The following is a 56,662-nucleotide window of genomic DNA, read 5'->3' on the forward strand; positions in this document are numbered from 1 at the left end:
AAGGGCTCCCACTTCCTCGCCTTCCTCGGCCTGGCCGCCGCCCTGACCTGCTACAAGAAACTCGCGAAACTCGCCACGTGAGACAATCTCTTAACTTGGACACTCCCCTCCACAGTAGGAGGGGAACCCCAATGTCATTGGTGGGCCGAATCGAGGCGACGCCAACCAGCCTGTGGAACCGTGTCGTTGTCAGGTACCGGGCTGCGTGACCACCTCCGACGGTGGCCCAGAAGACTGGCTTGCTCCTCCTTGAGCCGGGTGAAGCTGGTTCGCACGTAGCGTGTGAGCTCCTCGCCAGGAAACGGTGTGACGGAGAGGTGCTGCGTGTAGTCGCCGTTCGCCCATTTGGCTGCAGTGATTTCATAGCCGGAGACGTGCGCACTCAGCTCAAGCAACACCGGCGGTACCTGCCGCTCAGCAAGGAGGTCCGCTTTGGTGACCACAATGTCACGCATGGCTTGGATGCTCGGCAGGAACACCGTACTCACCCACAGTCGCCACTCCGTCAACTCCTCACTTGTTGGAGGTTCCCCGCCGACAGCGAAGGGTGATCGGCCGTCAGGGCGGGTCGCAGCACGCTCCATGAAAGCGTTGAATATTTGCGTGCCGGTCTCCGTGAGAGCGAGCATGGGACCGTAGAACTCGCTGAGCTGACGGTTCACGCGTGAGAGTCGTTCTTGCCGCTGCGACAGTCGCAGGTTGTTGAGGTAGGTAGCGAGGTAGCCGACGAATGCCAAAGCGATGGTGACGACCGTTGCGCTCATGGGCGGGATGGTACGCGAGGGTACACACGCGCTTCGATGCGAGCCCTCGGCCGGACGGGCGTTGCAGTCCACGAGCGGAACCGCTGGCTCGTTCTGGTGCACTTGTGGCGCGGAGATGCGGTGGGCCATGTCGGATTCACGTCCGTGCACTGCCGTTCGATCCGATCGAGTCCCGGCTGCTGACGTCAGTGCGCTGCCGTCCGCCGCCATGCGTCAATGCCAGAAACGCCCCCTGCTGGCTGGGCGCCGCCGTAGTGTATGCGCCCATGACGGCGTTTGAGCAGTGGTCCCTGGTAGCCGCGTTCGGATCCTTGGCCGTGGGCGTTGTCGGCTTCGTCGCCCTGGCCTGGCAGCTCTTGATGCTGGCTCGCAGCACCAAGCAAGATCACGACAGGCGCCGCAAGCAGGCAACCATGGAGTTCCTCGCGGACAACATGAATCAGCGAAAGTCGCTGTTCGACGAGGGCATACCCCAGGAGCGAGATCACGCGGCCATCGAGGCGCTGATCAGCCGCTCGATGTCGGGCGACGAGCGAGCGACGAAGCTCATCACCTCCTACCTCACAACCTTCAACCTCCTTGGCGCCGGCACGCAGTCGGACGCTTTTGATCGACAACTGATCGACGACGCATGGGGTGGCTTAATCATCTCCGTCTGGAACAACTACAGGCCTTGGGCTGAGGCGCAACGGGAGGAACACAGTGAACCCCGCCTCTGGCGCAACCTGGAATGGCTGGCAGACCACATGACACCTCGTAGGCTCCTTCCTCCGGCGGAAGGAAGGAACAGCCTTCCCCCACGCGGCGACGCGGCCGCGTAGAAGAACTCTCTCGGGAGTGTCCAATAGACGGCGGAGACCTCGGACAGCCACCGGCCGATGTTCTTGCCCCGCAGCGTCAGCGACTTGTGCAGCAGCGTCGACGCGTGAACCGAGATCGGCTCGTCGGCCATCTGCCCGTAGCTGACCAGTTCCCGCCCGGTGCCAACAAATCCAGAAGGCTCTCCGCTCCCGCCGATCGGGTCGAAGGCGACGCTCACCGGGCGGCCGGCGGCTGCCCCGTGGACTTCCTGGGCCCAGCCCCGGTGCTCTGTCGACACGACCGGGACCTCCGGGAAGCGCTTGCGCAGTTCGGCGGCGCCTCGGGCGCTGCGGACGACGTTGATGAGGCCGAGGTCGTGGAGTTCGCACGTGCCGGTCACCAGTCGACCGACCGACGAGCCCGCGGCGGTCTGCAGCAGGATATCGTCGTATCCGATGGCCTGGTGCTCCTCCGCCTCTCGGCGCAGCATCACCGCGGTGAGCGGATTCACGAGCATCTGCGCGGCGACCTCGTCCGACAGCTCCTCCGGTACGGTGACGACCACGTCGGCGTTCGCCACGATCCACTGGGACCACGCGCCTGGCTGAGGGAAGACCGTTACACGTCCGCCGACCTCGACACCTGGAGCCACACGCGCATGTGGCCCTATTGCCTCCACCACGCCCGTGGCCTCGACACCGGCTGGAACCGGCTGTGCATCTTTCCCCGGGTGGGCCTCGACGGCCTGCAGATCACCGGGGTGCACCAGGAATGCCGTTGGTACGGATGAGGACCTGACCACTCTTCGGTGCTGCCGGCTCCGGCTCCTCGATGACAGTCAGGACGTCGGCGGGCAGACCCCCACGGGCGTAGACGACACGACGGTTCATGGTTCTCCTCCTTCCCGTGCGACGGGTACGCGCAGAGCTCGGCCAGGGCGTCAGCCGACGTCCTGCAGCAGCAAGTGCTTCGCACTGAGTGCTCCGTCCAACTGCATCAGTCGCCCGCCCTCACGCAGGCCGCCCAGGTCCAGGGTGGCGAATCCGAATTCGCCCAGCAATCCGGCCACGGTTGCCTTCGCATCGGTGTCGTCACCCGCGTAGAAGGCCACTTGCCGGCCTTCGGCATGCCGGGGGTCCGCAGCGATGAACGGGGCGAACAGGGTGTTGAGAGCCTTCGCGACCCAAGCGCCGCCTGCGCTCACGCTTCCGTACACCAACGGCCCCACCGAGGGCGTCAACACCAAGACCAAACAAATCGCGCGCGAGATGCACGGCCGAGCAGGCTTCACCCTGCTCCGGCACCGCATCCTCCTCGGATAACAGCACGCTCCGTCACCACCGAATACGGGACAGAGCCAACGATTTAACGGTCCCCGAACTCGGGATGGCCGGCCGGGCAGCTCTCGGAGTTCCATGTCTGGAGCTCCTGAATCGACCGGCACCTCACCGGTACGTCCCTGCTGGTGTCTGTACCTGCCGAAACTGACGGCATGACGGTGCCGCCGATGCACACAGGGCCCGGCGGCACCTTGGGTTCGGGTCAGTTCAGGTGTTCCAGACCTGGAACTCCGAGATCTGTCCCGCCGGCCAACCGGTGTTCGCCGTGATGTTCACCCGGAAGTACCGCTGGGTGCTCGCGGGAAAAGTGATGGTGACCGTGTTGCTGGTGGCGGGGTCGAAGGTGTAGGTGGCCGACGCCTTGACGGTGGAGAAGGCGGTGCCGTCGGTGCTGCCCACCAGGGACAGCGTCTGGTCGCGGGCGCCCCAGCCGGCGGGCAGCTGGAGGACCACGCGGGACGCGCTCTGCTGGGATCCGAGGTCCACCTGCACCCACTGCGGCAGGGCGTTGTTTGCGCTTTCCCAGTAGGTGGACTGGTTGCCGTCCGTCACGTTGGACGACGCGTACGTCTGGGTGTGGCTGGACTCGCTGGTGGCCTTGCCGGCCGCGAGATCGGTGCTGACGGTGCCGGAGCCGTTGCCGCTGGTGAACACCTCGAAGTCCGACAACTGGGCCGCGTTCCAACCGGTGTTCGCGGTGATGTTCGCCCGCACGTAGCGCGCCGCGGTGGCGTCGAAGGTGACGGTCACCGTGTTGGTGTTGGTGTTGGGATCGAAGGTGTATCCGGCCGATCCCACGATGGTCGAGAACGAGGAGCCGTCCGTGGAACCCAGCAGTGACAGGGTCTGCGTGCGGGCCCCCCACGCCGTCGACGGCGGCAGCTTGAGGACGACCTTGCCGATGCTGTAGCTCTGGCCGAGGTCGACCTGGGCCCACTGCGGGAACGAGCCGTTGCTGCTCTCCCAGTAGCTGGACGGGTCGGAGTCGGTGAGGTTCGAGGCGACGTACGGGCTGTTGCTCGAACTCGCCGACGCAGGCCGGCCGGCCGCCACGTTGGTGCTGCTGTCGATGCCGCTGCCGGAGAGGGCCACCGTGAGCGGGTTGTTGTTCGCGTTGCTGGACACGGTGAGGGTGCCGGTGCGGGATCCGGCGGCGGTGGGCTTGAAGGTGACGCTCACCGTGCAGGACGCACCGACGGCGATGGTGGAGCAGTTGTTGGTCTGGCTGAAGTCTCCCGTCGCCGCGACGCTGGATACGGTCGCCGTGGTGGTGCCGGTGTTGGTCACTGTCACCGTCTTCGCGGAGGCGGTGGAGCCGACGACCGTGTCGGAGAACGACAGGCTCGTCGGACTGGCGTTCAGCGCGGGTCCGGCGGCGGTGCCGGTGCCGGAGAGGCTGACGGTGTTGGTGGTGCCGCCCGCGTTGACGGTCAGCGTTCCGGTGCGGTTGCCGGTCGCCGTCGGTGTGAAGGTGACGCTGACGGCGCACGAGCCGTTCGCCGGAATGGAGCTGCCGCAGGTGTTGGTCTGGGTGAAGTCGCCGCTGGTGGAGATGGAGGAGACGGAGGGGGACGAACCGGTCGGGTTGGAGACCGTCACGGTCTGCGCCGCGCTGGTCGTACCGCCGGCCTGCGAGCCGAAGCTCAGCGCGCTCGGGGAGGCGGTGACCGTGCTGGCCGGATAGGGCGGGTAGACCGGGGTGGGCCATCCGCCGCAGTACGCGGTCCCGCCGATGCCCGAGTTGCCGCCGCCGTCGGTCACCGTGAAGTTGCCACCCTCGCAGCTGTAGACGGGTGCGGGCCCGTTGACGCCGGTCGCGGTGACGTTGGTGAAGCTCGCCGAGCCGCCGGTCTGCTCCTGAAGGGCGAAGGTGCCGGTCCCGGCGATGGTCACGTTGTTGAGGTGGACACCGCTGACGGTGCCCTCGACCCACTGGATCGCCTCATAGGGGCTCTGCTGGATCAGCGCGTTGGTCACGTTGACCGGGCCGTTGATGGCCCCCTGACTGCCGTCGAACCACAGAGAGCCGACCCCGAACTGCCAGTTGGGGTCGAGGCTCCCGTTGCGGATCAGCGTGTTGTCGGAGATGGTCGTGGTGCCGACCGGGGTGGAGCTGAAGCGCTGCCCGACGTGGATGCCGCCGCCCTGGGTGATGCCGGAGTCCTGCACCAGGTTGCCGCTCACGGTGTTGTCGTGCCCGCCGTAGATCGCGATGCCGTTGGCGAGCATCTGCAGCTGCACCGTGTTGTTGGAGATGGTGTCGTTGGCGTCGGCGCCGATGCCGGAGTCCGCCCAGGTCGCGATGCCGTCGTCGCCCGTGTTGCGGATGTCGCTGCCCGTGACCTTGGAGTTGGTCACGCCGCCGTGGAGGTTGATGCCGTCGGCGGTGGTGTCGCGGATCCGCATGCCGCTGAAGGTCAGGCCGTCCATCGGCCCGTCCATCCAGGCGCCGACCTTCTCGTGCTCGATCCACACGTCGGACACGGTGGAGTTGCTCATCGCGCCGCCGATGCCGTTCACCTGCGCGCCGTCGTTGCGGTCCTGGACGTCACCGGAGATCGCGAAGTTCTCCAGGTGCACGCCGGTGCTCGGCGACGGCGCGGAGTTGCCGTAGAAGCCCGGCGCCGACCCGGTGACCGTCGAGTACCACATGCCGGCGCCGGCGATCGTCACGTTGTTCACCGCGATGTGGCCCGGGATCTTGTACGTGCCGGGCGGCATCCACACGGTGCCACCAGCGCCCGCGGCGCTGATCGCCGAGTTGAAGGCGCTGGTCGAGTCGTTGACGCCGGTCGCGTCCGCGCCCTTGCTGGTCACCGACACCGAGCCGGCCGGCTGCGTCAGCGGGGCACCGACCTGCTCGAAGTCGGCGAAGTCGATGGTGTAGGACGACGCGGTGTCCTCGGGGTCCACCTGTAGCGTGAAGGTGGTGCCGGCCGGATAGGTCTGCGTGAAGAGGCGATGGGCCTCGTCAAAGAAGTGGTGCGGGTTGCTGCCCGGGCTGTTGGTGAAGGGGTAGCTGCCGTAGAACCAGCTGTATGCGTTGGTCAGGGTGAAGTTGCTCTGCTTGGCGCCGTTGATGTACAGGGACAGCGGCGCGTTGTAGACCGACCCGTTCGAGCTGTCCGGGATGCTGTACCGGAAGTTGATGGAGTTCGTGGCCACCGGGGTGGTGAAGGTGACGTACTTGCCCGCCGCCTGCAGCGTCACGGCCTTGCGGTAGGAGGCTTCGTCGGCCAGCTGGCCCTGGGTGTAGCTGGGACCGATGACGCTGCCGTTGGTGGCGGCGTTCTCCGCCTGGACCTCGACATAGGGCAGGGCGGCACCGCTGCCGCCGGTGGCGGCGGCCCATGCCGAGGGCGCCGCCAGGAGGACGCTCGTGGCGACCAGCAGTGCGCCGGTGCCGCCCAGGGCGACCACGCGTCTGAGTGTGCGTAGGGACTGGAACAAGGGTTGCTCCTTGGGGCCGAAGCCGTCGTGAGGCGTGCCGCCGTCGGGTGGGGTGCCCGAGGTCAGGTGCCCTTGGGCACGACGCAGCGCTTCGCCGGCCCTTCGTGGCCGGGCAAGGTGGAGCAGGTGCGAACAGGTGGAGAGGAAGGAGCCGAGCACAGACGGCGGCGCGTGCAGCACCGTATTGGCTCGGACAGATCCGAGCAATATTCCGATCAGAGTTTGTTACAAGCTTACTTTTTCTTGTAAGTTCTCGATCTCCGGGTCAGGCGCGTAGGCAAAGAGAGAAGGCATGCGGCCCTGGTTGGGGCGCATCTGCCCCTCGTCGAATCTCCCTGGGTGGAGCTTAGTTGCCGTGGCTGCCCCGACGTTCTTGCTGCAAAGACTGGCGAATTTTTACGCGGGGCCGCAAGTGGATTGCGGATCATGCCCTAGGCTTGAGCCATGACACGACGACTTGCCGAGGTGGCCAGGAAAGTCGGGGTCAGCGAGGCGACGGTCAGCCGGGTGCTCAACGGCAAGCCCGGTGTCTCCGAGCAGACCCGCGAGGCCGTGCTGACCGCCCTGGACGTGCTCGGGTACGAGCGCCCCACCCAGTTGCGGGGCGAGCGCTCGAGGCTGGTGGGGCTGGTCCTGCCGGAGCTGCAGAACCCCATCTTTCCCGCCTTCGCCGAGGTGGTCAGCAGTGCACTGGCGCAGCAGGGCTTCACCCCGGTGCTGTGCACGCAGACGGCGGGTGGTGTCTCCGAAGCCGACTATGTGGAGCTGCTGCTCCAGCAGCAGGTCTCGGGCGTGATCTTCTTCGGTGGCCTGTACGCCCAGGCCGAGTCCCCGCACGAGCACTACGAGCGGCTGTCCCGCCGCGGTCTGCCGACGGTGCTGATGAACGCCGCCATACCCGACCTGGACTTCCCGCAGGTCAGTTGCGACGACGCGGTCGCGGTGGAGCAGGGCGCCGGACACTTGCTGTCGCTGGGCCACCGGCGGATCGGCCTGGTGCTCGGACCGCCCGATCACATGCCGTCGCGGCGCAAGCTGGCGGCGGCTCGCACGGTACTGGAGAGTGCCGGACTGGAGCTCGAGGAGGCGGATGTCGTACACGCGTTGTTCTCCCTGGAGGGTGGGCAGGCCGCGGCCGCGCGCCTGCTGCAGCGCGGTGTCACCGGCATCATCTGCGCCTCGGACCCGCTGGCCCTGGGGGCGGTGCGCGCTGCCCGCAGGCGTCGGCTTGATGTCCCCCGGGACGTGTCGATCATCGGCTACGACGATTCCTCCTTCATGACCTGCACCGATCCGCCGCTGACCACCATCCGTCAGCCCATCGAGGCGATGGGCCGCGCCGCCGTGGAGCTGCTCGTGGGAGAGCTGGCCGGCGCCAAGGTCACCCACGACGAGCTGCTCTTCGAGCCGGAGCTTGTGGTGCGCGGATCCACCGGTCTGGCACGGAGAGAGCCCAGTAGCTGACGGAGCGCCAACTCGCAGCGCCGGCAAGGGCCGTACCCCCATGGGGTGCGGCCCTTGCGTTGTTCGTGGCTCGTCGCACCCCAGCTTCGCGTTGACTTCTTGCAAACTTAAGTCGAGATATTGCGGAGCTGGCGGGGCGGTGCTTAAGTGAGGCGCGCCACATCCCACGCACTCCGCCCATGAAGGGGTCTTCTACCCATGCGCAGATCTGCAGCGCTGCTGATCGCCGGCGCTCTCACCCTGACCGCTGCCGCCTGTTCCAGCTCCTCCAGCGGCGGTACCAAGTCGAGCAACGGCAAGGTCACCATCTCCATCGACTGCGCCCCGCCGACCAGCCGCCCGACGCAGCGCAAGCAGTGGGCCGACGACATCGCGGCCTTCGAGAAGCTGCACCCGAACGTCACGGTGAAGAGCATCGACACGTTCCCGTGCGAGACCCCTGAACTGTTCACAGCCGCACTCAAGGGTGGCACCGAGCCCAACGTCTTCTACACCTACTTCACGGACAAGCAGCAGGTCCTGGACGCCGGCCAGGCGGCCGACATCACGAAGTACGTCACCTCCGAGAACCTGCCGGTCAAGGACGACATCATGTCCTCGGTGTGGAACACCCAGAAGGCCGACGGGAAGATCTACGGCATTGCGCGCACCAACTACACCATGGGCCTGATCATCAACCGGAAGCTCTTCCAGAAGGCCGGGCTGAACCCTGACCAGCCCCCGCAGACCTGGGCCGAGGTCGAGGCCGACGCCAAGAAGATCGCCGCCCTGGGCAAGGGCATCGCGGGCTACGGCGACTACAGCGCGGGAAACAACGGCGGCTGGCACTTCACCGCCGAGATCTACGCCCAGGGCGGCCGGATGGTGAGCGACGACGGCACCAAAGCGGCCTTCAACAACCCCCAGGGCCTGGCCGTGCTGCAGAACCTGCACAAGCTCCGCTTCGACGACAACGTCATGGGCAGCACCCAGCTCTACAAGTGGGGCGACCTCCAGAAGCAGATGGCCGCGGGCAAGTTGGGGATGTACATCGCCGCCCCGGACGACATCACCTACATGGTGCAGAGCCTCGGCGCCCACTACGAGGACTTCGGTATGGGCCCGGTCCCCGGCCACAACGGACCCGGCACCGGAACCCTCACCGGCGGCGACGACTACATGTTCAACGTCAAGGACACCCCCGAGCAGATCAAGGCCGGGATCCAACTGCTCAGCTACCTCTGGCTGACGGAGGGCCAGGGCCAGCAGTACAACTACGCCCGCTCCAAGGCCTCCGGCCAGGCGGTCGGCCTGCCCGAGCCGCAGCTGTTCCAGGGCGCGACCGCTATCAAGGACGCCCAGCTCAAGGCCGCAAACGCCACCATGTCGGTGAAGGCCTTCGACCCCTTCGTCAAGGCCAACGTCCCCGGTGTCACCGAGCCCGCCAACGCCCAGGCCATCTACAAGATCCTGGACACCACGATGGCGTCCGCACTGACGAGCCGCAACGCCGACCTGAAGAAGCTGCTGGACACCGCTGAGCAGCAGGTCAACCAGGTCCTCGCCAACGCCCAGTAGCCGCAAGGGCCGCCAGGCCCCGGGACGAGCAGCCTCCCAAGGAGATCGACGATGGCGGTCGTGACCGCATCCTCCGGAACCGACTCGCCGCCCGCCAAGGCGGCCGGCCGGGCCGGGGCACTGCGCAGATCCGTACAGCGCAACCTCACCGCACACGGCTTCCTGATCGGCGCGGTGCTCTGCTTCGCCTGCTTCCAGTGGTATCCCATGGCCCGGGAAGTGATCATGAGCTTCCAGAAGGCGAAGGCGGGCAGGACCACCTGGATCGGCCTGCACAACCTCGACCAGATCGTGCACGATCCCAGCTTCTGGCCGGCCTGGCGGAACACCGCCGAGTTCACCGGCATGGCCCTGCTGTTCGGCTTCGCGCTGCCGTTCGTCACGGCCGTGGTGATGAACGAACTGCGGCACGCGCGGGGCTACCTGAGAATCCTGGTGTACCTGCCGGTGATGCTTCCGCCGGTGTCCTCACTGCTGCTGTTCAAGTACCTGTACAACCCCGAGTACGGGCCGATCAACCGGTCACTGCAACTGCTGCACCTGCCCACCTCCGGCTGGCTGCAGTCCCCGGACATGGCGATGCTCGCCGTCGTCATCGCCTCCACCTGGATGAACATGGGCAGCGCCACGCTGATCTACCTGGCGGCGCTGCAGAACATACCCGGTGAGCTCTACGAGGCCGCCGAACTGGACGGAGCCGGACTGCTGCGGCGCGTCTGGCACGTGACGATCCCGCAGACCCGGCTCGTTCTCTCTCTGATGCTGATGCTTCAGATCGTCGCCACCATGCAGGTCTTCGTCGAGCCCTTCATCCTCACCAACGGCGGCCAGGGGGTGGAGGGTTCGACCACCACCGTCGTCTACCTGATCTACCAGTACGCCTTCAACTTCTCCAACTACGGCGCCTCCTGCGCTCTCGGGCTGCTCCTGCTGCTGGTGCTCGCCGGATTCTCGGTGATCTACGTGCGACTCAACCGGAGGCTGGAGTCATGAGCGACACCCGCACCCTGGTCAATCCGGCCCAGCTGAACCGCACGCTCTACCGCGCGACGCTGATCCTGGTCGTCGCCGCCTTCACGCTGGCCTTCCTCGGCCCCCTCTACCTGCTGGTGACGGGCGGGCTCAAGGGCACCACCGAGTCCATCCAGACCCCGCCCACCTTCTACCCGCACCACATCGAGGCCTCCAATTACAGCGACGCGTGGACTCGCCTCAACATCGCCCACCTGCTGCTCAACACGCTCTGGTACGCCTTCGGGGCACTCGCCTTCCAGCTCGTCCTGGACGTCGCCGCGGCCTACTCGCTGTCCAAACTACGGCCGGCGCTGGGCAACGCGATCCTCGGCCTGATGCTGGCCACCCTCATGATCCCAGCCATGGTGCTGGTCGTCCCGCAGTACCTGACCGTGCTGGACCTGCCGATGATCCACCAGAACCTGCTCAACTCCCCTTGGGCGATCTGGCTCCCGTCGGTGGCCAACGCCTTCAACATCTACCTGCTGAAGCGCTTCTTCGACTCCGTGGCGCAGGAACTGCTCGATTCCGCCGCCATCGACGGCGCCGGACCGCTGCGCACCCTGCTCTCCATCGTGCTGCCCATGTCCCGGCCGATCATCGGCGTGGTGTCCATCTTTGCCCTGGTCAACGTGTGGAAGGACTTCCTCTGGCCGCTGCTGGCCGAGCCCGACCCGACCCGGCAGACGCTCAACGCCGGCATCTACTCGCTCTCTCTGGGCGTGCCGGAGAACGTGCTGATCGCCGCCTCGGCCATTTCCGCCGTGCCGACGGTGGTCTTCTTCCTGATCTTCCAACGCAACATCATGTCCGGGCTCACCGCCGGCAGCCTCAAGGGCTGACACCATCTCCCGAGGAGACTTCTACCGTGCACCAACCCCACGAGTGGTGGCGTGGCGCCGCGATCTACCAGATCTACGTGCGCAGCTTCGCCGACACGGACGGCGACGGGGTGGGCGACCTGGCGGGCGTCCGGTCCCGGCTGCCGTATCTCGCCGAGCTCGGTGTCGACGCGCTCTGGTTCACCCCCTGGTACGCCTCACCGATGGCCGACGGCGGCTACGACGTGGCCGACTACCGGGCCATCCACCCGGCCTTCGGCAGCCTGGGAGAGGCCGAGAAGCTGATATCCGAGGCACTCGCGTCGGGTATTCGCACCATCGTCGACATCGTCCCCAACCACGTCTCCGACCGGCACCGCTGGTTCCAGGACGCGCTCGCCGCGGGCCCCGGCTCGCCGGAGCGCGATCGGTTCTGGTTCCGTGAGGGCCGAGGCGAGCGGGGCGAACTTCCTCCCAACAACTGGATGTCGCAGTTCGGTGGCAGTGCCTGGACCCGCGTCCCGGACGGCCAGTGGTACCTGCACCGCTTCGCCTCCGCCCAGCCCGACCTGAACTGGCAGCACCCCGAGGTGCGCCGGGAGCACGAGGAGGTGCTGCGCTTCTGGTTCGACCGGGGCGCGGCCGGGGTCCGCATCGACTCCGCAGCCGAGGTCATCAAGGACCCGGCGCTTCCCGACCTGGTGGACGGCGCGGACCCACATCCCTACCTGGACCGCGACGAGATCCACGACGTGTACCGGGACTGGCGCAAGGTCGCCGAGTCCTACACCCCGCCGCGCGCCCTGATCGGCGAAGTCTGGCTGCCCGACCCCGAGCGCTTCGCCCGCTACCTGCGCCCGGACGAACTCCACACCGCCTTCAACTTCGGCTTTCTCACCTGCCCTTGGGACGCCGCCCGGCTGCGCGAGACGATCACGACCACACTGGCCGTACACACGCCCGTCGGCGCGCCCGCCACCTGGGTGCTGGCCAACCACGACGTGACCCGGACCGTCACCCGCTACGGCCGCGCGGACACCGGCTTCGACTTCGCGGCCAAGGCCCACGGCACCCCCACCGACCTCGCACTGGGCACGCGGCGCGCCCGGGCGGCAGCGCTGCTGAGCCTGGCCCTGCCCGGCTCCGTCTACCTCTACCAGGGCGAGGAACTCGGCCTGCCCGAGGTCGAGGACCTGCCGCACTCGGTCATCGAGGACCCGATGTTCCACCGCACCCACGGAGCCGACCCCGGCCGGGACGGCTGCCGCGTGCCACTGCCGTGGAGCGGCGACGCCCCGCCGTTCGGCTTCGGCCCCGAGGGCACTCAGCCCTGGCTGCCCCAACCTCGGCCCTGGTCGGCGATGACGGCGCAGCAGCAGGTGGCGGACCGGGACAGCACGCTGAGCCTGTACCGCACGGCGCTGCGCCTGCGCCGGAGCGAGACCGCCCTCGGCGACGGGCAGATGACCTGGCTTCCCAGCGGCCCCCAGGTACTCTCCTTCACCCGCGACCCCGGCTTCGGCTGCGTCGTCAACCTGGGCTCGGAGCCGGCACCGCTGCCACCGCACCGGCAGGTCCTGCTGAGCAGTGCACCGCTGAGGGACGGGCAACTGCCCGCCGATGCCGCGGTCTGGCTGCGCCTGCCCTGACCCGGACGCGGCACCGACCGCACCCGGGCCGTGCCGCTCATGGAAGTGGGCGGTACGGCCCGCCCCTTCCCACAGCTCCCGCGAGGATCCATCGCCTTCCTCCACAGAATCGAGGCGCAGTGAGCCGCACAAGCAGACGTACCGGCGCGCGGCGAAGAGCCACCGCAGCCCTGGTGGTCGTGACAGCGACGGCCGGCCTCACCGCCATGCCGGCCGGCGTCGGCGCGGCGGCGGCCGGTGCCGACCGGGGGACCCAGGCCACGCCGGTGACCCGCGTCGGGCTCGACCCCACCCTGCTCGCCGGTCGCGGAGCCGACCTCGGCTTCCTGGAGCAGGCCCCGACCGACGGCACCGTCATCGGGCCGGGTCGCACCGCGTACACGCTTGCCGCCGAGGCTTCAGGCCGCAGCGCGGTCAGTCTCGCACCCGGCCAGTACGTCGAGTTCACGCTGCCGCGTGCCGCCAACGCCGTCACTGTGCGCTACAGCGTCCCGGACGCCCCGACCGGCGGCGGGATCACCACCCCGCTCGACGTCAGCGTGAACGGAAGCCACCGCACCACCATGACAGACTGGGTGACGGCGGCGCCGTTGACGGAGGTCACCACCCGCCCGCTCTCGACATCCGCCGCGGTCGCCACGCACAGATGGGCCAGGGTGCCGATCTCGGCGTCCTGGCCCAGCAGCCGGTTGGCGAGGGCGGTGCCCACCCGCATGAGAGGACCGGTGCCCGCGTGCGTCAGGTGCGCAGGAGCCGCAGGTCGATCGCGTCGGCCATGGCCTTCATCCCCTCGTCGTTGGGGTGGAGGTGGTCGCCCGAGTCGTAGGCCGGGTTGAGGGCGGCCGGGTTCGCGGGATCACGCATGGTCCGGTCGAAGTCGATGACGCCGTCGAAGGCTCCGCTGGTGCGGATCCACCGGTTGACGCTCTGGCGGATCGCCTCGGCGGTGGGCGTGTAGTAGCCATTGCCCTTGTCGGGCATCAGGGTCGCGCCGATGATGTGGACGTGGGCGGCGTGCGCCTCGCCGATCAGGGTGCGGTAGCCGTTGATGAGGTCCCGGGCGGTCAGCGGCCGGCCGTCGGGGCCTGCGTTGTTGCCGATGTCGTTGATGCCTTCGAAGAGGATCACGTCCTTGACACCTGGCTGGCCGAGGGCGTCGTGCCCGAAGCGCTTCAGGGCGCTGACGCCCTGCCACAGGTTCGGGACGTCGGTGAGGACCCGGTTGCCGCCGATGCCGGCGTCGACGACGCTCAGCTTCTGTTTGCCCGGTCCGGCGCCCAGTCGGCGTCCGAGGAAGTCGGGCCACCGGGTGTAGGTGCCGGTCGAGGAGTGGTAGCCGTCCGTGATGGAGTCGCCGAAGGCGACGACGGTGCCCCGCGCGGACGATGACACGACGTCCAGCCCCGCCAGGTAGTACCAGGAGGTCGTCGTGGTGCCGAACGCGTCGTCGCGGTCGTCGCCGGTGTGGTTGCCGGAGGCGATGTAGGTGGTGTCGAACGCGTCGGAGTGCCAGGTCGACATCCCCGTCGTGCTGGGCACGTAGAGGCTGACGAGCAGGTTCTCCCCGGCGCTGACCGAGATCGGTATGACGTCGCTGACGGCCTCCTCACCGGCGGGTATCGTGACGTGGGGGGAGCTGCCGAAGGTGACGTTCCGGAAGGTGCCGCGCGTCGCCTGTCCACCGCTCGCCTGCACCGCCACGTCCACGGCGCTGACATCGAGCGGGGTGCTGCTGTACCGGTTGGACAGGGTGATGCGCGCTCCCGACCCCGCCACGCTGCTGTGCACCACCATCCGGATGGTCTGGTTGGTGAAGGACGGGCCGCCGGTCGTCATACTGGGCGACCAGGCACTGACGCGGGTGCCGTTGGTCTGAGGCGAGGCAGTGGCGGCGCTTGCCACATGTGCGGTGCCCAACGGAACGACCGTCAGGGCCATGCCGGTCAGTGCGCCGAACACACACAGCAGGGGCCTGCGACCCGCCGCCCTTCTCTCCTTCTCGGGTCTTTTCTCTGCCGAGGACATCGTCGATCTCTCCACTCTTCTTGTCGTCCGACGAAGACGCGCAGCGTGGCGCGGTCAGCGTGAATCCCCGTCCTTCCGGAGGGGGGATGTGTGTCTCAGCCGAAGCTGCCCAGCGTGACGGACTGACCGGGCTTGAGACTGACCTTCCGCGAAGTGCCGCCCGCGAAGACGGTGGTGTCACGCCCGCCGACGCTCTTCAGCGTCACCTGCGTGACCTTGCCGTTCTTCCACGTGAGGTCGGCGACGAAGCCGCCGCGGACTCCGACGCCGGACACCGAGCCGGATGCCGCCCATGCGGAGGGCAGCGCGGGCAGCAGTTCGACGTGGCCCGGCCGTGAGTAGACCAGCATCTCGATGATCGCGGAGGGGGTGCCGAAGTTTGCGTCGATCTGGAAGATGCCGCGACCGCCGCCCATGTCCATGATGTCGAAGAGGTTCGACGCGGTGCCGTTGCTGCCGCTCATCGACGGCTTCAGGTTGTTGACGACGAGTTGGTAGGCCTTCTCCGCGTTCTTCAGTCGAGCCCAGCACAGGCTGCGCCAGGCGTTGGACCAGCCGTAGCTGTTCATGCCGCGGGCGGTCAGGAGTGCCGTCGCTCCGGCGAGGATGTCCTTCGGCGTGGAGTCGTCCGGGCGGATCCGGTCCCCGGGGAAAAGGCCGAAGAGCGGCGAGAGGTGCCGGTGTGTGGTCTCACCGAGGTTGTCGGGCGACATCCACTCCTCCAGCCAGCCGGTCTTGGGGCTGACCACGGGCAGGTAGAGGCGCTGACGCAGACCGTCGACGGTTGTGCCGTAGGAGGTGTCCTTGCCCAGTACCTTGGCCGCGGTGTGGTAGTTGCCGAAGAGGTTCCACACCAACTCCTGGGCGTAGGTGATGCCCTTGGCGTCCAGCGGACCCTGCTCGGGGGACCAGTCGCTGTCGGCGATCAGGACCTCGCGCGAGGCTCCGGAGGCGTCGGTGACGGTCGTGGTGATGAGGCGGGCCTCCCAGAACTCCACGGCGCCCTTGAGGAGGGGGTAGATCTTGTCGAGGTAGGTCCGGTCCCGGGTGTACTCGTAGTGCTCGAACAGGCTCTGGCAGAGCCAGGCGTTGCCGGCCGGGTGCCACCACCAGCCGCCTCCGCCGTAGGGGTTGGTGGAGATCGCGATCGTCCAGCCGGCGATCTTTCCGCTCGAGTTGCGGTACCGGTTGCTGGGCGTGTTGAACAGCCGCTGGGTGACGTCCGTCCAGGAGGGCAGCTGCGCGATGCAGTAGTCCGCGAAAGCGTCGAAGCAGCCGGTCAGGCCCGCCCGGTCGGCCATCCAGTAGTTCATCTGGACGTTGATGTCGGTGTGGTAGTCGCCCATCCAGTCCGGGTCGTTGCCGTCCAGCCACGGGCCCTGCAGGCCCATCGGCAGCGTGCCCCGCGACCCGGAGATCATCAGGTAGCGGCCGAACTGCAGGTAGGCCGCCTCTAGTTCGGGGTCGGGGACGTTGTCCCGGTAGCGGGCCCGCACCCGATGCCAGGTGTCCAGCTTGCGCTGTGCCGAGGACGATGTGCCGAGGTTGATGTCCAACTGCTCGAACACCGGGCGGAAGTCGGCGACATGAGTGTGCAGCAGGGTGCTCGCGGAGTGACCGGCCGCGCCCAGGACCTTGGTCCGCGACAGATGCTCCGGGTCCAGGGACGGGTCACGGAACTTGGCGGCGGCGTCGGGCGCGTAGTTGGTGCCGCCGCTCATCACGACGGTCAGGTCCTTGCAGCCGCTGAAGGAGATCGACGTACCCTTGACGGCGACCTTGCCGCTGGTGCTGTACGCGGTGACGGCGGCGCCGTACTTCAGCCCGTTGGCGAATGAGGCGCCGAACGAGGCGTAGCTCCCGGAGCTGTTGGCGGTGGTGGACTCGCCGTGGGTGCCGGCGAGGGACACGTTACCGGTGTAGGTGCCGCCGCCCCGCTGGGAGAAGTACAGGACGATGACGTCGTCGGGGCGGCTGGCGAAGATCTTCCGCTGGTAGGTGACGCCGGACAGGTCGTACGAGGCGCTGACGAGGCCCTGGGCCAGGTCCAGGGTGCGGCGGTAGTTGTCTACGGCGCCCAGGTCGTGCGCGGGGATGTCGACGGTGAGCTTGGCCAGCAGGGTCAGGGAGCCGAAGTCCTCGCGGCCGTAGGGGAACTGGCCGTCGCTCTGCAGGGTGTCGTTGAGGCCGCCGGTCCACAGCGTGGAATCGGTGATCGTCAGCAGTTCGCTGGAGGGGTCGTTGCTCGCGAGCGCTCCGAGGCGGCCGTTTCCTACCGGCAAACCTTGCTGGATCATCGAGTTGGAGGAGGCGGGAGCCTGCCACCACAGCTGGTTCTTCGCGGCTGTGGCCGCGGACAACAGGGGCGAGGAGGTGGGGCGGAGGGGGGCCGCCGAGGCCGTGAAGGCGGGCAGACCGCCGAGGGCGGCGGCCGCGCCGGCGGTGGCGAGAGCGAGGAAGCCCCTGCGGCTCGGGCGGTGCTCGCGCGAATCGGTGTGCTGGGTGTCCACGTGGTGCACTCCATGTCGGGGGAACGGCGCATGCGGGGAGGACGGTTAGGGACCGTCGGGCGATGGGTGGGGCCAACATGGCGGGCGTGGGGGAGGCCCGGATGCTGCGGGGTCGTGTGTGGGGGAGGTGACGGTCCCTGGGTACGGGGCCCGGCAGCGATATGGCCGGGCCCCGCGGGAAGGGTGGGTCAGGCGGACTTGGGCACGTCGATCCTGTCGATGTCGGGTGAGTAGTCCCAGCCGCTGTCGAAGGTGATGGTGTTGGTGCCCGCCTTCAGGGCCAGCTGGACGCTGACGGTGTGGACCGTGCTCCAGTCGCCTGTGGAGGGGAACTTCAGTTTGGTGCCGTTGCTGCTGTTGGAGTAGACGGTGACCGAGCGGGGGTCGCCGCTGACGTAGGCGACCTTGACGGTGTAGATGCCGTCCTTCTTCACCTTGATGTCGTTGAACTGCAGCTTGCTGTCGAGGTAGAGGTTGCCGACCTTCTTGCCGCCGGAGCAGGCGTCGCATGTCGCGACCGAGGCGTTTCCGGTCAGGGTGTTGTTCGTGGACTCGGCCTCGTAGCTGGTGGTCGCCAGCGGGGCGCCGCCCGGCTTGACGGTGAACAGCCGGGAGCCGTGTGCGGGCAGCGTTGCGGTGATCTTGTTCTTGCGGGTCCCGAGGTCCTGGTGGTTCCACAGGTCGCGCACGGAGGCGGATCCGGTGAAGCCAAAGGACGCCCATTCGGCGGTGACGGAGGCCGACGAGCTGCCGAGGTTGAACAGGGCGACTGTGTACGTGCCGTTGGAGTTCCTGGTTCCCCAGACCTGCTCGTCGCCCATCGGGGTGACGGGGCGTGCGACGGGCGAGTTGTTCTGGTCGACGGCGATGACCTCCTGGTTGGTCAGCAGGGAGAGGCCGTAGCTGTCCAGCTGGGTGAGGTCGTCACCGGTGAACAGCGGCGACTTGTTGATGGCCCACAGGGTCATGTAGCTCTGCCGCTCGGCGTTGGTGAGGCCGTCCATCGCCCCGTTGCCGACATCGACCGCGTCGAGGTCGTTCCAGCCGCCCGGGCCCGCCTTGTCGCTCCACGCGGGGGCGTCGTCCCATCGGTCGTTGACCGAGTTCTCCCAGGTGACCAGTGTCTTGCAGTAACACTCGACATCGGTGTCGATACGCCAGCCGTTGGCGTACTTCTTCCAGTCGGCGGCGTGACCGACGTCCAGCGACCAGGACAGTTCAAAGTGGATCGGGCGCCCCGTGGCGGCGATGGCCTTGTGCCAGGCGGCCACGTCCGCGACGTTGTTGTAGTTGTCACCGGACTTGAACGAGCCTGGACCCACCCCGTCCAGCTTCAGGAAGTCGTAACCCCAGTCCGCCAGCATCTGCGCCTGGGAGTCGATGTACTTCTGCGCGCAGGGATTGTCGAAGTTCAGTTTGTAGGCGCTGTCCCAGCCGTTGGTGGTGCGCAAATCCGGGTAGACGATGTCCGCGGTGGTGCAGCCTGGGGCGTTCCAGATCGGCACCTGGCCGCCGCCGTACGCCCCCTTCTCCAGGCCGACGGGCAGGTAGATGCCGGCCTTGAGACCCCTGGAGTGGATGTGGTCGGCGACCGGCTTCATGCCGTGGGGGAAGCGGACCGGGTCGGGCGTCTCACGGCCGTACTGGTCGAACTCCGTCGTCCAGTTCTTGTCCATCCACCAGCCGGCGTCGACGTTGACGTAGTCGTAGCCGTACTTCTTCAGCTTCGAAGCGAGGGCGTCCGTCTGCTTCAGGACGTTGGCCTCGGTGAGGTAGCTGTAGTTGCCGTCCGGGTTCAGGCCGGGGTATTGGGAGGACTGCATACTCCAGCTGGACCAGCCCATGTACGGCTTGGCCGCCAGACCGGAGCCGGCTTCCGCCGAAGTGGCGGCTGCACCCGTGGAGTTGGACGTGGCGGCCTGGGTGGCGGCCGGGACCGCTGTGGCGAGTCCGGCTGTGACGGCCAGGACCAGCGTCGCTCTGACGTAGCGGCGCGGGAAGCCGGGGACGGCTTCACGCAGGGCTCTGTACGGCGATGACCCCATGGGTCGCCTCCTGTGCTGGGGTGTGCGGGGTTGGGCGGGGGAACCCGGTGGGGGACGGGCGTTGTTCCGGGCAGGGGAGTTGTGGCGGTGTCCGGCGGGACGCCGGGGCGAGGCGGTCGGGTGGCCGCACGCCAGGGCGTCGGGTCGGTGGTTCAGCCCTGCCCGAGCCGATGGTGAGCCCGCTGGTGGACTGTTGCCGCAGCGTGAAGTGCACCAGGAGCACGGGGTTCGCGGTCGTGCGAGCACCTGCCGCGACGAGGTGGGGAAGGAGCACGGTCTTCCGGTCGGACCCGGCCCCCGCGGGGGAGGCGGCGGGAGCGGGTCCGACCCGGGTGACGGCCCCGACACCGAACAGCGGCGGGAGCGCCGTTCGGCGGCCGGCTTCTGCGCCGGTCTATGGGCCGTGACTCAGCAGCGTCATCGTTACTCCTCGTACGTGTCCGATGCCATGAAGGACTGGATCGCGGTGGCCGCGGCCCCGCGCGCCCACTCCTCGAAGGGCAGGGGGCGTGTGATCACGTCACACTGCGCAGCGGTACCGAAGGCGGAGGCGGCGAACGCGTCCTGGACGCCCTCGGCGAAGAGGTCGTAGGCGGCCAGGCCCTCGCCGGAGATGATCACCCGCTCGGGCCCGAAGATGTTCACGAGGGAGCCGATGGCCTTGCCGATGGCTTCGCCGGCCTGTGCGTATACCGCGCGGACACCGGGGTCTCCGCCGCGGGCGAGGTCCAGAGCCTCGGCCGTGTCGGTCACCGATTTGCCCGTGGCCGCGCGCACCGCGCGGAGTATCGCGGGATCCGCCGCGATCGCCTCCACGCACCCCTGGTTGCCGCAGTGGCAGAGCGGGCCGAGCGGGTCGAGGGACAGATGCCCGATCTCGCCGGCCACGCCGTGCGCGCCCGACACCACCCGCCCGTGCACCACCAGGCCACAGCCGATGCCGGCGCCCACGGTCACCAGGGCGAAGTCCGAGAGTCCGACACCCGCCCCGAACCAGTGCTCGGCGACCGTGAGCGCCCGTACGTCGTTGTCGACCGTGACCGGCAGTCCGGTCGTGGTCCCGGCGAGTTCGGCGAGCGGTACGTCCCGCCACTCCAGGAAGGGCGAGTAGCGGACCACTCCGTCCGCGCGGTCCACGTCCCCCGAGATCGCGATGCCCAGCCCCCGCACCCGCACACCGAATCCGTCGGCCTCGGTGAGCAGTTCCTGTACCAGTGCGGTGATGGCGGGGAGCACCGCTTCCGGCTCGCGGTCTGTGAGGGGTACGTGCCGGGAGATCCGGATCCGGCAACGCAGGTCGGCCACTACGGCGATGATCTCGTCACCCGTCACCTTGATCCCGATGAACAGCGCCTTTCCCCCGTCCACCCACACCAGGTTGGCCGGACGTCCCACCGCCGGCCGCGCCTCTTCGTCCACGCCCTCGACCAGATAGCCGAGCTCCATCAGCGGACGGACCGCCTTGGTGACGGCTGCTGGAGAGAGCCTGGTCCGCCGCCCGACCTCGGCCCGGGTGAGCGGTCCGTGGGAGAGCAGGGTGGTGAACACCAGGGAAGCGGCCGGCGTCATCGCCGGGGCTGCCTCGCGGGAGGGGGTCGAGCGCATGGCCGGAAACTTAGGGAGGTTATTTTTCGCTGTCAATGAAGAAAGCACTGTCTTTTTCAAGGGCATGAGTTGACCAGCAGAAACCTGTAAATCGGAGATCCACTACCAGCGTTGACAAGGGATCGAAGGCACGGTTGGCTGCAGCACTGCTCCTGCGCGACACTCTCCGAACGTGAGGACCCATGTCTGCCATCTCCTTCGACTCCACCTACGGGGTCTGGCTGCTCTCCACTGCGCACACGTCGTACGCGATGCGGATCGACGACACGGGAGCGCCCTGCCACCTCGCCTGGGGACCTCGGCTGTCCCTCGCCGCGGCCGGTCAGTTCGTACCGCTCCCGGCCGGGGAGGAAAGCAGCTTCGCGGGCCGCTCCCCGGCCGGAGAGGAGTTGCCGGTCGACGGTGGGGCCCGGTACGGAGCGCCGTCCCTCCGAGTGCGGTTCGCCGACGACACCCGGGCCTTCGAGTGGGCGCACCTGGGCCTCCGGATCAGCGACCCGGCGCCCGGAACGACGGAACTCACCCTGGAGTTCCGCGACCGCCACTACCCACTGGCGGTCACCCTCCACTACCGCGTACACGACGACACGGACGTCATCGAGCGCTGTGCCACTGACAAAGATCGATTACGCCTGAGTCGTGGTCTTCTGCTTGAGGCGTTCGTAGGGGGTCTGGCCGCCGAGACCGCCATGGGGGCGATGGTAGTTGTAGTAGTCCTCCCACTCGCGCAACTTGTCGTTGAAGACCTCGGCGTCGTCGATGACGACGCCGTCCAGGAGCCGGTAGAACTCCTCGGCGTCTATTCGGTGGGAGCGTTCGACCTTCCCGTTCAGCCGCGGTGTGCGGGGCTTGATGTAGGTGTGGGCGATGCCCTTGTCGAGCACGTGCCAGTGGAAGGCGGACTGGAACTCGGCGCCGTTGTCGGTCTGGATGACCTGGACCTGGAACGGCAGGCGCTGCAGTACGTAGTCGAGGAACTGGATGGCGGTGTTCTGGTTCAGCGTCGGGTAGATCCGCAGGACGCGCAGGCGGGTGCAGTCGTCGATCGCGGTGAACTGGAAGTACTTGTTGCGGCCGCCGCGTCGGCCTTGGGGCATCGAGGCGAGCGGCTCGATGAACTTCACGTCGATCTGGACGCGGTGGCCGGGCAGTTGCTTCTCGTACCGCTTCCATCTGCGGTCGTGGCGCTTGCAGCGCTGCGAGGCCGGCAGGCGTCCCATGTCCAAGCGGTTCAGGATGCGCCAGACACCCGACTTGCTGATGGTGACGTCGTGGTACCGCTTGAGGTACATGGCGATCTTCTCGGGGCCGAAGTGGTAGTTCTGCCGGAGGTAGATGATCTTCCCGACCACCTCAACGTGGGTCGCGTTCGGAGAGGTCTTCGGCGCCTTGGACCGGGTGCGCAGGCCCTCGACGCCCTCGGCCTGGTAACGGCGGTACCAGGTGTAGTACGCCTGCCGGCTGATCCCGAAGTACCGGCAGGACATCGCGACGTTCCCGGTGACCTCTTCGACGTGGCGTATGACGGCCAGGCGCCGCTTGGCCTCCCGGTCAAGCGGCGGGGTTGTGGGCGTGGGCTTCGGCATGTGGATCTCCGTAGTGATCGAAGACCCAGGTGTCAACGATGATCGTCAGTTTTAGACGATCCGTACGAGGTCGTCACACTCGCTGAGAGTGCCGCTACCCGTGACGGAGCGTCACCGGCGCACAGTGGCGCATCCTGGCATCACGGAAATCTTGCCAGGGCCACGTTCGCTTGTACGCCGACAGGCCGATCAACGTCTTGACCCGCGCCTGGTCGGTTCTGGCCCGGCTGGCCGGTCTTGCTCGGTCGGGAGCCTCAGTCGAACAGGTCCGGCGAGGAGGCGATGATCTGGTCCCACAGCGGACGGAACTGGAACCAGCCCGCGAGGGGCCCGCCGATCTGTGTGCGGACCTGCTCCGCGGTCTCCCGGTCGATCTCGTCGGGGGTGCCGGCGGCCATGGCCAGGAGTTGCGCCTGGCACGACCGTTCCATCGTGATGAACCACCACGCGGCGGCGGCAACGGACTGACCGACGGTCAGCAGGCCGTGGTTCTTCAGGATGACGGCCTTCGCCGAGCCGAGTGCCTCGCCGATGCGGCGCCCCTCGTCGGCATCGCTCACGACTCCGCGATAGTCGGCGTAGAGGCCTTGGTCCTCGAAGAAGGCGCAGGCGTCCTGGGTCAGTGGTGCCAGCGGGATTCTGCTGCACACGACGTGCAGACCGTGGTCATCCCCGCCACCGGCCACTGGGTCGCCGAAGAGGCACCCGAGCAGATGCTGGCGGCGCTGACCCCGTTCCTGGTCCCTTACCGCGCAGCGCACACCGCCGCCTGATCCGGGGTAAAGGACCGGTTCGGGCCTCTCTGCACATGACCCCGTCCAGCGGGGCCGAGCGGGGCGCGCCCTCGACCCGCTCGGCCCCACCGGCCACGTGCACTTCCCCGGCCCGGGCGCCTCGGACGTCCCGATCGCAACCGCGTGCGACCTGAACCCCAAGGCCTTCGTCCGTAACCAACTTCCAACCCGCAGCAGAGCAAGACACGTCATAAGCGAATCGCTCCCACAGTCCCGCAGTCGCGTGCGTTCGATGAAACGCAGGTGCTATCCCATGACGGGCGCCGGCAGGGACCCGCGCTACTCGTTGCGGGCTAACCGCAGTGAACTCTGCCGACCAGCTCATCGCCTGTTTTCCTTGGGCCGCGAGTATTCCAACAGGAATGACTGAAACCGGTTACCGCATCGTCAGGGTCAGCAGCGGAGGGGATGAGCTCGCATTCACCCGTGGGGTCGTGGAGGTCGGTGTTAACGGCGACCTGGAACGGGCCAAGCGCGAGCTGGGCGCGGAATTCGGTGACCGGATTCAGGCCGTCGCCGTAGAACCCCCGGCCGGGTGATGGCAGCCCTGCGGGTGCAGGACTGTGCCACTCGACTAGGACAAGGCATCAGGTCGGACAGAGCGGGCCCACCGGGCCGTCGGACTTTATCGGCCTTGGTACGCCTGGGACAGCTCAGTGATGGCATGCGGCGGAGTACACAAGACGACCCGCCCCCTGTGGACCGGGGCTCTTGGACTTCGGGCGAATCCTTGCCTTCCTCAATCGGCGGACCGTCACCGGGATCCACCTCCGTGCGCCGTCATTGATCTCACGCGTGGATAGCCAGTCGGAGTCACCTGAGAGACACAGGGTCCCGTGCTGGTGAACCAAGTTACGCTCATCGCACCTCATACGGGCTGATGAAATGAGAAGCTCCCTGGTGCGCCCTCCCCTCCTCTATGTCGACTTGGACGAGCCGTTGAACCCGTATGACGCGAAGCGGGGGTGCCGCCCCGAGGACTACACGACCCATCGAATAAAGCCAGGGAGCTGGCTCACCCACCTTGGAGCACGACCGTGAACCCGAAAAGGCGTCACCGAACCCTACTCATCATGTTGGCCGTTGTTGTAGGGGCTGCTCTCGCCATTGCCGTCACTGCATCGATCATGAGGGACCGCAGGCATGGGGAGGGGGCCTTGGGTGAGGTACTGGTGAGCGGTGACGGCCGCACCATCACCACCCTGAACAGCCGGGCCCCATGCCAGCAGGACCCGCCCCGCCTGGTGGCGAGCGAATCCCGCGATTCCGTCACCTTGGAACTGCAGGAAAGTGATGTCGATCTCCGTCATCAGTGCACCAGGATCCACGAGCAGATCACCACAACGCTGCGGTCACCGCTAGGGACGCGACGGCTGGTAGACGCCGGGAACGGCTGGACCATTGCCCCCTTCGACCAGGAGCGGCTGGCCAACCCGCGATATCTCCCGCAAGGCTATTCCCCAGCCACTCACGTGCAGTGGAGCGACTCCAGCCAGCATGACCTGCTGCCACCATTCATTCGGACGCGAAGCTCAGGCCCGGCCTGGACCCGTTTCTACCACCGCGCCTCGGAGAAGGCGTCTTTGAGCATCGCGCAAATCGCCGGAAATCTCACAGCGAGTGCCGCAGGCACTCCGGAGTCCATCCACGGATGGATCGGTGGGCTCACCCCGGACTCCAATAACACCGTGACATGGACGAACGGGACCTACACATTCATCGTGAGCACCACGGATCAGGAACTCCACGAAGCCGAACTCCTCAGGATCGCCAAACAACTCACCCCCTGAAAGCCGAGACCACCAACTGGAGGCGACGAACGCGACCCCCGATGATCAAGGTTGTCGAAGCCTTTGATCACGAACAGGTGTCGCGTTCGCGTGTCATCCTCCCTGACCGGTGTCCTGCAACGCCACCGCGAGGACGTCGACTTGTCCTGCCCGCCCGTCGAACTGCCCGACCTGACCTCGTTGTCGACGGTCCTGGACCGGCTTCCCGATCCGCGGCGCGCAAGAGGCCGCCGCTACCGGCTGGGCCCTCTGCTTGCCCTGTGCTTGCTCGCGGTCCTCGGCGGGGCCACCACGCTGGCCGGCATCGCACGGTTCGCCATCGACTCCACCCCTCAACGCCGCTTCCCGGGCTCATGTGTCCGGCACGTGCTCTCGAGGTTCGGGTGGTTCGGGTAGCCGCGTGGGCGCCAGGGCGAGGAGGGCCACGTCGTCGTCGATGGTGGGGGCGTACGCGGAGAGGTCCTGCCAGAGCGCGGTGACGAGGTGTGTGGGGGCGTCGGCTGTCACGCGGTCGGCGAGTGGGTAGAAGGTGCCTGTCGCGTCGCGGGCCTCCGTCACCCCGTCGGTGTGGGCGAGCAGGACGTCGTCGGGCCGCAAGGGGATGGTCTCGGTGCGGGCCAGAGAGGTCAGGCCGAGGCCGAGGGGCGGGGCGTGGTCGACAGGGAGTTCCTCGGCTGAGCCGCCACGGATCAGCAGGGGCGCCGGGTGGCCGCAGAGACGACGTGAAGGGCGGAGGCGTCGGGGGTGAACTCCAGGAGGACGGCGGTGGCGAAAAGTTCTCCTCCGTCCGGGCCGGCGGCGCCGCGGGCGGCGTCGAGCGTGAGTCGGCGGTCCAGCCGGTCGGCCACGGCGGTCAGCGTAGGTTCGTCCAGGACGGCCTCGCGGAAGGTGCCGAGCAGGCCGGCCACCGTCTTGACGGCGGCGATGCCGTGGCCCTGGACGTCCGCGACGATGGCGCGCACGCCGTGGGGTGTGTCCCCTGGACGTCGTAGAGGTCGCCGCCGACCAGCGTGCCGCTCTGGGCGGCCCGGTAGAGCGCGGCGCAACGGACAGGCCCGACTGTCGCGGGCGGGGGTTCCAGTACGGCCCGCTGGGCGGCCTCGGCCACGGAGCGGGCGGTGACGAGCTGAACGTCGCGGCGGGTGCGTCCGAGCGCGATCAGCACGCTGAGCACGCAGAGCAGGATCGCGGTGATCCTGCTCGCCACCCAGTGGTGGACGGTGACCAGCGGCGTGTTGACCAGGACCAATACGACGGCCGAGATCGCGGTGGTGGTGAGGGGGCCGTAGGCGAGGGCGGCCAGGGGCGGTACCGCCGCCAGCAGGGAGCCGACGTCCACGTCTCTCGGAGGGATCACCTGGGCGAGCACCAGGAAGACGAGCAGTGCCAGGGGCAGGGCTCGTAGCCACCACGGGCGGGGTGGAGCGCCGGTCGGCCGGCCGGTGTCCTCGCCGGTCATGGTGGTGCTCCTCGGTGGCTCGGGATGGGCTGTGCACCAGCGTGCGCCGGTTTGCACGGACGTGCCGTTCGGTCGTACGGCGGGTGGTCCGGGCGGGGACGGCGATGTCAGTCGGGGTCCGAGCCCGGCCTCTTGTTCCACAGCGCGAGCGGGGTCGCACCGGTCCGGTAGCCGTCCTCGTCCAGCAGATGGCCGCTCAGTTTCATGGGCCACAGGGCGACCGTGCGGTCGGTGACGGTGAGGTCCGGGGCCCGTTCGGCGAGGCGGGTCTCGAAGCGCTGGGCGTCGTCGAGGGAGCGCACCCAGGCGACGAGGTGCAGGTTGTGCCGGCTGATGACGGCGGCGCACAGGCGAACTTCGCGCATGCCGGTGACCCGCTGCGCGACCTCATCGAGCCGTGCGGCCGGAACTTGGCCCCAGAGAGTGACCCCGACCGGCCAGTCCGACAGGGGGCGGGCCACCTCGCAGCGGGCGTGCAGCAGATCAGCGGCGAAGAGCCGCTGGACGTGACGGCGGACGGTGTCCGGGCTCGCGTCGCACCGCGCGGCCAGCGCGCGGTAGGTGGCCCGGCCGTCCACGGAGAGAGCGGTGATCAGCCGCTGGTCCAGTGCGGTGAGGGGGAAGGCGGGGGCGGCGGTACGGCGATGGGGCTCGTCCGCGGTGAGCAGCGCGACCTGGTCCCGGGTCAGGGCCCGCAGCCGCCACCGGCTGGCCTCGGTGTGGACCCGCCCGGCCAGATGGGTGCGGACGGCCCGTACCCCCTCCAGCGCCGCGAGGTCGCCGGTGGTCCACCGGGTGAGGGAGGCCAGGTCGCGGGCCATGAAGTTCAGGAGCAGGTCGCGGTCCCCGCTGACCTGCGACAGCGCGACGACATGGGGGACGGCGGCCAGCACGCGGGCCACCTGTGGCAGGCGGCCGGGAGCGCAGTCGACCTCCACGAAGGCCAGACATCCCTGCCCGGACCCGGCCAGCGCGGGGGCGGGGTGGCAGCTGATCCAGGCGGCGCCGGCCTCGGCCAGCCGCTGCCAGCGCCGGGCCACCGTCACGGCGTCCAGGCCGAGCGCGGTGCCGATGCGCGCCCAGCTCGCACGCGGGGCGATCTGGAGGGCGTGCACGAGCGCTTGGTCCACATCGCCGAGGGAATGGAGAGGATGACGCGGATGCTGCGGCATCGGGTGCCTCCCTGCGTGCTTCCTGCACTTTCCACTCGTCGGGCGGTCAGAGCTTCAGTCTGGACCCGGTACGCCCGGACCGTACCAGTCAGTCACACGGCACCAGGAGGTCGATCCGGCATGTCGGTCGTGGAACGCGCCCAGGAACTGCAGCCCGAGCTGGTACGGCTGCGTCGCTCGCTGCACCGAGAGCCGGAGCTGGGCCTGCGGCTCCCCCGCACGCAGGAGAAGGTACTGGCGGCCCTCGACGGACTCCCTCTGGAAATCACCCTCGGAGAGAACCTCACGTCCGTCACCGCCGTGCTGCACGGCGGGAAGCCCGGCGGTGCGGTCCTGCTGCGCGGCGACATGGACGCCCTGCCCGTCACCGAGGCGAGCGGTGTGCCGTACGCGTCCCAGGTGCCCGGCCGGATGCACGCCTGCGGGCACGACCTGCACACGGCCGGACTCGTCGGCGCGGCCCGCCTCCTCGCGGATCGGCGCGAGCACCTGCACGGAGACGTGGTGTTCATGTTCCAGCCGGGGGAGGAGGGACACAACGGGGCCGGCGCGATGATCGAGGAGGGTGTCCTGGAGGCAGCGGGCCGGCCCCTGGACGCGGCGTACGCGCTCCACGTGGCCGCCAACCGGGTCCCCGGCGGCGTGTTCATCACCCGCTCGGGCACCATCACCTCCGCCTCAGACCGGCTGACGGTGACCGTGCGGGGCAAGGGCGGCCACGGAGCGAACCCGGCCACGGCCAAGGACCCGATCCCGGTGGCCTGCGAGACGGTCACCGCGATCCAGACGTGGATCGGCCGTGCCTTCGACGTCTTCGACCCGGCCGTCGTCACCGTGGGCAGCTTCCACGCCGGCACCCAGGCCAACGTCATCCCGGACACCGCCGAGTTCGAGGCCACCGTGCGCAGTTACTCGGAGCACAACCAGGAGCGGCTCGCAGAGGGACTGCCCCGGCTGGTGCGGTCGATCGCCGCCGCGCACGGCCTGGAGGCGGAGGCGGAGTACGTCACGAGCTATCCGGTCACCGTCAACGATGCCGACGAGACGGGCTTCGCCCTCGCCACCGCACGGGACCTGTTCGACGCGCACGAGGTGTGGGAGTCCTCACAGCCCACCAACGGCTCGGAGGACTTCTCCTACGTCCTGCAGCGCGTCCCCGGCGCGATGCTGCTGCTCGGTGCCGCGCCCGAGGGAGCCGACTGGCGAAACGCCCCGATGAACCACTCACCGCGCGCCGTCTTCGACGACCGGGTGCTGTACAAGCAGGCGGCGCTGCTCGCTGAACTGGCCGAGCGTCGGCTCGCCGATACTGGACACAATGTCCAGTAAGGGGGCTCAGGTTGGATCCAGCGCACCCGGCGCGTCCAGGGGGGTGAGCCCTGTCGCCCACACCCGCCCGTACACCGACAGGTCCCGCAGATGCGCGGTGATCTCCTCGGCGCTGTAGCCGGTGTCGTGTTCGACCCACCAGGACAGCAGGCCGATCAGCTCGCCGGTCCAGGCACGGGCGACGACGTCGAGGGGGACGCGGGGTGTGGCGCCGAGCTGTTCGGCGCGGGCGCGGAAGACCTTTTCGGCCTGGGCGCGGATGAGTTCGGTGAACTCGCGCAGCGCCCGGCCGTCGCCCTCGCCGCGCAGGATGACCCGGTAGACGGGCCGCTCCTGTTCGGCGTGCTGGAAGACGTAGAGCACCGGCAGTCCGGTGAAGCCCTGCTCCCGGGCCTGTTCGACGGCCGGCAGCAGGCGTTCGCGGTCCTCGGCGAGGTCCTGCACGATCCCGACTAGCAGGTCCTCCTTGTCGCGGTAGTGCGCGTAGAAGGTGGCCCGGCCGACGTCCGCGCGCTCCACGATCTCCTCGACCGTGATCGCGTGGAACCCCTTTTCCAGGACCAGCTCGACCAGCGCCGTGCGCAGGGCGGCACGGGTGCGCCGGACGCGCCGGTCCCCGGCGGGCTTCGTCTCCACGGTGTCTCCTTCTCGCCTCATCTCGTCCGGCCCGTTGACCTGATTTCCCGTCCGGTCCGTTGACCCGACCTTAACGCTGGCCTTACGTTGCCGAACACCAAGATAGATACCAGACAATTTGTTCAGAAACTGAGTGTGGAGTGCGTGATGAACCTGGGGCGCTATGTACGCCGGACAGCCGGCCACCATCCCACCGCCGAGGCCGTGGTCTGCGGCGCGACCCGGCTGACGTACGCGGAACTGGACGACCACAGTGACCGGCTCGCGGTGGCCCTGCGCGGCCTGGGCCTGCATCAGGGCGACCGCGTGGCGACCCTGGCCGCCAACCGGGCCGAGCTGGTCGTGACGGAGGTCGCTCTGTACAAGGCGGGCCTGGTCCGCGTCCCGATCAACGCCCGGCTCGGCGCGGGTGAGGTGGCCCACCTGCTGCGTGAGTCGGGCGCCCGGGTGCTCCTCGCCGACGCCGTCCACCTGGCCGCCGTACGCGATGCCCTGTCCGGCACCGGAGTGAAGACGGTCATCGGCTACGACGGCTCCAGCGACATGGGCCCTGGTTACCTGGACACCGTGTATGGAAATGAGCCGGAGCCCGTTGCGGTCGAGTGTGCCGAGGGCGATGCGGCCGTCCTGCACTTCACGTCCGGCTCCACCGGCACGCTGAAGGCCGCGATCCAGACGTACGGGAACCGCCTTGCGCTGCTGCGCAAGATGGTGATGAGCGCCGACACCCGCGTCGGCCTCGGCGACAAGCAGATCCTCGCCGGACCCGTCACGCACGCCTCCGGCATGCCGCTGCTGGGCATCTTCTTCGCGGGCGGCTGTGCGGTGATCATGCCGCGCTGGGACGCGGAGGAGTTCCTCGCGACGATCCAGCGGGAGCGGTCCACACACGCGTTCGTCGTCCCGACGATGGTCAACACGGTGCTCGCGCTGCCCAACGCCCGCGACTACGACACCTCCAGCCTGCGTCAGCTGATCTACGGCGCCGCCCCCATGTCACCGCAACGCATCCGCGAGGCATGGGAGTTCTTCGGACCGGTCCTCTCCCAGGGCTACGGCTGCGGCGAGACCACCTCCGGCGTCCTCTTCCTGTCCACCCAGGACCACCGCCGGGCCATCGAGGGCGAGGACGAGGAACTGCTGCTGTCCTGCGGGCGCCCCCTCGCCGAGGCCGAAGTGGCGATCGTCGGTGAGGACGGAACCCCGGTGCCGGACGGCGAGATCGGCGAGATCGCCGTACGCGGACCGGACGTCGTCCCCGGCTACCTCGGCGCACCCGAGCTGACCGCCGCCTCCTTCCGCGACGGCTGGTTCCTCACCGGCGACCTCGCCCGCCGCCGCACGGACGGCTACGTCTTCATCGTCGACCGCAAGAAGGACATGATCGTCTCCGGCGGGTTCAACATCTACGCCGTCGAAGTCGAGTCCGCCCTGCACCAGCACCCGGACGTGTACGAGGCGGCCGTCGTCGGCGTCCCCGACGAGCAGTGGGGCGAGGCCGTCAAGGCGGTCGTCGTGCCACGCGACGGCGCCACCCTCACCGAGGCCGCCCTCATCGGCTTCTGCGCTGACCGCCTGGCCCGCATGAAGAAACCCCGCTCGGTCGACTTCGTCGCCGCGTTGCCCCACAACCCCAACGGCAAGATCGACCGCCGCGCGATCCGCGACCGCTACTGGGCGGGCGCCGACCGCCGCGTCAACTGAACCCCAGTAAGGACACCGCCTCGCATGCCCTTCACCCTCGAACCCTCCTACGACGACAACCCCCGCCTGCAGGACCTCGTCGTCCGCCTCCGTGCCTACCTGCGCGACGAACTGATCCCCTACGAGCGCGAGCGCGGCATCACCGCCGAGAGCAAGCTCGACCGCCCCACCCTCGAACACGTCTGGAAACGCAGCCGCGAACTCGGCTTCTACGGCATCAGCCTGCCCCCGGAACTGGGCGGCCAGGGACTGAACTTCACCGAACTCTGCGCCGTCAAGGAAGAGCTGACCGCATCCGGAGCGGCCCTGTCCCACTCGGTACTGGGTGACATGGGCGGCCCACTGCGCGCCGGCGCCATCCTGAAGTACGCCACCGAACAGCAACTGGAGCGCTACCTGATGCCCGTCATCCGGGGCGAGCGCGCCTGCTGCTTCTCCATCACCGAGGAGGACGCCGGCTCCGACGTACGCCGGATGACGACCACCGCCACCCCGGACGGCGACAGTTACGTCCTGAGCGGCAAGAAGGTGTTCAGCTCCGCCGCCCCCTTCGCGGACTTCGCGATCGTCGTGGCCCGCATGGCGGGCACCGAGGAGGCGTACAGCGCGTTCCTCGTCGACCTGGACACCCCCGGCTGCACGGTCCTGGACGGCGAAGTGCCCATGTCGGGGCAGCAGATGGAGGGCGACCTCGTCTTCGACCACTGCCGGATCCCCGCCGCGAACCTCCTCGGCGAGATCGGCCAGGGCCTGCGCATCGGCATCGGCCGCATCACCCTCAACCGGCTCCTGCACTGCCCGTCCCTGATCGGCGCCGCCCGCCGCGCCTGGGACCTGTCGCTTCAGTACGCGACGAACCGCGTCGTCTTCGGCCAGCCCCTGCTCGCCCACCAGGCCATCCACCACAAGATCGCCGAGATGGCCACCGACATCTACGCCGCCCGCTCGATGGTGATGGCGACGGCGGCCAAGGCCGACCGGGGCGAGAACGTCTCCGTCGAGGCCAACATGTGCAAGCTGTTCGCCTCGGAGGCGTGCTTCCGCGTCGCCGACCAGGCCGTGCAGATCCATGGCAAGGCCGGGCTGACCCGCGGCAACGAGGTCGAGCAGATCTTCCGCAGCCTGCGGATGTTCCGGATCGTCACCGGCACCACCGAGATCCACAAGAACGCCATCGCCAAGGGCCTGATCTGACCGATTCCCCTGGTGCCCCCGGGCGGTGCCGCAGGCCCCCGCAGTCGGGGGCCTGCGGCCACGGGGATCCGCCCCCCTTCGTACGCCCCCTGCCCCACCCGCACCCGCAGGAGCCGCCCATGGCACCCCACCCCTCCGCGCCGTCGACCGGGCTCGGCGACGACCTCACCGCCGCTCCATCTCACGGCCGGCGCAGAGCCTGGCTGATCACGGCCATGATCGTGACCTTCATGGTGGTCAACTACGCGGACAAGTCCGTCCTCGGACTCGCCGCCGTACCGGTCATGGACGAACTGCACCTCAGTAACAGCACCTACGGGCTGATCTCCAGCTCCTTCTCCTTCCTGTTCTCGCTCTCCGGACTCGTCGGCGGATTCCTCTCCACCCGGCTCTCCAACCGCACTCTGCTCTTCGGCATGACCGTCCTGTGGGCCGTGGCCCAGCTTCCGGTCCTGGTCGTGGCCTCGGTGCCCACCCTGATGGGCGGCCGCATCCTGCTGGGCGCAGCCGAGGGCCCGGCGGCCTCGATCTCGATGCACGCCCTGTACAAGTGGTTCCCGCCCGAACGGCGCGCCCTGCCCTCGGCCCTCCAGATCGGCGGGGCGGCACTGGGTACCCTCATCGCCGCCCCGCTCGTCACCTGGCTGATCTCCGGATTCGGCTGGCGCTCGGCGTACGCGGCCCTCGCCGCGGTCAGCGCAGTCTGGGCGCTGCTGTGGTGGCGCGTCGGCCACGACGGCCCGTACGACAGCGCACGCGCCGGTGCCCCCGGTTCCGGCCGGCTGCGGCTGCCGTACCGACGCATACTGCTGACCGGCACCGTCCTGGGCAGTATCTCCAGCGCCTTCGGCGCGGCGTGGGCACTGTCCCTCAGCCAGGCGTGGCTGCCCGCGTACCTCAGGACCCAGCTGGGCATGTCGGCACAGTCCGCCGCGACCACCATCAGCGTCGTCTCCGGCGTCGCGCTGGTGCTGTTGCTGGCGGTCTCCCCGTTCGTGGACATGCTGAAGTCCCGTGGGGTCAGCAGCCGTTGGGCCACCGGGGCGACGCAGGGGATCGCCGTGTGCGTGGCGGGCTGTGCGATGGCCGCCTTCCCGTTCGCCAGCGCGTCGGGTCCGCGCCTGGTCCTGATCGCGCTGGCCTTCGGCGGCACGTCCATCGCCATCCCCCTCCACTACATGACGACGGCCGAGGTCGTGCCGGCCGGGCAGCGCGGCGCCGTCTTCGGCATCGTCGCCGCAGCCGGCACCCTGCCCGGCCTCGTGGCCCCGTTCCTGACGGGTCACCTGATCGACGCGGCGAGCGGTCCGGCCGCCGGCTACACCAGGGCGTTCCTCGCCGCCGCCGCGGTGATGCTCATCGCGGGCGTCCTGGCCCTTGCCGCCATCCGCCCCGAGCACGACGCCCGGCGCCTGGGGCTGGACCTGGCCGTGGCGGACGCCGCGCGCTGACCGGGGCTGGGCCCGTCGCCGCGTGGACTGCGGCGACGGGCCCGGTATTTCAGGCGGGGCGCGCGGCTAGAGTGTCCGGCCGTCGAGGCCGCTGCCCGCGGTGACCGGCTCCCCGTGCCCGGGAGCGTCGGCCTCGGTGCCGTGGTCGCCGTTCAGCCGTTCGCCCTCGATGTCGACCTGGGGCAGCAGGCGCTCCAGCCACTTCGGCAGCCACCAAGCCGACCGCCCAACCAGGGCGAGGACCGCCGGGACAAGCGTCATGCGGACCAAGAAGGCGTCGATGAAGACGCCGACCGCGAGGGCGAAGGCGATCGGCTTGAGCATGGAGCTGCCGCCGGGGATGAAACTCGCGAACACCGCGAACATGATCAGTGCGGCGGCGGTGACGACCCGGGAGGCGTGGCGCGAGCCCGCCAGGACGGCATCGCGTGGCTTGGCGCCGTGGACGTACGCCTCGCGCATCCGGCTGACCATGAACACCTCGTAGTCCATGGCGAGTCCGAACAGCACCGCCATCACCAGGATGGGCAGGATGCTGACGATCGGCCCGGTCTCGGCGATCCCCAGGGGCCCGGAGAGCCAGCCCCACTGGAAGACGGCCACGACCGCGCCGAAGGTGGCGGCCACGGACAGCAGGAAGCCCAGACTGGCCTTCACCGGCACGATCACCGACCGAAAGACGAGCAGCAACAGCAGCAGGGACAGGCCGACGACCACCAGCGCGAACGGGACGAGCGAGCTCGCGAGCCGGTCGGAGACGTCGATGTTCACAGCCGTCGTACCGGTCACCGACACCTCGGCACCGGTCTGCCTGTGCCAGTCGCCCGCCTCGTTGCGGATGTGCTCGACGAGATCCTTGGTCTTCTGGTCCGACGGGCCGGTCTTCGGCACCACCTGGATGACCGCCGCGTCCCCGTGCTCGATGACCTGCGGCTTGCCGACCGCGGCGACGCCGTCGTCTGCCTTCAGGTCCTTGACGAGGGTGGCCGTGGCCTGCTGCGGGCTGCCGGTGTGCGAGGTGTCGGCGAGGACCAGCAGGGGACCGTTGAAGCCGGGGCCGAACTTCTCTGCGACGGTGTCGTACGCCTGTCGCTGGCTGCTGCCCACAGGGGCCGATCCGTTGTCGGGCAGGGCGAGCTGGAGGTCGCGGGCGGGGACGGCGACGGCGAGCAGGCCCAGGAGGACGGCCAGCAGGGTGAGCAGCGGACGGCGGATGGCGATCCTGCCCCAGCGTTCGCCCATCGGCCTGCGTCGGCTGTGCCCTTCGCCGTGGGCCGCCTGCTCGCGGCGGGCGGTGCGTGAGCCCGGCTTCGGCCGCAGCCGTTCACCGGCGAAGCCCATCAGGGCGGGCAGGAGCGTCGTGGACACGCCGACGGCGATCAGTACGGCGGCGGCACCGGCCACACCCATGACGGTCAGGAACGGAATGCGTACGACCGCCAGGCCGCACAGCGCGATGATCACGGTCAGCCCGGCGAAGACGACCGCGCTGCCGGCGGTGGCGGTGGCGCGGGCCGCCGACTCCTCAGTGTCCATGCCGGTGGCGAGCTGGGAGCGGTGGCGGGAGAGGATGAACAGCGCGTAGTCGATGCCGACCGCGAGACCCAGCATCGAGGCCAGGGAGGGCGCGGTGCTGGAGATGGTCAGGACGCCGGTGAGCGCCGACAGTCCGAGCAGGGTGATGCCGACACCGGTGATCGCCGTCAGCAGGGGCATGCCGGCGGCAAAGAGTGAGCCGAAGGTGATGGTCAGCACCACGAGGGCGACGGCCAGGCTCATCAGTTCCTTGGTGTGGCCGGTGCTCTTGCTGCTGCCGTAGGCGGACCCGCCGACCTCGACGGTGAGTCCGGCGTCCTTCGCCGGCCGGGTGGTCTTCTCCAGCGAGGTGAGGCTGTCGTCGTGCAGGTCGGCCCTGCTGACCTGGTAGCGGACCTGGCCGAGGGCGGCCGTGCGGTCCGGCGATATGACCTTGCTCTGCACCGGGTCGGTGACGCCGACGACCTGCGGGGCCCTGTCGGCCTCCGCCATGGTGGCGCTGACCGCCTTGGCGTACTTCGGTTCGGTGATCTTGTGCCCCTTGGGGGCCACGAAGACGATCTGGGCGCTGGTGCCGGCCGCCGAGGGCAGCTCGGTCTTGAGGGTGTCCATCGCGGTCTGGGCCGGTGAGCCCAGGACGGTGAACTCGTCGTTGGTCGTGCCGCCGAAGGTGATCACACAGGTGACCACCGCGGTCAGTGCCAGCAGCCAGGCGGCCAGCACCGCCCGGCGGTGCCTGAAGGCACCGCGGCCGATCCGGTAGAGCAGGGTAGCCATGGAAAAGGTGCTCCTTGAGGGGGGATGTGCAGGGGCGAGCGGCACGGTCGGGGAGGGGCCCGCGAGGGGGATGGGCCTGCTGATCAGGCGTGGAATACGGCCGGGCCGCCGCGCAGGGTGAGGCGCAGACCGTCATCGGTGACGGCCAGCCGCCGCGGCTCCAACGCCAGGGGGAGACCGGTCAGTTCGACGGAGCGCTCGGCCCTGTCCGTGACCTTGTGCGCCAGGGCGCCGGGCAGGGGAGCGCCGTCGAACGTCGGTCGGCCGGGCACGGCCCGGATCGTGTCGCCGTGCAGGGTGGGCGTGACCGGGACGGTGAGCGCGCCCGCGGGGCCGATACGGACGATCAGCTGCCCGGTCTCCGGGCCCGGAGCCACCACGCCGCCCAGGCCCTGGAGCGCGCCGTCCACCAGGGAGGCCGCGGGGACGTCGACGTCGACGGTGGTGGACCGCACCGTCACGGTGTGGCTGCTTCGTCGCACCTGGTGCAGGTGGGCGTCGATGCCGAGCTTCGACATCCGGCGGACCGTCACGTCGTCCGCGGTCAGCCCGACGTCGGGGAACGAGCCGCGGGCCAGCTGCCACTGCGCGGGCGTCGCGCCCAGGTCGACGCTCGGGGTCCTGCCGAGCCGTTTCCCGGCCCCCGTCGCGAACCGTTCGCCGATCTTGTCCCGGGAGAAGAGCCCGGCCATGCCCACGGTGCCGGTCAGGGCGACCGTGGTCACCACGGCGAGCGTGACGCGACGCCGCGCACCGGCGCGGGATATCAGCCGACCAAAAACTGTCATGACTGACACGATACATAACATGTCAGTCATGACACTTTGCAGAGGGTCTCGACCGGGCCGCGTTCAGGGCATGTCAGGATGAACGGATGAACGAGGAGGGTGGACGCGAGCTGGGACGGCGGGACCGGAAGAAGGCCGCCACGCGGGGAGCGCTGCTGCACACGGCCGCCCGCATGTTCGCGGAGCACGGCTACCAGAGCACGACGGTCAAGGACATCGCCGCGGCGGCCGGCGTGACGGAACGCACTTTCTTCCGCTACTTCCCTTCCAAGGAAGACCTCGTCTTCGCGGAGATCCAGGACCTCCTCCCCCTGCTGCGCCGGGAGATCCCGCGGCGCCCCGCCGACGAGACCCCGCTCACGGCGGTCCTCAACGGACTCCTGGCTGCCGCCGGGGAACTCGACGGCGGCCTCGCCATCCTCTTCGTCGGCGCCCCGCCCCGCGATCTGTCCACGGGCCCCGGCCGCACACGCGTGCTCTGGGACATCGAGGCCGCCATCGCCGATGCGCTCGCCGAGCGGCTACCGGACCACGGCGACCTGCGCACCCAGGTACTCGCCCGCATCTGCGTGGCCGCCATCCGCAGCGCCCTCATCGCCCACGCCGCCCAGCACACGAACGCCTCGGACCGTCGCTCCGCCGACCACTTCGTGATACTGCTGCGAGAGGCGTTCGAGACGGTTCGCGACGCGCGCTGAACGCCCGCGCCGCAACTGCCGCAATCCGGGCCCGGGTCGCCGCCGTGGTCGACGTCACCCTGGCGGCCGTCGACGTCGCCGCGACGGTGTTCGTGATGAACCACGGCGGCCGGTTCCACCGCAGGCAGCAACTGCGCCGGGTGACGATCTCGGCCAGTGCGGTGAGTGTCGCGGCTCCCGCGGGTATCGGGGAAGCTATGGCCAGCGACGCGAGGGCTTGCCGCCGCTGCCGTTCCGCCTCCTGCTCGGCCCAGCGGCGTCCACCGGCCAGCTCGACCAGACGAGCGGCTTCCTGGGCGGTTTCGTCATCGAGCGGGCCCGTTCCCGTCAGGTACAGCTCGGCGAGCCGCCCGGCTGCGGGTGTTTCCGTGTGCTGAAGCTTCCCCTTGAACGTGGACACCTGGACACTGGGACCTGAGGTTCCAGAGGAAGTAGCACCAGGTGGGAAGCAAGTACACGAAGCGGTACACCGAGGAGTTCAAGCGGGACGCGATCGCGCTCGTCGACTCCTCGGGCAAGACGGTCACCGCGGTGGCCCGGGAGCTCGGCATCAGCTCGGAGTCCCTGCGCGGCTGGTACCGCAAGGCCAAGGCCGACCGGGGCGGGGCCAGAGCGGCGAGCTGACCAGCGCCGAGCGCGAGGAACTGCGGCGGCTGCGACGGCCGACGGAGCGCCCTCGGCGCGAGTCCGCCGAAGGCCGTCGGCCGACTGCGGCCGGCCGTCAGCCGTCACTCCGCGAGAGTCTCGCGAGCGGGTGGGCCGATGGCGGAGCCGAGCACTGCGTTGTTGGGCAGCAGCACTTGGCCGTCCTCCGTGCGCAGTTGGACGAACAGCAAGGTCATGTCGGTCACCTCGCCCTCGATACGGCCGCCGAGAGGTCCGGACTGAATGCTGATCCGCTCACCGATCGTGAAGGGGTGCGAGACCAGCAGCACAAGACCGGCGCAGATGTTGCCGAGGACCGGCTGGGCGGCGATCCCGAGGATCACTCCGGTCAACGCGCCGCCCAGCAGGAGCTTCTCCCACGGCACCCGTACCAGGCTGAGCGCGCCGAGGATGACCAGCGCGTAACCAAAAAGCAGACAGATGACCCGCAGGGCCGCGGAGCGGCTGTCGCTGATCCGCCCCGCCAGAAGCTTCACCAGATCGTCCGTGGCCCCACGCACCGCGAAGAGCGCGGCCACCAGGAAGACACCCGCGCTGATACCGGCGACCACCCGGGACGTCACCGACTCGTGGCTGTGCGCACTGCCCAGCAGCCCGCCGAAGTTGAGCGACACGACAAGCCCGCCGACGGCGAGAGACGTGGTGACCACGGCCCGCCGGGTGCGAATCACCCCCCGCCACTGCAGGCCGTGCCCGAGTACCACGCCACCTGCGCGTACGTGGTTGCCTTCCATCTCCGCCCCCTTGTGATGAGCCTGTCGCGGGGCACAGTACTTCACACCCTGTACGACCACTGGGAGCCGGTATCCCCTCGCACACTCGGGCAGGCACACCTCATCCAGAAGGGGCGGCGAAGCGCGGCGGGGCCGCGACGTCGATGAGACTCCGATGCCGTGACCACACGAGCCGCAGCGAGATCATCTCAGCTCTTGGTGCGGTGCGCCGCGGCCACGACTGTGCGCGGAGAAAGACATCGACTCACTCTTTGCTGGAGGCGCGGCATCCCTGAATCCTCATAGATCTGAGGTTCCCCCGCTGTGCGGGAGTTGCTGACTAGCTGGTCAGGGCGGGTTGACGTGGTTTCAGGTTCACTTGTTCGGCAGTTGCCTGGTCGGCGTAGTGTTTCTCCTCGAACTCGATCGGGCTGAGGTAGCCGAGGCGTTTCTGGATGCGGCGGGGGTTATAGAAGCCGTCGATGTACTCGAAGAGCGCGAGGTTGGCTTCGGCCCTGGTGGCGAAGACCCCGCCACGGATGCACTCGGTCTTGATCACCATCCACAGGTTTTCCGCGAGGGCGTTGTCGAACGAGTCGCCGACCGTGCCCATGGACGCCTGGATCCCGGCTCTGACCAGGCGTGTTGTGAGCTTCACGGAGGTGTATTGGGTGCCGTGGTCCGCGTGGTGAATGAGTTCACCGGGCGTGACTTCGCGGCTGGCCAGGGCGTACTCCAGCGAGGTCAGGACGAGGTCGGCGTCCGCATGGGTGGAGGTTTCCCAGGCCACGACCCGGCGGGAGAACGCGTCGCGGATCGCGGACAGCCACAGCGGCCCCTCCAAAGTCGCGATCATGGTCAGGTCGGTAACCCACAACCGGTTCGGCACGTTCGCGGTGAAGTCGCGTTGCACCAGGTCAGGAGCGAGATCGGCATCCGGGTCTCGTCGGGTGAAGCCCTTGCCCCGGCGGGGACTGATCCCGGCCAGGCCAGCCTGGCGCATGAGCCGTTCGACGCGCTTGCGGCCGACGTGGACGCCCTCACGTTTGAGGACGGCATGCACGCGGGGGGAGCCGTAGATTCCGCCGGACTCGTCGTGGACCTGCCGGATCATGCCCGTCAGCTCGGCGTCCCGGCGGCGGTGTTCACACGGCTCCTCCTCAGCCTGCCGCCAGCGGTAGTAGGTAGAAGAGGGGATGTTCAGTTCCCGGAGTACGGGCTCGACCCCCAGATGCGGGTGCTCGTCGACGAGCGCCGTCACCTGGGCCGGGTCGGGTCGAGCTGGGCCGCGAAAAAAGCGGAGGCCGTCCGCAGGACCTCGTTCGCCCGCTTGAGCTGGGCATTCTCCTTCCGCAGAGTCGCCAGCTCCTCCCGCTCGGCAGTGGTGAGCATGTCGCTGCGTTCGCCGGCGTCGGCCTCGGCCTGCCGGATCCAGTTGCGCAGGGCCTCGTGGTGCACGCCGAGCTCCTCGGCCATGCGGCGGATCACGGGCTTCGGCTCTGAAGCGCGGTACATCCGCACCGCACGCTCACGCAACTCCAACGGGTATTTCCTCGGGGCAGGCATCGTCAGATCTCCTCTCGCGAGATCTATCTGACCTGCTGTCACCCCTCCTCGCATCTCGGGGGAAGCTCAATCCTCCACCGGACAGCCTTCAGTTGACCTGGGTCTTCCCCATGCCGGAGCAGTCCGCGGCCGTCAGGTGTGGGAGAAGCCGGATTCGGCCGTGTGGGCCGGAGGGGTGGTGGTGAGCCGGTCGACCGCGTCGCCGATGGCGGCCAGGAGGGATTCTGCGAGATCGCGTCCGAAGCCCTCGCGGACCACGATGCGCAGTACGGCGGTGTCCTCGGCGTTCGGCGGCATGGTGTAGGCGGGCACCTGCCAGCCGTGGCGGCGCAGTTCGTCGGAGACGTGGAAGACCGTGAACCTGCTCGGGTCGGTGAGCTTGAACGAGACGACGGGGATATCGGTGCCGTCGCTGATCACGTCGAAGACGCCGAGCTTCGCGATGCCGTCGGCGAGATAGTGGGCCGTGTTCCGCAGCTCGGTCATGATCTTGGTGTAGCCCTCTCGTCCCAGGCGTACGAAGTTGTAGTACTGCCCGATGACCTGGTTCCCGGGGCGGGAGAAGTTGAGGGTGAAGGTGGGCATATCGCCGCCCAGGTAGTTGACGTGGAAGATCAGGTCCTCGGGCAGGTCCTCGGACGAGCGCCACACGACGAAGCCTATGCCGGGATAGGTGAGGCCGTATTTGTGGCCGGAGACGTTGATCGACTTCACCTGTGGGAGACGGAAGTCCCATTCGAGGTCGGGGTGGAGGAACGGGGCGACGAAACCGCCCGAGGCGGCGTCGACGTGGATCGCGATGTCGGTGCCGTGCTCGGCGTTGTAGGCCACGACCTTGTCGTGGATGGCCTTGATGGGCTCGAACTCGCCGGTGTGCGTGGTGCCCAGGATGGGCACGACACCGATGGTGTTCTCGTCCACATACGACATGGTCTCGTCGGGGTCGACGGTGAACCGGTCCTGGGCCACGGGCACGTAGCGGGGCTCGACGTCCCAGTAGCGGCAGAACTTCTCCCACACCACCTGAACGTTGGAGCCCATCACCAGGTTCGGGCGGTCCGAGAGGAGTCCGGCCGCCTGGCGGCGCTGACGCCACTTCCACTTCATGGCGAGACCGCCGAGCATGACCGCCTCGGAGGAACCGAGGGTGGAGACGCCGACCGCGTCGCCCTCCACAGGTGCGTGGAAGAGGCTCGCGACGATGTTGACACAGCGGCGTTCGATCTCCGCGGTCTGCGGATACTCGTCCTTGTCGATCATGTTCTTGTCGAACGTCTCGGCCATCAGCTTCTCGGCTTCTGGGTCCATCCACGTCGTCACGAACGTCGCCATGTTCAGCCGTGAGCTGCCATCCAGCAGCAGTTCGTCGTGGATCATCCGGTAGACCGCCTGGGGCGCCGTCTCCTGGTCGGGCATCCTGTTCTTCGGAACTCGCGTGCAATCCAGACGGCCGGTGTAAGCCGGGTCTATCAGCGATTCGCTGCTGTCGTGTCGGTGTACCATGATCACTCCCACGCTGGCTCCCTACCGCGGCCCAGCATGCCAGCCGCGCCTGAAGGCTCTGAGACCGGGTACGGCGAGCGGCTCGGAGTGCTGTCTGCCACCACCGACGCGCCTGTGGCGGCCCGGCTCGCACTCTCACAGGACGCTGACCGCTCGGCGCCGACCGAGCGGACGAGTTGCAGGATCTCGACCTCATCGCACGCTACTCAGCGGAGCATCGCCACTCCGGCCTGCGACTGGCCGTCGACACGTCAATGCGGCTCCGCATCGAGCTACGCGTTCCCCTCTCCAGCCAGTCGGTGGGAGTGAGGCGTGGCTGACCAGGCAGGCGTGGTCGCAGATCGAAACGGTGGAGCCCGGATCTATTGAGACGACCTGCCCCGTACGTCCTCCCGGAACCAAACCATCTGTGAGATTTCCGGCCGTCGGGCGTCTCACCTGATCTGGTCGCCGCAGGCCACAGCACTACGAGACGACCAGATCCTTTGAGACGGGACAGTCGGTTAACTGCTGCACGAGCAGCAGGTCGACCCGCTCGGCCTCCCGCCCGCACCAGCGCCCCCGCCGACGCGCGTGATCATCGACCGCATCACCCCGCCCGCGTCCTGGCCGTGCGCGGTATGCGGGCCGTCGTGGCGCGACCGCCCGCGTCCTCGACACGGAGAACGGGCCTCGCTGGCTCGACCTGTGCTGGGACCACAGCATGAACGTGCCACAGCCATGGCCGGGCATGCCGACGACAATGGAAGGGATCGCCGCCGACCTGCGCGCCGCCGCCGAAGCTGTGGGCGCCCCGCTGACGATCCTCACCGACAACGACTTCCGGGACGACAGCCATGGATCAGCCGGACCGCTTCCACCTCATGGATGAGCCGGAACGCTTCCACTTGATCCTCACCGTCGACGATCAGCCGCTCATGCATGCCTGGTGGGAGGACGAAGCGATCGCGCGGAAGAAGTTCACGAGCTGGAAGCACGAGTACAGCAGCCTGCCCGGCGCGCACATCGTCCTCCTGGACAGGGAGGAGGGGGAGCCGCTCGCGAGTTGGCCGGCCGAGGCGTAGCCACCTGCCATGCTGGGGCCACACGAAGAAGGGGATCGGCAGGGGCGAGGCTCGTTGGACCGCGCCCCAGTCCGGCTGGTACCGCATCGACTCCAGTCTCCCGGAACCCAAACACCTCGGCGCCGAGAGACCTGAGGTCGAGGCCATCACATACGCCGGACCGCCCAGGGCAGCAGGAACCAGAGGCCAGCGAAGAGCGCTGTGGTCACGGTTGTGATGACGGTGGCTGCCGTAGCGCCGAGGACAACGTCCATCAGCAGCAGCACGGCGCCGTTCAGCGCCAGCGCCAGCAGCACCAGGCCGACTTGCGCATGCCGGGCAGACAGGGCGACGATGCGCGGCTTCACGCCGCGGTGGAACAGCCCGCGGTGCAAGGCGACCGGCGTAGCGAGAACAGCGGAGGTGACGACGGTCAGCAGCAGCGTGACCACGTCGGTATCGCGCTGGAAGGTCTCGAGCTGCGGGAAGCGGCTGGTGAACGCCATCCCCAGGAGGAAGGCGAAGAGGATCTGCACGCCAGTCTGGACGACGCGCAGTTCCTGGAGAAGCTCGGCAAGGTTGCGGTCGGCGCGCTCCTCGGGCGTTTCGTAGCGCGGTGCCCGCGGTTGCGGTTCTGGCTGTGTTGGCATGGTGCTCACTGCCCGCTCGGCTTAAGGATCACGCCAGAACCGGCGGGGCGCTCAGCGCTTCCACACCTCCGGGCCGCCGCCGTGCCACTCGATCAGCGGATGCTCCATCACATCCACCTCGTCCACGCCCTCCAGGCCGGCACGCTGAAGGAACACGAGCACCAGGAGGTACCGGTCGAACAGGTGGTGGAGGCGGTCCAGCCGCGCCGCGATCCGGCCCCCCCACCGCTGTTCCAGGCGCTCTTCGTGGTGCAGAACACCTCGACCGAGTCACTGCGGCCCGCCACGCCGGCAGTGGCAGCCCCGCGGGCGCGGACGACCAGCAGATCCATGTCGACCTCACGCGGGTCTCCGCCCAGGTCGAGAAGATCGCCTTCCCGGTCTCCCTCTACGAGGGGGCTTCCCGCGGCCAGACCTTCGGGCAGGTGCACCGGGCACACATCCGCGTCGTCGACCGGGACAGCGGCACTGAACTGGTCCGCTACGGCCTCGCGGCCGGCGGCCTGTCGAGCGAGACCGCGTTGGTCTTCGGCGAGCTGTATCGGCACGGCGCGGAGTGGAAGTTCCGCGCAGTCGGCCAGGGCTACACCTCCGGTCTCGCCGGCATCGCCACCGACTACGGGGTGGACGTCCTGCGCGAGACGGCCCCTGCCGATCCGGTCCCGGTCACCCCGCCGCCGGTGCCGCCGACGTCCACGGCACCGCCGCCGACCGTTGTCTCCTCACGCGCCCCGGCGCTCGCAGGATCCCCGCAATCCTCAGGGAGTTCTTCCGTGACGTGCTTCTTCGACCCCAATCACGGCCCGGCATGACGACCGTGACCTGGTCCCCGCAGTGGGGCGTGCCCCGGCCGGTGCAGGCGTGCGGCGGCTGCGCCCAGCGGTTGCAGACCACGGCGCCGCCGTTCTACGCGCCCCCGCAGCAGGGGTATCCGCAGGCGACGGCACCGCAGGGTTATCCGTAGCAGGGGTACGGACAGCCGTACCAGGACCACCACGACCACCAGCAGCAGGGCGGCGGCCACCGGTTCGGTGCAGGCGCGCTCATCGGTGCCGGTGCGGCGGGTCTCATCGGCGGCGCGCTGCTGAACGAGGCGTTCGACGACGACGAGCCGGACGTGGTGGTCAACAACTACTACGAGGACTGATCCACTGCCCTCTCGGTGCCGGAATGCCCGGCATCCGGCCGCCTACACTGAGTGGGCACACGGGTGTCGGCTGTGTAGAGGGCTGGACGGGAGAGGACTGTGACGGAGAACGCCAGTGGTTTCGAGGATCCGTCCGCCGAGGTTCTCGCCCAGGCGGCCGCGGCCTTTGGACTGCTCGCCTCGGCAGCCCGGCTGCATCTGATGTGGGTGTTGTCGCAGGGCGAGAGTGACGTCACGCATCTCGCCGACCGGGTCGGCGGAGCACTGCCCGCCGTCAGCCAGCATCTGGCCAAGCTGAAGCTGGCCGGGCTCGTGAACTCCCGCCGGGAGGGCCGGCGGCAGGTGTACTACGTCGGTGACCCGGAGGTCGTCACCGTGGTGCGGGTGATGGTCGGGCAGCTGACGACACGTTCGCAGCATGCCCTCGCGCCGGTGCGTGAGCTGCGCGGGATCGGTGGCTGAGACCACCGCGGCCCCGGGACGGGACGCCGAGCCGCCTGGCCCGTCGGCCGTATGCGCCCCCGGAGGAGGGGCTTCGCCGGATCTGTCTGCGCCGACCGTTTTGGAGACCTTGCGGCGGCTGGACAGCGGGCCGCGCGGGCTGACCGAGGCACAGGCCGAGGAACGGCTGGCCCGGCTGGGGGAGAACACTGGGCCCGCCTGGCGCGCGGCCTCCTGGCCACGGCTGTTCCTGAGAAGCCTGCGCGACCCGTTCACCGCGGTGCTGGCCTGCCTCGGACTGGTCTCGGCAGCCGTCCTCGCCTGGAGCACCGCATCGGTAATCCTGCTGCTCGTCGTGGTGAGCTGCGTCCTGCGGGCATCAGGGGAACACCAGGCCGACCACTCCACGGCCGCACTGCGCGAACTGGTCGCCACGACCGCGACTGTGCTCCGGCGTCCCGACGAGGAGGCAGCCCCGGCGGCCCGCGAGGTACCCGTGGCCGAGCTGGCCCCCGGCGATGTGATCCGGCTGGGGGCAGGCGACCTGGTGCCGGCGGACGTACGCCTGCTGCGGGCGAGCGGCCTGACCGTGCACCAGGCGGCGCTGACCGGGGAATCCGCACCCGTCGCCAAATCCGCCGACGACCTGCCTCGCGCGGCCGGCGGCGGGCTGTTTGCGCAGCCGCAGCTCTGCTTCCAGGGCACCAGTGTGGCCTCCGGCAGTGCCACCGCGGTCATCACCGCGACCGGCGCGCACACCCGGTTCGCCGCGGCGCACGTGCGCAGGACCGGCCGGCCGGAGGCGAGCGCCTTCGACCGTTCCGTCCACGGCATCTCCTGGATCCTGATCCGGTTCATGCTGCTCACCCCGCCCCTGGTGCTGATGGCGAACGCGGCGCTGCGCGACCGCGGCTTGGAGACGCTGCCGTTCGCCGTGGCGGTGGCGGTCGGTCTGACTCCGGAGATGCTGCCGGTCCTCGTGACCCTCTGCCTCGCCCGTGGGGCCTCGCTGCTGGCCCGCACGCACGGTGTGATCGTCAAGCGGCTGCCGGCCCTGCACGACGTCGGCGCCGTCGACGTGTTGTGCCTGGACAAGACAGGCACCCTCACCCAGGACCGGCCCGTCGCCGACCGCGCCCTCGGCCCGGACGGCCGGGAGGATCCCGAGGTCCTGCACTGGGCCGCCGTCAACGCCTGGTGGACCCTCCAGCTCGCCGACCTGCCCGAACCCGACGCCCTCGACGAGGCGATCCTGGACGCCGTCGACGAAGACGAGCTCACGGCGTACGACGGAGTCGCGGCCGTGCCCTTCGCCCCGGACCACCGCCTCGCCCTGGCGGTCGTGCGCACCCCCGGCCGTCTCGGCATGCACACCCTGGTCGTCAAGGGAGACGTCGAGGCCGTACTCGACCGCTGCACCCTCCCGGACGACGAGCGGGAACGGCTGCGCGCCCTCGCCGCACGGCAGGCCGACGGCGGGGTGCGCGTCCTGGCGGTCGCCACCGGGGAACGCTCCTCCCGCTGGCGCGACTACACGCTGACCGATGCACGCGGACTGACCTTCCAGGGCCTGATCACCCTGCGGGACGAACTCGCGCCCACCGCCGCCGACGCCCTGAAGGTCCTCACCGACCGGGGTGTCACCGTCAAGATCCTCACGGGCGACCATCCGGGAACGGCGGTCCGCGCCTGCCTCGATCTGGGCATCGTCGTGACCGATGACGCCGTGCTCACCGCTGACGCCATCGACCGCCTCACGGACGCCGAACTCGCCGCGGCCGCCGCCCGTACGACCGTCTTCGCGCGCTGCACCCCGGAACACAAGGTCCGGATCATTGAGGCCCTGCGCACCGCCGGACACACCGTCGGCTTCCTCGGCGACGGGGTCAACGACCTCCCCGCACTGCACACCGCCGACGTCGGCATCGCCCCCCGCAATGCCTCCGACGTCGCCCGGGAAGCCGCGGACGTGGTGCTCGCCGAGAAGGACCTCACCGCGATCGCGCACGCCGTCGCCGCGGGCCGGCACGCAGGCGGCAACATCGTCACCTACCTGCGCACCACGCTCTCGTCCAACCTCGGCAACGTCCTCGCCATGCTCTCCGCCGGTCTGCTGCTGCCCTTCCTGCCGATGCTCCCGGCACAGGTCCTGCTGCAGAACCTGTGCTTCGACGCCGCCCAGCTCACTTTCGCCCACAACCGTCCCGACACCGCCTCCCTGCGCCGGCCGACCGTGCTGGACCCACGGGACCTGCTGCGCTTCATCACCGGCTTCGGGACGCTCAACGCCGTCGCAGACCTCGCCACTTTCGGTGTTCTCGCGCTCGTGGTGCACGGGCCGGAGAGGGGGTTGGACGAGGCGGTGTTCCACTCCGGCTGGTTCACGGAGAACCTGATCACCCAGGCCCTGGTCATGGTGCTGCTGCGCTCGGGCCGCCGTACGGCCCCATTCCGCAGGCCGGGACCGGTCGCCTGGGCCGCGCTGGCGCTGGCCGTCATCGGCCTGGCGCTTCCCCCCTCACCGCTGGGCTCGATGCTCGGCCTGACCGCCCTGCCGGCCGTGTATTACCTGCTGCTCACCGCTGTCCTGATCCTCTACGCCGCAGGTCTGCTGGTGGCCAGGGCGCGCTTCGAGCGCGATGGCGGCGGCGGTTCTGCTCCGGTGGGCCGACCCGGTCGATCGCCGGTGCCCGGCGCCGGTTCACGCCTGTCTTAGGCTCCCTGCTGTACAAGGCTGTCGACCGAAGGCGGGGAACGAGGAAGGCGCGCTATGACAGAGTCCGGGGCCTCGAAACGCCGACGGTGGCTGCTCGTGCTGGTCTTCGCCCTGGTCGTGTACATCATCGTGCGCGCGGCCGACACCCCGCAGGGCGAGCCGCCCCAGGGGAAGACGTCCGTCTCCCCATCGAGCCCGTCGGCCGGCTCCCCTGCTTCCTCCCTGTCGCCGGCGACCTCGTCGTACGACCCCGCCGACTACGCCGCCCAGGCCCGTGCCCGTGCCCGTCAAGCCGGTGTGAGCGCACAGCTGGTGATGGCGATCCTCTACAACGAGGCGTACAAGCCGCATGACCCGTCCTTCGAGCGGGCCTGGCAGAAGTACAAGCCGGACGCGGCCTTCGGCATCGCCAACATGCACCGCGCCACCTTCGACGCGGTCAAGAACGGCCGGGACTTCGCAGGCCGCCGCTGGGATCAACTGCCGGACGACCGTGACCTCGCCGTCGAAGCCGAAGCCTGGTATCTGCACGACCTGTCGGCCCAGCTGCCGGCCCACTGGACCGCCCCCTACAAGAGGAACGACCTGCTGGCCCTCGGATACAACACCGGCACGGGCAACATGCTCGCCTTCGCCCGCGGTGCGACCCCGGACAGCCAGGCCCGCTCGTACCTGGACCGGCTGCATGCGAACTGGGCCGAGGCAGGAAAGGCTGTGGAGGCATCCTGAGGCGCCTGGCTTGCGGAGTTGCGCAATGATCGAAGTTCCGTGGGTGCCGCCTCCGGTATCGGGGGAAGGAAGGGCGTGCATGCCGCGCGGGGAGTACCGGCGAGTGCGTGAGGCGAACCTGCGGCTGGGCGTTGCCGTGGCCGAGGTCGAGGGACTCTATTCGGCGTTACTGAGGGCCAGTTCTTCCGAACGCCGCCGAAGGCTGCAGACGGAACTGGCGCGGGCTGCCGGCCGTCTCGCCGATCTGGCGGCTTCACCGCCGCAGGCACGGTCCGCGGCCGTTGGTGTGCGGCGGTCACGGTGGGGACGCAGACGGGCACTGGCCGAGCGCGGTGCCGCGTGGATCACGAGTGGGACCGGGGCGGACCGGTGGCCCGCGCCCTGGGCACGCACCAGCACCCGGACTTCCTTTTCCCTCAGATGCAGCAGGAGGGCATCGCCCCCGACGACTGGCAACCGCAGTACATGGACTACCTCTATGTGGCCCTCACCAACGCCACGGCTTTCAGCCCCACCGACACCATGCCGCTGTCCCGCTGGGCGAAACTGCTGATGTCCACCCAGTCCACGATCTCGCTGCTGACCCTGGCGCTGGTCATCGCGCGCGGTCGGGGTCCTGCAGTGACCCTGGCAGATTGAGCCACGGCACATGCCATCAGGCGCTCGTCTGGCATTACTCGCCGTCCGGCATGGTTCCTTCGCGGTTGTCGAGCAGGTGGGTCAGACCCAGTCGGTCGAATGTGTTGCGGGCCTGGGCGCTTGCGTGGGTGACGATCACCTTGGTGCCGTGTTGTTGGGCGGCACGCAGCACGGGGAGGAACGCCTTGCCGCCCTCTCTGTCAAGGAAGGTGACCCGTTGGAGGTCGATCTCCAGAGTGCGGGGAGTCGGGCGGAGGGTATTGCGCAGGTTGTCGGCGACACGGTCGGCGTTCTTGGATGTGATCTCTCCAGAGAGTCGGACGACGGCGTGAGCCGGGTCCTGGACGACATGATGTGCGCGTCGCTTGCGTCGATGCAGCAGGCGCAGCACACGGTGGCGTGCGGCTTCTCGAAACCCGCGGATGTGCGGCTTGGGGGTGGGGGATTCCGGCATCGGGACTCCAGATCAACGGCAGTGGGAGGACCCCCAGTCCTTTAACAGTTGCGCAATCGGGGAACTAATAAACTCAATCCTTCGGTTGTACGTCGATGTGGTCGATCCGCAGAGGTTGTGGACGGTGACGCTGTGATGCGCGGGGGACAGATGCAGGGACCTGAATCTTCTGAGGCCGAGATCGACGCAACGTTCGGGCGCGTCTTGGACGAGGCCCTGAAGTCGCAGCAGGTCACGGAGGCGCTGGGACGCTCCGGCGCGGTTCTCAACCGTGAGCAGCTGCGTACTCGGGCGCTCCAGGCGCGGGCCGAGATCGCCGGCGCCGCAGCCATCGAGTACCGGACGTTCCTCCAAGTCAGGGCAGCGGCGGCTGCGACGAGTGGGCAGCAGGATGCGAGCGGTGCCCACGGGGCCGAGGCCCAAGGCAGTGGCGGGCTGCTTCCGGTGCTGGCGGTGCTCGTGCCCAGTCTGGCGGCCGTTTCGGCGGCTGTCTTCCTCGTGATCGGGTACGGCCTGCGGGTGTTCGGAGGGCGCCCCTACATCAGCGGCGGACTGATCACTGCCGGGCTGATCGCCGCCGCTGTGACCGCAGGCGGGCTGATCGGGGACTTCATCTACGTGCTCGTGGCGGCGGCACGCAATCGATCGGACGGTCAGAGGGGTGCGCTGGACGGTACAGCGCCGGAGCTGACAAGGGCGCGGAAAGAGTGGGAACTGGCTCTGCTTGAGCGTGGTGTCGTGCCGTTCCTGCTGGGGCGCCTGGAGGAAGCAGGCGGCGCGGAACGGGGAAGTCGCCAGGCTCGCTGATCCGAGCCGCCATCTCTGACAGACCGACTGACAGTGGTCTACGTGCCGCTCTGAACCCGCAGGATGATCCGGTCCGTGTCGTACAGGACCCATCGCGGAGTCGCCACGCCTGACAGCCGCAGTCGGCAGGCGGTGACGCCTTCGGGGCTCGTCCACCATCCGGTGACGGATCCCGGCCACGGCCACCCGGCCTCGTCGTACACCTCGACCGGCTGATACGCGTCCCGCGCCTCGTCATGCGGCGGCAGTGGACATCCTCGCGCCAGTTCCTCGAGCACGCCTTCCGCAGTAGTCGTCTCCCGCACGGCCCCGGTCCTCCCCATCGCCTCAATAGACGGTTCCATCATTGCGCAAGCGATGATGTGTTCGCTAAGAGTGGCGAGATGAACACTTGTGGCGATAAGTGGTTTCAGGCGTCGGAGTCGGGCTGGCTGCGGGCAGCGGCGTATGCCTGGGCGGGGGTCATGCTGACGCCGTTGAGGGAGACGGTCCTGTAGGGACTGACCTGGGCGCAGCTCTTGGACTGGTCGGCCGTCTGGGCGTGGGCGTTGGAGACCGCGGCGTGGGTGTCGGCGGGGGCGGGGGAGGAAGTGCCTGCACTGCCGCTGTTGCTGGGGTAGCTGGTGCCACTCGGCCAGTCGCTGCCGATGACCAGCGACAAGCCGCTGCCGCTGCCCTGCTTGAGGTGCGAGGAGGGCAGGCCCAGGGCACTGGCCACCGCCTGGGCTTCCGGCTTCTGCCCGGTGCCGTAGGTGAGGGTGGTGGTGGCCGCGGTGGCAGGGGCGTTGGCCGTGGTGGTGCCCTGGCTGAAGCCCTTGTCCGTCAGGGCGCCGGCCAGCTCGGAGGCACGGCCGCCGACGGTGGTGCCGTTCTCGATGGTCACGGCGATCTGGGAGGGGTCGACGGCCTGGGCGGTGGCGGAGGCCGCTGGGGACTTCTTGCCCGAACCGGTCGTCAGTGACTGGTCGTTGGCGATGCTCGCGAACAGCGACTTCGCTCCCGCACCCGGGAGGACCCGGTCCTTGTTGTTCGGATCGGGGGCGGTCTGCATGGTGGCGAACGTGATCCGCTTGGAGGGAACCTTGTCCAGGTCGGAGGCCAGCCCCACCAGCTTGCTGACGCTGCCCAGGCCGTCATCGACGGTGAGGGCCTTGGCCGCGGCATCGGCGAGGTCGTAGACCTTCGTGGGGTCGGTGAGGGTGCCGGCACTCTTGAACTTGCGGATCATCGCGCCGAGGAACAGGTGCTGGGAGACGGTACGGCCGAGGTCGCTGCCGTCGCCGAAGCCGTGCCGGGAGCGGACGAACTCCAGGGCCGCGACGCCCTTGAGGGTGTGGTCGCCCTTGGACAGTTTCAGGTGCGAGTAGGTGTCGTAGACGTTGTCGCTGACGCACACGTCGACGCCGCCGACCGCGTCGGACATGCTGACCACGCCGGAGAAGTCGAGCTTGATGAAGTGGTCGATGGGGATGCCTGTGAGCTGGTGGATGGTGGCCACCTGGCAGGCCGGGCCGTATGAGAGAGCGCTGTTGATCTGGCCGTAGTAGCCGGACGTGGACTGCTTCGACGTGGGGTCGGTGCAGGCCGGGACGTTGGTCATGGTGTCGCGGGGGATGCTCATCACGGTGGCGTTGGAGCGGTCGGCGGCTATGTGGACGACCATCTCCACGTCCGCGTTGCCGTTGCCGGTCTGCACGCCGGTCTTCGCGCAGCCGCCGCCGAGCTGGCAGTCGGCGGCGCTGGTGCGGCCGTCCGATCCCATCACCAGGATGTTGATCGGCGTGCGGCCGAAGGCGTCCGCCTTTTCGCTGCCGCCCTTGCCGTCGAGCGCGATGCTGTTGATGTTGCCGTTCAGGTGCTCGTAGAACCACCAGCCGGCGCCGGCCGTCACCAGGACCAGGACGGCCAGGCATGTCCCGGCGATCCGCAGCACCCGCCTGCCCCGGCGCGTCGGCCGGACGCGGCGGCGTGTGTTTCCACGGCCGGAGGACCGGGACGCGGCCCGTGCCGCCGCCCGGCCGCCGGGCGGGCGCCCGTCTGCGGGCTCGTCGGTGCGCTGGCCGGGTACCTGGGCGGTGCGGCGGCGTGTGGCGCGACCGGTGGAGCCGTCCCGCAGGTCACTCATGTCACACTCCCAGGAACGGTCGGGACCAGCATTCCCCGGGGGTGTGCGGCCAGCGGTCTGCGGCCGGTCCGTCGGATGAAGTGGGGCTGCACCTCGATTGCATGGTTGCGCAATCTAGCAAACGTCCGCGCCGCTCCTCACCCGGCCGGTCCCGGTTCACAGGTGCCGGATCCGTTGTGTGCCCGCGCGGTCACGTCGCGTGTCGCAACGCCAGGCTCGGCACCCTTCCGGGTTCGGTCTCTGGGGACAACGTGCTACGTGGCGTCGAAGGTTCCGCCTCACTCATGCCCTGCGGGTGAGATCCGCCTCGGAAACCTGGTCGTCACTGGGGCCCGCACCCACTCATCCGTACGAGAGGTCGGAGCAGGGGGAGTCGTCCGCGGAGCGGGCGTTCGAGGTCACCGGCGTGTGCGGGGGTGAGGCCGGCTGGGCGGAGGCGGCGTAGGTCTGCCCCAGGACCACGGTGATGCCTCCTCCGGTGAGAGCTTGCAGCTGGGCGCCGGGGAAGAGCTGGGCGACCTGCTCTGCTCATATCGCCCCGAAGTTCTATATTTGCGCAATATGGCAACCAATAGGGGCGGTGAGGCGCTTCGGCTCCGTGCATATCTAGAGCACGGCGAATTCCGCCGGCTCACCGCGCCTTCCGGCGTGCGGTCGCGTTCGGTCCGGGTGTCCGATGGCGCCCCCACCGAGTGGGCGCGCGGGTCTCGTCCGCTGCCGCCGGGAGGGCCGGCGGCAGATCACCACATCGATGACCCCCGCCGTCGACCTCGTCATCCAGCTGATGGCCGGCCAGCTCGTCGGACCATCCCAGCCTGGAAGAAGGCGGTGAGACGCCGATTCCTGATGTGGCCTGCATTTTGCCCGCGTGTAGTAGCTTCTGCCTGCCAGAGTCGCTGTGACCGGTGCCTGCGGCTCCGGCCTCGCGTGCATGTCGAGTCAAAGGCCAGTCAATGTCCGTTCTGACCTATCCCGAAGCCGTGGGCGTCGGCCTGCTGCAGGGCGTCACCGAGCTGTTCCCCGTCTCCAGCCTGGGGCACAGCATCCTGATACCAGCTCTCCTGGGCGGGCACTGGAAGCACGATCTGGACGTCTCCGCCGACGGGTCCCTCTACCTCAATGAGCTTGTCGGTCTCCATCTGGCCACGGCGCTCGCGCTGGTCGTCTACTTCTGGCGCGACTGGGTCCGCGTCATCCGGGGCCTCGCGACGTCCATCACGCAGCGCCGGATCGAGACTGTTGACCAGCGGCTCGCCTGGCTGATCGTCACCGCGTGTGTCCCGGTCGCGGTCGCCGGTGTCGCACTCGACAAGGTGTTCCGTACGACGCTCGGCAAGCCCGTCCCTACGGCGATCTTCCTGGCGCTCAACGGCATCGTCCTCTTTGTCACAGAGCAGCTGCGGCGCGGTGGGACCGGCCGCAGGCGGGCCGGGGCCGCAGTCGCCCCAGGCGAGGAGCATCTGTCGGAGGAGGAGCAGTCGGATCTGCGGATCACCCGGATGACCATCCGCCAGGCCGTGACGATCGGCGCCGCCCAGATCCTCGCCCTCTTCCCCGGCATCAGCCGCTCGGGCTCGACCATCAGCGCGGGCATTTTCAAGGGCCTGGGCCACGAGGACTCCGCGCGCTTCGCGTTCCTGCTCGCCACGCCGGTGATCGGCGGAGCCGCGCTGCTGAAGCTGCCGCCGCTGCTCGGTTCGCAGGGCGACGGCCTGCGCGGTCCGCTGCTGGCGGGAGGCGTGGCCGCGTTCGTGGCGGCTTACCTCGCCACGCGCTTCCTCGTCCGCTACTTCGAGAACCGCACCCTCATCCCGTTCGCCATCTACTGCTCGGTGGCCGGACTCGGCAGCCTCGCCTACTTCACGCTCGCGTAACCGCGTAACCGCCTCGTCAACCACCCGAACCGTACGTCAGGTTGGAGCACAGGTCGTCGTCCGCCGAGCGGGCGTCAGCCGTCACCGAGCTGGGCACGGCGGTCGGGGTCGTCGGGGCGGAAGAACCCGCTGCGGCGTAAGAGCTGCCCAGGACGACGTTGATGCTCGATCCGCCGATGAAATCGAGCCGGGCGCCGGGAAAGAGCCGGGCCACCGACTCGGCTTGTGACTTCAGGTAGGCGCCGTACTCGATGACGGTGGTGGAGTCGTCCTGGCTGCCCGACGTCGCGGTGCCGGTGACAGTGAAACCGTGCTCCGTGAGTGACGAGACGGCCTTGGACGTGAGGCTGCCGATGGTGGTGCCGTTGTAGACGGCGACGCTGATACCAGTGCCCGACACGTTCCCGGTGGCGCTGGGCGATGCGGATGCGTGGTCCTGGGCCTGCTTCCTTCCGTCGGCGTCCTTGCCGTCGATGGTGCGGTCCGCCTTGAGTGCCGCCCACAGATCGGAGGCATCCGGCTCGACGACGGCGACACGTTCGCCGGCGTACCGCCAGGGGAGGGTGACGAACTTCGTGTTGTGCAGGTCGATGTCCTTCAGCGACATGGCGAAGGAGAGCAGTTTGTTCGCCGTGCCCAGTCCGGGGTCAACCGTGAGTGACTTCGTGGCGGCGTCGGCCAGCGGCAGCAGGTTGGTGGGGGTGATCCCGTCGCTCTTGACCTTCTTGACGAGGCTGGAGAGGAAGGCTTGCTGCCGTTTGATCCGCCCTATGTCGGAGCCGTCACCGAGACCGTGCCGTATGCGGACGTAGTCCAGGGCCTGCTGTCCGGAGACCGTCTGCTCGCCCTTCTTGAACAGCAGGCTGCCCCGCGTGGCGCGGTTGGGGTCGAGGTCCTTCTCGTAGACGTCCTGCGGCAGGCAGACCTGCACCCCGCCGACCGCGCTGGTCAGTGCGGCGAAGCCCTTGAAGTCCACGACCACGGTGTGGTCGACACGCAGGCCGGTGAGCTGTTCGACGGTGTTCTGGGTGCAGGCCGGATCGCCCTTGTCCGTCTGCCCGACGGAGAACGCCGAGTTGAACATGGCGTCGGTCTGCGTCTTCGTCCAGTAGCCGTCCGGCAGTCTGCACGGCGGGATGGTCACCAGGGTGTCGCGCGGGATGGAGACGGCGAGGGCGTGCCGGTGGTCGGCGTAGATGTGCAGCAGGATCGCGGTATCGGAACGACCGATATCGTTCGTATCGCCGCCGCCGAGTGAGCTGTTGCCGTCGTTGCGCGCATCTGTTCCGATGACCAGTACGTTCTCGCTCCTGGACGGGCCGGCCGCGGGGCGGTGCCTGGACAAGCCGCCCGCGTCGAAGGTGTGGATGCTGCTGTTCAGCTTCAGGTAGATCCAGCCCAGGCCCACCGCGCCGATCACCACGACGACCAGCGCGATGAGCAGCATTATTCGCCACGGGCCGCGCTTGCGGCCCCGCGCTGTCCTGCCATCCCTGGTCGTGGTCATCCGGGCGCCCCCATCCGTCCGCTTCATACAAAGAGGACGACTGGCTCTACCCAATGGTTGTACAGTTGCGCAACGTGGCAATTATGACAGAGGGTATGCCGCGCTGCCCGGTCTGCGCCGCCG

47 protein-coding genes and 6 pseudogenes are annotated in these 56,662 nt (G+C 68.8%); 28 read left to right on the top strand and 25 right to left on the bottom strand.

The window, feature by feature from the left end; genetic code table 11:
• Positions 1-134 precede the first annotated feature (134 nt).
• Entirely contained in the window at positions 135-764 is a 630-nt protein-coding gene (locus tag ACWC2T_RS34700; RefSeq protein WP_450674313.1) for a hypothetical protein, read from the bottom strand.
• A gap of 266 nt (positions 765-1,030) precedes the next feature.
• Here ACWC2T_RS34700 and ACWC2T_RS34705 point away from each other — a divergent pair, with 266 nt between their 5' ends.
• A complete protein-coding gene (locus ACWC2T_RS34705; RefSeq protein WP_450674314.1) occupies positions 1,031-1,585 on the top strand; it encodes a DUF4760 domain-containing protein in 555 nt (184 codons plus the stop codon).
• A gap of 104 nt (positions 1,586-1,689) precedes the next feature.
• Complete coding sequence (locus ACWC2T_RS34710; RefSeq protein ID WP_450674315.1) at positions 1,690-2,355, top strand: hypothetical protein; 666 nt, start codon at positions 1,690-1,692, stop codon at positions 2,353-2,355.
• 150 nt (positions 2,356-2,505) lie between these two features.
• On the opposite strand, the gene ACWC2T_RS34715 is transcribed toward ACWC2T_RS34710, so the two are convergent.
• Positions 2,506-2,769: a hypothetical protein gene (locus tag ACWC2T_RS34715; RefSeq protein WP_450674376.1), complete on the bottom strand. Its 264-nt coding sequence runs from the start codon at positions 2,767-2,769 to the stop codon at positions 2,506-2,508.
• Here ACWC2T_RS34715 and ACWC2T_RS34720 point away from each other — a divergent pair.
• A pseudogene (locus tag ACWC2T_RS34720) lies at positions 2,762-2,887 on the top strand (transposase); the annotation flags it as partial. The gene ACWC2T_RS34715 and the pseudogene ACWC2T_RS34720 sit on opposite strands and share 8 nt — an antisense overlap.
• A gap of 225 nt (positions 2,888-3,112) precedes the next feature.
• On the opposite strand, the gene ACWC2T_RS34725 reads toward ACWC2T_RS34720, so the two are convergent.
• On the bottom strand, positions 3,113-6,355 hold the full coding sequence (locus ACWC2T_RS34725) for a discoidin domain-containing protein (RefSeq protein WP_450674316.1): 3,243 nt from the start codon (positions 6,353-6,355) through the stop codon (positions 3,113-3,115).
• A 444-nt stretch (positions 6,356-6,799) separates the two neighbouring features.
• Here ACWC2T_RS34725 and ACWC2T_RS34730 point away from each other — a divergent pair, with 444 nt between their 5' ends.
• From ACWC2T_RS34730 to ACWC2T_RS34755, 6 genes and pseudogenes are all read left to right on the top strand, one after another.
• Complete coding sequence (locus ACWC2T_RS34730) at positions 6,800-7,819, top strand: LacI family DNA-binding transcriptional regulator (RefSeq protein ID WP_450674317.1); 1,020 nt, start codon at positions 6,800-6,802, stop codon at positions 7,817-7,819.
• A gap of 198 nt (positions 7,820-8,017) precedes the next feature.
• Complete coding sequence (locus ACWC2T_RS34735) at positions 8,018-9,376, top strand: extracellular solute-binding protein (RefSeq protein ID WP_450674318.1); 1,359 nt, start codon at positions 8,018-8,020, stop codon at positions 9,374-9,376.
• A gap of 51 nt (positions 9,377-9,427) precedes the next feature.
• On the top strand, positions 9,428-10,369 hold the full coding sequence (locus ACWC2T_RS34740) for a carbohydrate ABC transporter permease (protein ID WP_450674319.1): 942 nt from the start codon (positions 9,428-9,430) through the stop codon (positions 10,367-10,369).
• Positions 10,366-11,232, top strand: coding sequence for a carbohydrate ABC transporter permease (locus tag ACWC2T_RS34745; protein WP_450674320.1), 867 nt, complete (start codon positions 10,366-10,368; stop codon positions 11,230-11,232). Before ACWC2T_RS34740 ends, ACWC2T_RS34745 begins: the two co-directional genes overlap by 4 nt.
• A gap of 26 nt (positions 11,233-11,258) precedes the next feature.
• Entirely contained in the window at positions 11,259-12,860 is a 1,602-nt protein-coding gene (locus ACWC2T_RS34750) for a glycoside hydrolase family 13 protein (RefSeq protein WP_450674321.1), read from the top strand.
• A gap of 206 nt (positions 12,861-13,066) precedes the next feature.
• Positions 13,067-13,429 (top strand): annotated as a pseudogene (locus ACWC2T_RS34755) (glycosyl hydrolase family 28-related protein); the annotation flags it as partial.
• Here ACWC2T_RS34755 and ACWC2T_RS34760 read toward each other — a convergent pair.
• The 5 genes from ACWC2T_RS34760 to ACWC2T_RS34780 all read right to left on the bottom strand — a co-directional run bounded on the left by ACWC2T_RS34760 (position 13,342) and on the right by ACWC2T_RS34780 (position 21,045).
• Complete coding sequence (locus ACWC2T_RS34760; protein ID WP_450674377.1) at positions 13,342-13,575, bottom strand: hypothetical protein; 234 nt, start codon at positions 13,573-13,575, stop codon at positions 13,342-13,344. The pseudogene ACWC2T_RS34755 and the gene ACWC2T_RS34760 sit on opposite strands and share 88 nt — an antisense overlap.
• A 23-nt stretch (positions 13,576-13,598) precedes the next feature.
• Positions 13,599-14,885, bottom strand: coding sequence for an SGNH/GDSL hydrolase family protein (locus ACWC2T_RS34765; protein WP_450674322.1), 1,287 nt, complete (start codon positions 14,883-14,885; stop codon positions 13,599-13,601).
• Between the two features lie 95 nt (positions 14,886-14,980).
• On the bottom strand, positions 14,981-17,395 hold the full coding sequence (locus ACWC2T_RS34770; protein WP_450674323.1) for a glycosyl hydrolase family 95 catalytic domain-containing protein: 2,415 nt from the start codon (positions 17,393-17,395) through the stop codon (positions 14,981-14,983).
• 188 nt (positions 17,396-17,583) lie between these two features.
• Complete coding sequence (locus ACWC2T_RS34775; protein ID WP_450674324.1) at positions 17,584-19,440, bottom strand: alpha-galactosidase D; 1,857 nt, start codon at positions 19,438-19,440, stop codon at positions 17,584-17,586.
• 423 nt (positions 19,441-19,863) lie between these two features.
• The gene (locus ACWC2T_RS34780; RefSeq protein WP_450674325.1) at positions 19,864-21,045 is read right to left on the bottom strand and encodes an ROK family protein; all 1,182 of its coding nucleotides are present in this window, start codon (positions 21,043-21,045) and stop codon (positions 19,864-19,866) included.
• Between the two features lie 251 nt (positions 21,046-21,296).
• Between ACWC2T_RS34780 and ACWC2T_RS34785 the strand changes: the two are divergent.
• Positions 21,297-21,647: pseudogene (locus ACWC2T_RS34785) on the top strand (glycoside hydrolase family 36 N-terminal domain-containing protein); the annotation flags it as partial.
• Positions 21,648-21,671: 24 nt separating this feature from the next.
• Here the strand turns inward: ACWC2T_RS34785 and ACWC2T_RS34790 are convergent.
• Positions 21,672-22,631, bottom strand: a complete 960-nt coding sequence (locus ACWC2T_RS34790; RefSeq protein ID WP_450674326.1) for an IS481 family transposase — start codon at positions 22,629-22,631, stop codon at positions 21,672-21,674.
• Positions 22,632-22,885: 254 nt separating this feature from the next.
• Positions 22,886-23,266, bottom strand: a pseudogene (locus ACWC2T_RS34795) (class II aldolase/adducin family protein); the annotation flags it as partial.
• 521 nt (positions 23,267-23,787) lie between these two features.
• Between ACWC2T_RS34795 and ACWC2T_RS34800 the strand changes: the two are divergent.
• From ACWC2T_RS34800 to ACWC2T_RS34810, 3 genes are all read left to right on the top strand, one after another.
• Positions 23,788-23,964, top strand: coding sequence for a hypothetical protein (locus ACWC2T_RS34800; RefSeq protein ID WP_450674327.1), 177 nt, complete (start codon positions 23,788-23,790; stop codon positions 23,962-23,964).
• A 618-nt stretch (positions 23,965-24,582) separates the two neighbouring features.
• Complete coding sequence (locus ACWC2T_RS34805) at positions 24,583-25,215, top strand: hypothetical protein (protein WP_450674328.1); 633 nt, start codon at positions 24,583-24,585, stop codon at positions 25,213-25,215.
• 90 nt (positions 25,216-25,305) lie between these two features.
• Positions 25,306-25,611, top strand: a complete 306-nt coding sequence (locus ACWC2T_RS34810; RefSeq protein WP_450674329.1) for a transposase family protein — start codon at positions 25,306-25,308, stop codon at positions 25,609-25,611.
• On the opposite strand, the pseudogene ACWC2T_RS34815 reads toward ACWC2T_RS34810, so the two are convergent.
• From ACWC2T_RS34815 to ACWC2T_RS34825, 3 genes and pseudogenes are all read right to left on the bottom strand, one after another.
• Positions 25,567-26,177, bottom strand: a pseudogene (locus ACWC2T_RS34815) (PP2C family protein-serine/threonine phosphatase). The gene ACWC2T_RS34810 and the pseudogene ACWC2T_RS34815 sit on opposite strands and share 45 nt — an antisense overlap.
• Positions 26,069-26,674, bottom strand: coding sequence for a hypothetical protein (locus tag ACWC2T_RS34820; RefSeq protein ID WP_450674330.1), 606 nt, complete (start codon positions 26,672-26,674; stop codon positions 26,069-26,071). Before ACWC2T_RS34820 ends, ACWC2T_RS34815 begins: the two are co-directional and overlap by 109 nt.
• A gap of 107 nt (positions 26,675-26,781) precedes the next feature.
• Complete coding sequence (locus ACWC2T_RS34825) at positions 26,782-27,804, bottom strand: Lrp/AsnC family transcriptional regulator (RefSeq protein ID WP_450674331.1); 1,023 nt, start codon at positions 27,802-27,804, stop codon at positions 26,782-26,784.
• Between the two features lie 162 nt (positions 27,805-27,966).
• Here ACWC2T_RS34825 and ACWC2T_RS34830 point away from each other — a divergent pair, with 162 nt between their 5' ends.
• Positions 27,967-29,175 (top strand): M20 metallopeptidase family protein, encoded by a 1,209-nt coding sequence (locus ACWC2T_RS34830; protein WP_450674332.1) that lies wholly within the window; start codon positions 27,967-27,969, stop codon positions 29,173-29,175.
• Between the two features lie 6 nt (positions 29,176-29,181).
• Here ACWC2T_RS34830 and ACWC2T_RS34835 read toward each other — a convergent pair whose 3' ends face one another.
• A complete protein-coding gene (locus tag ACWC2T_RS34835; RefSeq protein WP_450674333.1) occupies positions 29,182-29,811 on the bottom strand; it encodes a TetR/AcrR family transcriptional regulator in 630 nt (209 codons plus the stop codon).
• Between the two features lie 147 nt (positions 29,812-29,958).
• Here ACWC2T_RS34835 and ACWC2T_RS34840 point away from each other — a divergent pair, with 147 nt between their 5' ends.
• From ACWC2T_RS34840 to ACWC2T_RS34850, 3 genes are all read left to right on the top strand, one after another.
• On the top strand, positions 29,959-31,515 hold the full coding sequence (locus tag ACWC2T_RS34840; protein ID WP_450674334.1) for an acyl-CoA synthetase: 1,557 nt from the start codon (positions 29,959-29,961) through the stop codon (positions 31,513-31,515).
• Between the two features lie 24 nt (positions 31,516-31,539).
• Complete coding sequence (locus ACWC2T_RS34845) at positions 31,540-32,709, top strand: acyl-CoA dehydrogenase family protein (RefSeq protein WP_450674335.1); 1,170 nt, start codon at positions 31,540-31,542, stop codon at positions 32,707-32,709.
• A gap of 119 nt (positions 32,710-32,828) precedes the next feature.
• Positions 32,829-34,160 carry an MFS transporter gene (locus tag ACWC2T_RS34850; RefSeq protein ID WP_450674336.1) on the top strand — a complete coding sequence of 444 codons (1,332 nt, stop codon included), beginning with the start codon at positions 32,829-32,831 and terminating at the stop codon, positions 34,158-34,160.
• A gap of 66 nt (positions 34,161-34,226) precedes the next feature.
• On the opposite strand, the gene ACWC2T_RS34855 is transcribed toward ACWC2T_RS34850, so the two are convergent.
• Together ACWC2T_RS34855 and ACWC2T_RS34860 are read right to left on the bottom strand one after the other, a co-directional pair.
• Complete coding sequence (locus ACWC2T_RS34855; protein WP_450674337.1) at positions 34,227-36,473, bottom strand: MMPL family transporter; 2,247 nt, start codon at positions 36,471-36,473, stop codon at positions 34,227-34,229.
• An 83-nt stretch (positions 36,474-36,556) separates the two neighbouring features.
• Complete coding sequence (locus ACWC2T_RS34860; protein WP_450674338.1) at positions 36,557-37,261, bottom strand: LmeA family phospholipid-binding protein; 705 nt, start codon at positions 37,259-37,261, stop codon at positions 36,557-36,559.
• An 86-nt stretch (positions 37,262-37,347) separates the two neighbouring features.
• Between ACWC2T_RS34860 and ACWC2T_RS34865 the strand changes: the two genes are divergently transcribed.
• A complete protein-coding gene (locus tag ACWC2T_RS34865) occupies positions 37,348-37,959 on the top strand; it encodes a TetR family transcriptional regulator (protein ID WP_450674339.1) in 612 nt (203 codons plus the stop codon).
• A gap of 441 nt (positions 37,960-38,400) precedes the next feature.
• Positions 38,401-38,583, top strand: coding sequence for a transposase (locus ACWC2T_RS34870; protein ID WP_450674340.1), 183 nt, complete (start codon positions 38,401-38,403; stop codon positions 38,581-38,583).
• 104 nt (positions 38,584-38,687) lie between these two features.
• On the opposite strand, the gene ACWC2T_RS34875 is transcribed toward ACWC2T_RS34870, so the two are convergent.
• The 4 genes from ACWC2T_RS34875 to ACWC2T_RS34890 all read right to left on the bottom strand — a co-directional run bounded on the left by ACWC2T_RS34875 (position 38,688) and on the right by ACWC2T_RS34890 (position 42,407).
• Complete coding sequence (locus tag ACWC2T_RS34875; protein WP_450674341.1) at positions 38,688-39,359, bottom strand: mechanosensitive ion channel domain-containing protein; 672 nt, start codon at positions 39,357-39,359, stop codon at positions 38,688-38,690.
• Between the two features lie 319 nt (positions 39,360-39,678).
• A complete protein-coding gene (locus tag ACWC2T_RS34880) occupies positions 39,679-40,599 on the bottom strand; it encodes an IS3 family transposase (RefSeq protein ID WP_450674342.1) in 921 nt (306 codons plus the stop codon).
• Positions 40,596-40,904 carry a transposase gene (locus ACWC2T_RS34885; protein WP_450674343.1) on the bottom strand — a complete coding sequence of 103 codons (309 nt, stop codon included), beginning with the start codon at positions 40,902-40,904 and terminating at the stop codon, positions 40,596-40,598. The genes ACWC2T_RS34880 and ACWC2T_RS34885 overlap by 4 nt, the downstream gene beginning before the upstream one ends.
• A 132-nt stretch (positions 40,905-41,036) precedes the next feature.
• Positions 41,037-42,407, bottom strand: a complete 1,371-nt coding sequence (locus ACWC2T_RS34890) for a glutamate decarboxylase (RefSeq protein WP_450674344.1) — start codon at positions 42,405-42,407, stop codon at positions 41,037-41,039.
• 836 nt (positions 42,408-43,243) lie between these two features.
• On the opposite strand from ACWC2T_RS34890, the gene ACWC2T_RS34895 reads away from it, so the two are divergent.
• Positions 43,244-43,471, top strand: a complete 228-nt coding sequence (locus tag ACWC2T_RS34895; RefSeq protein WP_450674345.1) for a hypothetical protein — start codon at positions 43,244-43,246, stop codon at positions 43,469-43,471.
• A 146-nt stretch (positions 43,472-43,617) separates the two neighbouring features.
• Here the strand turns inward: ACWC2T_RS34895 and ACWC2T_RS34900 are convergent, their stop codons facing one another.
• Positions 43,618-44,100 (bottom strand): DUF6328 family protein, encoded by a 483-nt coding sequence (locus ACWC2T_RS34900; RefSeq protein ID WP_450674346.1) that lies wholly within the window; start codon positions 44,098-44,100, stop codon positions 43,618-43,620.
• A 314-nt stretch (positions 44,101-44,414) separates the two neighbouring features.
• On the opposite strand from ACWC2T_RS34900, the pseudogene ACWC2T_RS34905 reads away from it, so the two are divergent.
• From ACWC2T_RS34905 to ACWC2T_RS34930, 6 genes and pseudogenes are all read left to right on the top strand, one after another.
• Positions 44,415-44,732: pseudogene (locus ACWC2T_RS34905) on the top strand (TerD family protein); the annotation flags it as partial.
• Between the two features lie 176 nt (positions 44,733-44,908).
• On the top strand, positions 44,909-45,064 hold the full coding sequence (locus ACWC2T_RS34910) for a hypothetical protein (RefSeq protein ID WP_450674347.1): 156 nt from the start codon (positions 44,909-44,911) through the stop codon (positions 45,062-45,064).
• A gap of 282 nt (positions 45,065-45,346) precedes the next feature.
• Positions 45,347-45,709, top strand: a complete 363-nt coding sequence (locus tag ACWC2T_RS34915) for an ArsR/SmtB family transcription factor (RefSeq protein ID WP_450674348.1) — start codon at positions 45,347-45,349, stop codon at positions 45,707-45,709.
• Positions 45,702-48,404 carry a magnesium-translocating P-type ATPase gene (mgtA, locus tag ACWC2T_RS34920; RefSeq protein ID WP_450674349.1) on the top strand — a complete coding sequence of 901 codons (2,703 nt, stop codon included), beginning with the start codon at positions 45,702-45,704 and terminating at the stop codon, positions 48,402-48,404. The genes ACWC2T_RS34915 and mgtA overlap by 8 nt, the downstream gene beginning before the upstream one ends.
• Before the next feature lie 54 nt (positions 48,405-48,458).
• Positions 48,459-49,133 carry a lytic transglycosylase domain-containing protein gene (locus ACWC2T_RS34925; protein ID WP_450674350.1) on the top strand — a complete coding sequence of 225 codons (675 nt, stop codon included), beginning with the start codon at positions 48,459-48,461 and terminating at the stop codon, positions 49,131-49,133.
• A gap of 339 nt (positions 49,134-49,472) precedes the next feature.
• Entirely contained in the window at positions 49,473-49,772 is a 300-nt protein-coding gene (locus ACWC2T_RS34930; RefSeq protein WP_450674351.1) for a hypothetical protein, read from the top strand.
• A gap of 34 nt (positions 49,773-49,806) precedes the next feature.
• Here the strand turns inward: ACWC2T_RS34930 and ACWC2T_RS34935 are convergent, their stop codons facing one another.
• Entirely contained in the window at positions 49,807-50,226 is a 420-nt protein-coding gene (locus ACWC2T_RS34935) for an STAS domain-containing protein (protein WP_450674352.1), read from the bottom strand.
• A 204-nt stretch (positions 50,227-50,430) separates the two neighbouring features.
• Here ACWC2T_RS34935 and ACWC2T_RS34940 point away from each other — a divergent pair, with 204 nt between their 5' ends.
• Positions 50,431-51,033, top strand: a complete 603-nt coding sequence (locus tag ACWC2T_RS34940) for a hypothetical protein (protein WP_450674353.1) — start codon at positions 50,431-50,433, stop codon at positions 51,031-51,033.
• A 38-nt stretch (positions 51,034-51,071) separates the two neighbouring features.
• Here the strand turns inward: ACWC2T_RS34940 and ACWC2T_RS34945 are convergent, their stop codons facing one another.
• A complete protein-coding gene (locus ACWC2T_RS34945; protein ID WP_450674354.1) occupies positions 51,072-51,338 on the bottom strand; it encodes a hypothetical protein in 267 nt (88 codons plus the stop codon).
• 104 nt (positions 51,339-51,442) lie between these two features.
• Positions 51,443-53,158: an LCP family protein gene (locus ACWC2T_RS34950; protein WP_450674355.1), complete on the bottom strand. Its 1,716-nt coding sequence runs from the start codon at positions 53,156-53,158 to the stop codon at positions 51,443-51,445.
• A 953-nt stretch (positions 53,159-54,111) separates the two neighbouring features.
• Between ACWC2T_RS34950 and ACWC2T_RS34955 the strand changes: the two genes are divergently transcribed.
• Positions 54,112-55,032: an undecaprenyl-diphosphate phosphatase gene (locus tag ACWC2T_RS34955; RefSeq protein WP_450674356.1), complete on the top strand. Its 921-nt coding sequence runs from the start codon at positions 54,112-54,114 to the stop codon at positions 55,030-55,032.
• A gap of 16 nt (positions 55,033-55,048) precedes the next feature.
• Here the strand turns inward: ACWC2T_RS34955 and ACWC2T_RS34960 are convergent, their stop codons facing one another.
• Positions 55,049-56,539, bottom strand: a complete 1,491-nt coding sequence (locus tag ACWC2T_RS34960) for an LCP family glycopolymer transferase (protein ID WP_450674357.1) — start codon at positions 56,537-56,539, stop codon at positions 55,049-55,051.
• Between the last annotated feature and the right edge of the window lie 123 nt (positions 56,540-56,662).

This window comes from Streptomyces sp. NPDC001393, assembly GCF_053597455.1.

Bases quoted from the DNA above. Each gene is read 5' to 3' on its own strand.
- ACWC2T_RS34765 (WP_450674322.1), bottom strand. From the start codon at position 14,885: ATGTCCTCGGCAGAGAAAAGACCCGAGAAGGAGAGAAGGGCGGCGGGT.
- ACWC2T_RS34760 (WP_450674377.1), bottom strand. From the start codon at position 13,575: ATGCGGGTGGGCACCGCCCTCGCCAACCGGCTGCTGGGCCAGGACGCC.
- ACWC2T_RS34885 (WP_450674343.1), bottom strand. From the start codon at position 40,904: ATGCCTGCCCCGAGGAAATACCCGTTGGAGTTGCGTGAGCGTGCGGTG.
- ACWC2T_RS34775 (WP_450674324.1), bottom strand. From the start codon at position 19,440: ATGGGGTCATCGCCGTACAGAGCCCTGCGTGAAGCCGTCCCCGGCTTC.
- ACWC2T_RS34925 (WP_450674350.1), top strand. From the start codon at position 48,459: ATGACAGAGTCCGGGGCCTCGAAACGCCGACGGTGGCTGCTCGTGCTG.
- ACWC2T_RS34950 (WP_450674355.1), bottom strand. From the start codon at position 53,158: ATGAGTGACCTGCGGGACGGCTCCACCGGTCGCGCCACACGCCGCCGC.
- ACWC2T_RS34700 (WP_450674313.1), bottom strand. From the start codon at position 764: ATGAGCGCAACGGTCGTCACCATCGCTTTGGCATTCGTCGGCTACCTC.
- ACWC2T_RS34820 (WP_450674330.1), bottom strand. From the start codon at position 26,674: ATGACCGGCGAGGACACCGGCCGGCCGACCGGCGCTCCACCCCGCCCG.
- ACWC2T_RS34895 (WP_450674345.1), top strand. From the start codon at position 43,244: ATGGATCAGCCGGACCGCTTCCACCTCATGGATGAGCCGGAACGCTTC.
- ACWC2T_RS34910 (WP_450674347.1), top strand. From the start codon at position 44,909: ATGACGACCGTGACCTGGTCCCCGCAGTGGGGCGTGCCCCGGCCGGTG.
- ACWC2T_RS34735 (WP_450674318.1), top strand. From the start codon at position 8,018: ATGCGCAGATCTGCAGCGCTGCTGATCGCCGGCGCTCTCACCCTGACC.
- ACWC2T_RS34955 (WP_450674356.1), top strand. From the start codon at position 54,112: ATGTCCGTTCTGACCTATCCCGAAGCCGTGGGCGTCGGCCTGCTGCAG.
- ACWC2T_RS34935 (WP_450674352.1), bottom strand. From the start codon at position 50,226: ATGCCGGAATCCCCCACCCCCAAGCCGCACATCCGCGGGTTTCGAGAA.
- ACWC2T_RS34845 (WP_450674335.1), top strand. From the start codon at position 31,540: ATGCCCTTCACCCTCGAACCCTCCTACGACGACAACCCCCGCCTGCAG.
- ACWC2T_RS34705 (WP_450674314.1), top strand. From the start codon at position 1,031: ATGACGGCGTTTGAGCAGTGGTCCCTGGTAGCCGCGTTCGGATCCTTG.
- ACWC2T_RS34860 (WP_450674338.1), bottom strand. From the start codon at position 37,261: ATGACAGTTTTTGGTCGGCTGATATCCCGCGCCGGTGCGCGGCGTCGC.
- ACWC2T_RS34855 (WP_450674337.1), bottom strand. From the start codon at position 36,473: ATGGCTACCCTGCTCTACCGGATCGGCCGCGGTGCCTTCAGGCACCGC.
- ACWC2T_RS34900 (WP_450674346.1), bottom strand. From the start codon at position 44,100: ATGCCAACACAGCCAGAACCGCAACCGCGGGCACCGCGCTACGAAACG.
- ACWC2T_RS34780 (WP_450674325.1), bottom strand. From the start codon at position 21,045: ATGCGCTCGACCCCCTCCCGCGAGGCAGCCCCGGCGATGACGCCGGCC.
- ACWC2T_RS34840 (WP_450674334.1), top strand. From the start codon at position 29,959: ATGAACCTGGGGCGCTATGTACGCCGGACAGCCGGCCACCATCCCACC.
- ACWC2T_RS34790 (WP_450674326.1), bottom strand. From the start codon at position 22,631: ATGCCGAAGCCCACGCCCACAACCCCGCCGCTTGACCGGGAGGCCAAG.
- ACWC2T_RS34800 (WP_450674327.1), top strand. From the start codon at position 23,788: ATGACTGAAACCGGTTACCGCATCGTCAGGGTCAGCAGCGGAGGGGAT.
- ACWC2T_RS34730 (WP_450674317.1), top strand. From the start codon at position 6,800: ATGACACGACGACTTGCCGAGGTGGCCAGGAAAGTCGGGGTCAGCGAG.
- ACWC2T_RS34960 (WP_450674357.1), bottom strand. From the start codon at position 56,539: ATGACCACGACCAGGGATGGCAGGACAGCGCGGGGCCGCAAGCGCGGC.
- ACWC2T_RS34890 (WP_450674344.1), bottom strand. From the start codon at position 42,407: ATGGTACACCGACACGACAGCAGCGAATCGCTGATAGACCCGGCTTAC.
- ACWC2T_RS34865 (WP_450674339.1), top strand. From the start codon at position 37,348: ATGAACGAGGAGGGTGGACGCGAGCTGGGACGGCGGGACCGGAAGAAG.
- ACWC2T_RS34875 (WP_450674341.1), bottom strand. From the start codon at position 39,359: ATGGAAGGCAACCACGTACGCGCAGGTGGCGTGGTACTCGGGCACGGC.
- ACWC2T_RS34850 (WP_450674336.1), top strand. From the start codon at position 32,829: ATGGCACCCCACCCCTCCGCGCCGTCGACCGGGCTCGGCGACGACCTC.
- ACWC2T_RS34745 (WP_450674320.1), top strand. From the start codon at position 10,366: ATGAGCGACACCCGCACCCTGGTCAATCCGGCCCAGCTGAACCGCACG.
- ACWC2T_RS34830 (WP_450674332.1), top strand. From the start codon at position 27,967: ATGTCGGTCGTGGAACGCGCCCAGGAACTGCAGCCCGAGCTGGTACGG.
- ACWC2T_RS34740 (WP_450674319.1), top strand. From the start codon at position 9,428: ATGGCGGTCGTGACCGCATCCTCCGGAACCGACTCGCCGCCCGCCAAG.